Origin of the sequence: Trujillonella humicola, from assembly GCF_046233715.1 — a bacterium.
Classification (GTDB): domain Bacteria; phylum Actinomycetota; class Actinomycetes; order Mycobacteriales; family Geodermatophilaceae; genus Trujillonella; species Trujillonella humicola.
On sequence record NZ_JBJNRJ010000033.1, the window covers coordinates 1 to 41,526 of the forward strand.

The 41,526-nt window shown below is 75.8% G+C and carries 44 protein-coding genes and 1 pseudogene; 35 read left to right on the forward strand and 10 right to left on the reverse strand.

The genetic code is table 11. The features are described 5' to 3' along the window. The first annotated feature begins 134 nt into the window (after positions 1-134). The 8 genes from rplS to dprA all read left to right on the forward strand — a co-directional run bounded on the left by rplS (position 135) and on the right by dprA (position 7,530). Positions 135-491, forward strand: coding sequence for a 50S ribosomal protein L19 (gene rplS / locus ACK586_RS15990; RefSeq protein WP_409331485.1), 357 nt, complete (start codon positions 135-137; stop codon positions 489-491). Positions 492-555: 64 nt separating this feature from the next. Beyond that, the gene (gene lepB, locus ACK586_RS15995) at positions 556-1,542 is read left to right on the forward strand and encodes a signal peptidase I (protein WP_409331486.1); all 987 of its coding nucleotides are present in this window, start codon (positions 556-558) and stop codon (positions 1,540-1,542) included. A 628-nt stretch (positions 1,543-2,170) separates the two neighbouring features. After that, positions 2,171-2,878, forward strand: coding sequence for a LuxR C-terminal-related transcriptional regulator (locus tag ACK586_RS16000; RefSeq protein ID WP_409331487.1), 708 nt, complete (start codon positions 2,171-2,173; stop codon positions 2,876-2,878). Between the two features lie 250 nt (positions 2,879-3,128). Continuing rightward, positions 3,129-3,887 (forward strand): ribonuclease HII, encoded by a 759-nt coding sequence (locus tag ACK586_RS16005; protein ID WP_409331488.1) that lies wholly within the window; start codon positions 3,129-3,131, stop codon positions 3,885-3,887. After that, positions 3,884-4,204, forward strand: a complete 321-nt coding sequence (locus ACK586_RS16010) for a DUF2469 domain-containing protein (protein WP_029432918.1) — start codon at positions 3,884-3,886, stop codon at positions 4,202-4,204. The genes ACK586_RS16005 and ACK586_RS16010 overlap by 4 nt, the downstream gene beginning before the upstream one ends. Before the next feature lie 145 nt (positions 4,205-4,349). Further along, positions 4,350-4,715, forward strand: a complete 366-nt coding sequence (locus tag ACK586_RS16015) for a YraN family protein (protein ID WP_409331489.1) — start codon at positions 4,350-4,352, stop codon at positions 4,713-4,715. Beyond that, entirely contained in the window at positions 4,712-6,232 is a 1,521-nt protein-coding gene (locus ACK586_RS16020) for a YifB family Mg chelatase-like AAA ATPase (RefSeq protein ID WP_409331490.1), read from the forward strand. Before ACK586_RS16015 ends, ACK586_RS16020 begins: the two co-directional genes overlap by 4 nt. Beyond that, positions 6,229-7,530, forward strand: a complete 1,302-nt coding sequence (gene dprA / locus ACK586_RS16025) for a DNA-processing protein DprA (RefSeq protein WP_409331491.1) — start codon at positions 6,229-6,231, stop codon at positions 7,528-7,530. The genes ACK586_RS16020 and dprA overlap by 4 nt, the downstream gene beginning before the upstream one ends. Here dprA and ACK586_RS16030 read toward each other — a convergent pair. Further along, a complete protein-coding gene (locus ACK586_RS16030; protein ID WP_409331492.1) occupies positions 7,508-8,311 on the reverse strand; it encodes an acyl-CoA thioesterase in 804 nt (267 codons plus the stop codon). The genes dprA and ACK586_RS16030 overlap by 23 nt on opposite strands. A gap of 96 nt (positions 8,312-8,407) precedes the next feature. On the opposite strand from ACK586_RS16030, the gene ACK586_RS16035 reads away from it, so the two are divergent. Next, positions 8,408-9,343, forward strand: a complete 936-nt coding sequence (locus ACK586_RS16035; protein ID WP_409331493.1) for a tyrosine recombinase XerC — start codon at positions 8,408-8,410, stop codon at positions 9,341-9,343. 84 nt (positions 9,344-9,427) lie between these two features. Next, positions 9,428-10,228 (forward strand): RNA polymerase sigma factor WhiG, encoded by an 801-nt coding sequence (whiG, locus tag ACK586_RS16040; protein WP_409331494.1) that lies wholly within the window; start codon positions 9,428-9,430, stop codon positions 10,226-10,228. Between the two features lie 126 nt (positions 10,229-10,354). Here the strand turns inward: whiG and ACK586_RS16045 are convergent, their stop codons facing one another. The 3 genes from ACK586_RS16045 to ACK586_RS16055 form a co-directional block, all read right to left on the reverse strand. Further along, complete coding sequence (locus ACK586_RS16045) at positions 10,355-10,756, reverse strand: GntR family transcriptional regulator (RefSeq protein ID WP_409331495.1); 402 nt, start codon at positions 10,754-10,756, stop codon at positions 10,355-10,357. Continuing rightward, positions 10,753-11,652, reverse strand: coding sequence for a hypothetical protein (locus ACK586_RS16050; protein WP_409331496.1), 900 nt, complete (start codon positions 11,650-11,652; stop codon positions 10,753-10,755). The genes ACK586_RS16045 and ACK586_RS16050 overlap by 4 nt, the downstream gene beginning before the upstream one ends. Before the next feature lie 96 nt (positions 11,653-11,748). Beyond that, the gene (locus tag ACK586_RS16055; protein ID WP_409331497.1) at positions 11,749-12,261 is read right to left on the reverse strand and encodes a murein hydrolase activator EnvC family protein; all 513 of its coding nucleotides are present in this window, start codon (positions 12,259-12,261) and stop codon (positions 11,749-11,751) included. 316 nt (positions 12,262-12,577) lie between these two features. On the opposite strand from ACK586_RS16055, the gene rpsB reads away from it, so the two are divergent. The 5 genes from rpsB to ACK586_RS16080 all read left to right on the forward strand — a co-directional run bounded on the left by rpsB (position 12,578) and on the right by ACK586_RS16080 (position 17,088). Beyond that, positions 12,578-13,537 (forward strand): 30S ribosomal protein S2, encoded by a 960-nt coding sequence (gene rpsB, locus ACK586_RS16060; protein WP_409331498.1) that lies wholly within the window; start codon positions 12,578-12,580, stop codon positions 13,535-13,537. A gap of 88 nt (positions 13,538-13,625) precedes the next feature. Next, entirely contained in the window at positions 13,626-14,441 is an 816-nt protein-coding gene (gene tsf / locus ACK586_RS16065) for a translation elongation factor Ts (RefSeq protein WP_409331499.1), read from the forward strand. Between the two features lie 164 nt (positions 14,442-14,605). Continuing rightward, a complete protein-coding gene (pyrH, locus tag ACK586_RS16070) occupies positions 14,606-15,367 on the forward strand; it encodes a UMP kinase (protein ID WP_409331500.1) in 762 nt (253 codons plus the stop codon). 77 nt (positions 15,368-15,444) lie between these two features. Then, entirely contained in the window at positions 15,445-16,002 is a 558-nt protein-coding gene (frr, locus tag ACK586_RS16075) for a ribosome recycling factor (RefSeq protein WP_409331501.1), read from the forward strand. A 21-nt stretch (positions 16,003-16,023) separates the two neighbouring features. Continuing rightward, positions 16,024-17,088 carry a phosphatidate cytidylyltransferase gene (locus tag ACK586_RS16080; RefSeq protein WP_409331502.1) on the forward strand — a complete coding sequence of 355 codons (1,065 nt, stop codon included), beginning with the start codon at positions 16,024-16,026 and terminating at the stop codon, positions 17,086-17,088. 7 nt (positions 17,089-17,095) lie between these two features. On the opposite strand, the gene ACK586_RS16085 is transcribed toward ACK586_RS16080, so the two are convergent. From ACK586_RS16085 to ACK586_RS16095, 3 genes are read right to left on the reverse strand one after another with little or no spacing between them, the layout of a single operon-like run. Beyond that, the gene (locus ACK586_RS16085; RefSeq protein ID WP_409331503.1) at positions 17,096-18,208 is read right to left on the reverse strand and encodes a GNAT family N-acetyltransferase; all 1,113 of its coding nucleotides are present in this window, start codon (positions 18,206-18,208) and stop codon (positions 17,096-17,098) included. Next, complete coding sequence (locus ACK586_RS16090) at positions 18,205-18,963, reverse strand: polyphosphate kinase 2 family protein (protein ID WP_409331504.1); 759 nt, start codon at positions 18,961-18,963, stop codon at positions 18,205-18,207. Before ACK586_RS16090 ends, ACK586_RS16085 begins: the two co-directional genes overlap by 4 nt. Positions 18,964-18,994: 31 nt before the next feature. Further along, positions 18,995-19,639: a TrmH family RNA methyltransferase gene (locus tag ACK586_RS16095; protein WP_409331505.1), complete on the reverse strand. Its 645-nt coding sequence runs from the start codon at positions 19,637-19,639 to the stop codon at positions 18,995-18,997. Positions 19,640-19,751: 112 nt separating this feature from the next. On the opposite strand from ACK586_RS16095, the gene ACK586_RS16100 reads away from it, so the two are divergent. The 3 genes from ACK586_RS16100 to ACK586_RS16110 are packed head-to-tail and all read left to right on the forward strand — an operon-like array spanning position 19,752 to position 22,857. Next, a complete protein-coding gene (locus tag ACK586_RS16100; RefSeq protein ID WP_409331506.1) occupies positions 19,752-20,900 on the forward strand; it encodes a hypothetical protein in 1,149 nt (382 codons plus the stop codon). A 53-nt stretch (positions 20,901-20,953) separates the two neighbouring features. Next, complete coding sequence (gene rlmN, locus ACK586_RS16105) at positions 20,954-22,135, forward strand: dual-specificity RNA methyltransferase RlmN (RefSeq protein ID WP_409331507.1); 1,182 nt, start codon at positions 20,954-20,956, stop codon at positions 22,133-22,135. Then, positions 22,132-22,857 carry a VIT1/CCC1 transporter family protein gene (locus ACK586_RS16110; protein WP_409331508.1) on the forward strand — a complete coding sequence of 242 codons (726 nt, stop codon included), beginning with the start codon at positions 22,132-22,134 and terminating at the stop codon, positions 22,855-22,857. The genes rlmN and ACK586_RS16110 overlap by 4 nt, the downstream gene beginning before the upstream one ends. 10 nt (positions 22,858-22,867) lie before the next feature. On the opposite strand, the gene ACK586_RS16115 is transcribed toward ACK586_RS16110, so the two are convergent. Then, positions 22,868-23,194, reverse strand: coding sequence for a DUF2631 domain-containing protein (locus ACK586_RS16115; RefSeq protein WP_409331509.1), 327 nt, complete (start codon positions 23,192-23,194; stop codon positions 22,868-22,870). Positions 23,195-23,291: 97 nt separating this feature from the next. Here ACK586_RS16115 and dxr point away from each other — a divergent pair, with 97 nt between their 5' ends. From dxr to ACK586_RS16140, 5 genes are all read left to right on the forward strand, one after another. Then, positions 23,292-24,494, forward strand: coding sequence for a 1-deoxy-D-xylulose-5-phosphate reductoisomerase (dxr, locus tag ACK586_RS16120; RefSeq protein ID WP_409331531.1), 1,203 nt, complete (start codon positions 23,292-23,294; stop codon positions 24,492-24,494). Further along, positions 24,437-25,882, forward strand: coding sequence for a M50 family metallopeptidase (locus ACK586_RS16125; RefSeq protein WP_409331510.1), 1,446 nt, complete (start codon positions 24,437-24,439; stop codon positions 25,880-25,882). Before dxr ends, ACK586_RS16125 begins: the two co-directional genes overlap by 58 nt. Before the next feature lie 78 nt (positions 25,883-25,960). Further along, positions 25,961-27,121: a flavodoxin-dependent (E)-4-hydroxy-3-methylbut-2-enyl-diphosphate synthase gene (ispG, locus tag ACK586_RS16130; protein ID WP_425330387.1), complete on the forward strand. Its 1,161-nt coding sequence runs from the start codon at positions 25,961-25,963 to the stop codon at positions 27,119-27,121. A 13-nt stretch (positions 27,122-27,134) separates the two neighbouring features. After that, positions 27,135-27,986 carry a GNAT family N-acetyltransferase gene (locus ACK586_RS16135; RefSeq protein WP_409331511.1) on the forward strand — a complete coding sequence of 284 codons (852 nt, stop codon included), beginning with the start codon at positions 27,135-27,137 and terminating at the stop codon, positions 27,984-27,986. A gap of 128 nt (positions 27,987-28,114) precedes the next feature. After that, the gene (locus tag ACK586_RS16140; protein WP_409331512.1) at positions 28,115-29,977 is read left to right on the forward strand and encodes a penicillin-binding transpeptidase domain-containing protein; all 1,863 of its coding nucleotides are present in this window, start codon (positions 28,115-28,117) and stop codon (positions 29,975-29,977) included. Between the two features lie 68 nt (positions 29,978-30,045). On the opposite strand, the gene ACK586_RS16145 is transcribed toward ACK586_RS16140, so the two are convergent. Together ACK586_RS16145 and ACK586_RS16150 are read right to left on the reverse strand one after the other, a co-directional pair. Next, positions 30,046-30,513, reverse strand: a complete 468-nt coding sequence (locus ACK586_RS16145) for a ferritin-like domain-containing protein (protein WP_409331513.1) — start codon at positions 30,511-30,513, stop codon at positions 30,046-30,048. Positions 30,514-30,525: 12 nt separating this feature from the next. After that, positions 30,526-31,017: a hypothetical protein gene (locus ACK586_RS16150; RefSeq protein ID WP_409331514.1), complete on the reverse strand. Its 492-nt coding sequence runs from the start codon at positions 31,015-31,017 to the stop codon at positions 30,526-30,528. A 221-nt stretch (positions 31,018-31,238) separates the two neighbouring features. Here ACK586_RS16150 and rimP point away from each other — a divergent pair, with 221 nt between their 5' ends. The 12 genes and pseudogenes from rimP (at position 31,239) to ACK586_RS16210 (ending at position 41,456) form a co-directional block, all read left to right on the forward strand. Beyond that, a complete protein-coding gene (gene rimP, locus ACK586_RS16155; RefSeq protein WP_409331515.1) occupies positions 31,239-31,838 on the forward strand; it encodes a ribosome maturation factor RimP in 600 nt (199 codons plus the stop codon). Next, on the forward strand, positions 31,835-32,956 hold the full coding sequence (nusA, locus tag ACK586_RS16160; protein WP_409331516.1) for a transcription termination factor NusA: 1,122 nt from the start codon (positions 31,835-31,837) through the stop codon (positions 32,954-32,956). Before rimP ends, nusA begins: the two co-directional genes overlap by 4 nt. A gap of 77 nt (positions 32,957-33,033) precedes the next feature. Further along, a complete protein-coding gene (locus tag ACK586_RS16165) occupies positions 33,034-33,393 on the forward strand; it encodes a YlxR family protein (protein WP_409331533.1) in 360 nt (119 codons plus the stop codon). A gap of 62 nt (positions 33,394-33,455) precedes the next feature. Next, positions 33,456-33,602: pseudogene (locus ACK586_RS16170) on the forward strand (translation initiation factor IF-2 N-terminal domain-containing protein); the annotation flags it as partial. 1,026 nt (positions 33,603-34,628) lie between these two features. After that, entirely contained in the window at positions 34,629-36,464 is a 1,836-nt protein-coding gene (gene infB, locus ACK586_RS16175) for a translation initiation factor IF-2 (RefSeq protein ID WP_409331534.1), read from the forward strand. A gap of 89 nt (positions 36,465-36,553) precedes the next feature. After that, the gene (locus ACK586_RS16180) at positions 36,554-36,847 is read left to right on the forward strand and encodes a DUF503 domain-containing protein (RefSeq protein ID WP_409331517.1); all 294 of its coding nucleotides are present in this window, start codon (positions 36,554-36,556) and stop codon (positions 36,845-36,847) included. Between the two features lie 102 nt (positions 36,848-36,949). Then, complete coding sequence (rbfA, locus tag ACK586_RS16185) at positions 36,950-37,450, forward strand: 30S ribosome-binding factor RbfA (protein WP_409331518.1); 501 nt, start codon at positions 36,950-36,952, stop codon at positions 37,448-37,450. After that, positions 37,447-37,689 (forward strand): hypothetical protein, encoded by a 243-nt coding sequence (locus ACK586_RS16190; RefSeq protein WP_409331519.1) that lies wholly within the window; start codon positions 37,447-37,449, stop codon positions 37,687-37,689. Before rbfA ends, ACK586_RS16190 begins: the two co-directional genes overlap by 4 nt. 41 nt (positions 37,690-37,730) lie before the next feature. Further along, a complete protein-coding gene (locus tag ACK586_RS16195; protein ID WP_409331520.1) occupies positions 37,731-38,717 on the forward strand; it encodes a DHH family phosphoesterase in 987 nt (328 codons plus the stop codon). A 10-nt stretch (positions 38,718-38,727) separates the two neighbouring features. Next, positions 38,728-40,104: an MATE family efflux transporter gene (locus ACK586_RS16200; RefSeq protein ID WP_409331521.1), complete on the forward strand. Its 1,377-nt coding sequence runs from the start codon at positions 38,728-38,730 to the stop codon at positions 40,102-40,104. Positions 40,105-40,159: 55 nt separating this feature from the next. Then, positions 40,160-41,077 carry a tRNA pseudouridine(55) synthase TruB gene (gene truB, locus ACK586_RS16205; protein WP_409331522.1) on the forward strand — a complete coding sequence of 306 codons (918 nt, stop codon included), beginning with the start codon at positions 40,160-40,162 and terminating at the stop codon, positions 41,075-41,077. Between the two features lie 40 nt (positions 41,078-41,117). After that, on the forward strand, positions 41,118-41,456 hold the full coding sequence (locus ACK586_RS16210; protein WP_409331523.1) for an antibiotic biosynthesis monooxygenase family protein: 339 nt from the start codon (positions 41,118-41,120) through the stop codon (positions 41,454-41,456). The last annotated feature ends 70 nt before the right edge of the window (positions 41,457-41,526 follow it).

Genomic DNA, 41,526 nt, shown 5'->3' on the forward strand with positions numbered 1-41,526 from the left:
CCCCCCCCCCCCCCCCCCCCCCCCCCCCCCCCCCCCCCCCCCCCCCCCCCCCCCCCCCCCCCCCCCCCCCCCCCCCCCCCCCCCCCCCCCCCCCACACCGCTGAGACCACCGCTAGAGCTGAGGACTGCCGACGATGAACACCCTGGACGTACTCGACGCCGACTCGCTGCGCGACGACATCCCCGAGTTCCGCCCCGGGGACACCGTCAAGGTCCACGTGCGCGTCGTCGAGGGCAACCGCTCGCGCATCCAGGTCTTCCAGGGCGTGGTCATCCGTCGCCAGAACGGCGGCATCCGCGAGTCCTTCACCGTGCGCAAGGTGAGCTTCGGCGTCGGCGTGGAGCGCACCTTCCCGGTGCACACGCCCGTCGTGGAGAGGATCGAGGTGCTGACCCGCGGTGACGTGCGTCGCGCCAAGCTGTACTACCTCCGCGAGCTGCGCGGCAAGGCCGCCAAGATCAAGGAGAAGCGCGAGACCGTCGCGCGCTGACACACGGCACCGGTCCCCCCTGCCTCGGCACGGCGGGTCTCCCGCGCCCGTACGCTGATCCTCGATGAGCAGCGACCGGCACGGGGGACCCGCCGACGTCGTCCCGGGGGACGACGGATCCGACGACCGCCGACCCGGCGACGGCTCGAGCACCGCCGACCCGGCCGGTGCCCGCCGGTGGTGGGGTCGGCGACGGCGCCCGGAGCCCGGGAAGAAGCCCTCGCTGCTGCGCGAGCTCCCGGTGCTGCTGCTGGTGGCTTTCGTGCTGGCGCTGCTGGTCAAGACCTTCCTCGTGCAGGCCTTCTTCATCCCGTCCGGGTCGATGGAGACCACGCTGCACGGCTGCACCGGCTGCACCGGCGACCGCGTGCTGGTGAACAAGGTCCCCTACTGGTTCGGCGAGCCCGAGCCCGGCGACATCGTCGTCTTCACGGGCCCGGACACCTGGTCGCCCGAGGTCCAGGTCGCCGAGCCGGGCAACTGGGCGTCCGGTGCGCTGCTGTGGCTGGGACGCGCGGTCGGCGTGGCCCCGCCCAGCGAGGACGACTACGTCAAGCGCGTCATCGCCGTCGGCGGCCAGACCGTGCAGTGCTGCGACTCCGAGGGCCGGGTGGTGGTCGACGGGGACCCGCTCGACGAGCCCTACATCTACCAGGACACCCCGATCGAGACCCGTGCGTTCGGCCCGGTGACAGTGCCCGGTGGCCGGCTGTGGGTCATGGGCGACCACCGGTCGGCGTCGGCCGACTCGCGCTCGCACGTGGACGACCGGTACGCCGGGACGGTCGCCGTGGACGACGTCATCGGCAAGGCCGCGGTCATCGTCTGGCCGCTGGACCGGTTCGGCACCCTCGACTCGCCCGACATCCAGGGTGCTCAGGCCTCCGGCGTGCAGCTCTCCGGGGCCGCGGCGGTCGCCGCTCCGCACGTGCTGGGGCTGGTCGGCGCCGTGCCCGTGGTCGCGTGGCGGCGCCGGCGGCGCAGCACCGCGAGACGGCGCCCGGTCCGAGACGCGCCGCCTGGTCCCCGCGGTCCGAGCCGCGCCGCCTGATCCGCGTCGGCGCGAGCCGCGCGGCCTGTTCTGCGTCGGCCCCGATCTGCGTCGCCTGTTCTGCGTCGGCCCCGATCTGCGTCGCCTGATCCGCGCCGGTCCCGATCCCGCGGCCTGATCCGCGCGCGGGCTGACCGCGCTGTCCCTCGTGCGCGGCGTCGCCCCGCGGGTCCGGGGCCCGGTGACTCCATGACTGCGCTGTGGTCCGCGCCTCCTGGCCCGTCCGACGTCGACTCGCGGGGTAGGGGTCCCCATCCCCCTTCCAGCCTTCGCCCGGCCGCCTCCCGCCCTTGCCGTCCCCGGGGCCCGGCCGTCCCCGCCCTCCGCCGTCCCCGGGGCCCGGCCGTCCCCGCCCTTCGCCGTCCCCGGGGCGCGGCCCGCTCCCGTCGAGCAGCGGCCGCGGGTGATGCCGGTCGGCCGCCGCTTCGGAATGGCCGGGAATGGCGCATCGTCATGTCGACAATCCGGAAGCGCGTTACGGGTGTTGTTCGTCCTGCCGTTCCGGACGGATCCGAGAATGGCGGAAAAACTGTCGGAAAAGGTGTCAAGCACTTCTCTCACCCGTCCGATGGATGGTGTGCAAGCCCCAACCCGAACGTGTGAAATGGAGCCGACAGTGTCTGCACCCATGGCGAGCACCGCCCGCGGCGTCACCCGCGTGCTCATCCTCGCCGACGCCCCGGTCCTGCGCCGTGGGCTGGTCAGCATGATCAACGAGACCGCCGGGATGCAGTCGGTCGGCACCCCGGGCGAGCTGCGCCGGGCACTGACCCTGGTCGAGACCGCCCGTCCCGACGCCGTCGTCGTCGAGCTCGGCTCCGGTCGCGCCGCCACCCTGGCCGCTTGCCGCGACCTGCGGCGCCGCTTCCCGCGGGTCGCCATCGTGGCCCTGGCCACCTCGGAGGACCCGGCCGTCGTCAACGAGGCCGTCGCCGCCGGCGTCCGCGGCTACCTCATGATCAACACGAGCCCGACGCTCCTGGGCTGGGCCATCCTGGCCGCCCGCGCCGGCCGCACCGTGGTCGACCCGCAGATCCGCCGGGTGGAGCCCTCGGCCGTCCCGGCGACCAAGCCCTTCGCCCCCGAGGTCCCGCTGACCCGCCGCGAGTCCGACGTCCTCGACGAGCTGCTGCAGGGCCAGTCGAACCGCCAGATCGGCCGCAACCTGTTCATCAGCGAGGACACGGTCAAGAGCCACGTGAAGGCCATCCTGCGCAAGCTGGGTGCCCGCGACCGCGCCCACGCCGTCTCCCTGGTGCTCTCCTCACGCTCGTCGGGCGGCGCCTGCACCTGCGGCACCCACGCGGTGGTCCCCTCGGAGACCGCCGAGGTCTGATCCCCCGACCCTGGTGCGACGGTGGCCCTCCTCCGCCGACCGCACCGGGAGCGCCGGACCGGACGGTTCGCCTCCTCAGCGATCCGGTACGGCGCTCGCGACCGGTCCCCGGTCGCACCCCACCACGAGCCGGCCCCTCCGAGACCCGGGGGCCGGCTCGTGGCGCGTCCGCGGCCGGTGCGCCGCCGTCCCGGCGCGGAGGGGCGTCCACCGTCGTCCTGTCCCCGGGGCGTCGTAGGGTCGGGACGCGATGGCAGTCCGTACCGCCCCCGCCCGTCCCGCCCGAGTCCCGGCCGGGGACGACCGGCCCGACGCGCTCTGGGACATGGAGCGCTCCCTGCGCCGCCGCGGCTTCTCCGCCGTCGCCGGTGCCGACGAGGCCGGCCGCGGCGCCTGCGCCGGGCCGCTGGTCGCCGCGGCCTGCGTCCTGCCGGCCGGCCGGCGCGGGCGGGTGCCGGGCCTGGCCGACTCCAAGCTGCTCACCGCCGCGGCGCGTGAGCGGGTCTACGCGGAGATCGTGGACCGCGCCGTCGCGTGGTCGGTCGTGGTGATGCCGGTGCGCGACCTCGACGCCCGAGGCATGCACGTCACCAACATCGAGGCGCTGCGCCGGGCGGTGTGGGCACTGGACCCCGGCGCCGACTACGTGCTCACCGACGGTTTTCCCGTCAGTGGCCTCGCCCGGCCGACCCTCGCGGTGTGGAAGGGCGACCGGGTCGCCGCCTGCGTGGCCGCCGCCTCGATCCTGGCCAAGGTGACGAGGGACCGGATGATGGCGGACCTGCACGAGCGGTGGCCGGAGTACGACTTCGCCGGGCACAAGGGCTACATCACCGACGCGCACAGTGCTGCCCTCGACCGCCACGGGCCGTGCCCGGAGCACCGGCGGCGTTTCGTCAACGTGGCCCGTGCCGCCGCCGCACACGCCGGTCGCGACGCCCACCTCACCGTGTCCGGGCCCATGGTCGATGATGGACCCATGCGCACCGTCTCCGGAGAGCCGCGATGAGCACCGAGGACCTGGAGAAGTACGAGACCGAGATGGAGCTGCAGCTCTATCGCGAGTACCGGGACATCGTCCGCCAGTTCACCTACGTGGTGGAGACCGAGCGGCGCTTCTACCTGGCCAACTCGGTGGACCTCCAGGTGCGAGAGGCCGGCGGCGAGGTCTTCTTCGAGCTCAAGCTCTCCGACGCCTGGGTGTGGGACATGTACCGGCCGGCCCGCTTCGTGAGGAACGTGCGGGTGCTGACGTTCAAGGACGTCAATGTGGAGGAACTGGACAAGCCGGACCTCGAGCTGCCGGACGGTCCGCGCCTGCCCTGACCGGGGTCCACTCGCTGCGTCGCACATGCCGTGAGGCTCCCGGCGACCACCGACGGGACGCGATCCGCCGTCCACAGGGTGCGCCCCCGTCCACAGACGGCGGCCGGACGGCGACCGGAGGTCCCTCCCGGGTCACCGTCGGCCGGTGCGAACGACGACGACGACGGAACTGGGCCTGCGCGGTGAGCGCATCGCCGCCCGCTACCTGACCGACCGCGGCCTGCGGCTGCTCGACCGGAACTGGCGCTGCCGGGAGGGCGAGCTCGACATCGTGGCGCGCGACGGCTCCGCGATCGTCTTCTGCGAGGTCAAGACCCGCCGCGAGGTCGGCTTCGGGCACCCGGTGGAGGCCGTCACCCCCGCCAAGCAGCGCCGGCTGCGGCTGCTGGCCCAGCGGTGGCTGGCCGCGCACGCCGAGCACGCGCCCGACCTGCGCTTCGACGTCGTGGGCGTGCTGGTGCGGCCGGGCGGCCCCGCGGTGGTCACGCATCTCCCGGCGGCGTTCTCGTGAGCCTGGCCCGGACCTGGTCGGTCGGCCTGGCCGGGGTCTCCGGCGCGATGGTCGAGGTCGAGGTCGACATGTCGGCCGGCGTGCCCCAGGTCGTCCTCGTCGGGTTGCCAGACGCGGTGGTCCGCCAGTCGGTCGACCGGGTGCGTGCCGCCGTGGTCAACGCCGGTGGTCAGTGGCCGCTGCGGCGGGTGACCATCGGGTTGTCCCCGGCGTCGATGCCCAAGCAGGGGAGCGGGTTCGACCTCGCTCTCGCCTCCGGGGTCCTCGCCGCGGCCGGGGCCGTGCCGGCATCGTCGGTCGCCGACCTCGTCCTGCTCGGCGAGCTGGGCCTGGACGGGGCGGTGCGCACCGTCCGCGGGGTGCTGCCGGCGGTGCTCGCGGCCCGGCAGGCGGGCCACCGGGACGTCGTCGTGCCGCGCGGCAACGCCGACGAGGCCGCGCTGGTCGAGGGCGTCGCCGTCCTCCCGGTGGGGTCGCTGCGGGAGCTGCTGGCCCACCTCACCGGCCGGACCCGGCTGCTGCCGCACGCCCGGGGCCCGCTGCCCGACCCCCCGCCTGCCCCCGACCTCGGGGACGTCGTCGGGCAGGCCGTCGGGCGGCGGGCCGTCGAGGTCGCCGCCGCCGGCGGGCACCACCTGTACCTCGCCGGACCGCCGGGGGCGGGCAAGACCATGCTCGCCGAGCGGCTGCCCGGGATCCTGCCGCCGCTCGACGAGCAGGCCGCCCTCGAGGTCACCGCGATCCACTCCGTGGCCGGCACGCTGCCGCCCGACGCCCCGCTGGTGAGCCGGCCGCCCTTCGAGGCGCCGCACCACTCCGCGACCACGGCGGCGCTGGTCGGCGGCGGATCGGGGCAGATCCGGCCGGGGGCGCTGTGCCGCGCCCACCGCGGCGTCCTCTTCCTCGACGAGTGCCCGGAGTTCCCCCGCGCGGTCCTGGACACCCTGCGCCAGCCCCTCGAACGGGGGTCGGTCACCATCTCGCGGGCGTCGGGGGCGGCGACCTTCCCCTGCCGGGCGCAGCTGGTCCTGGCCGCCAACCCGTGCCCGTGCGCCTCGGCGGCGGGGGACACCGCGTGCACCTGCTCGGCGCTCGAGCGCCGGCGGTACCGGTCCCGGCTGTCCGGCCCGCTGCTCGACCGGATCGACCTGCGCGTCGACCTGCCGCCGGTCACCCGGGCCGCCTGGCTGGACGGCGCCGACCCGCCCGAGCCGTCGGCGGTGGTGGCCGCGCGCGTGGCCGCGGCACGCGAGGCCGCCGCGGAACGGCTGCGCGACAGCGGACTGGTACTCAACGCCGAGGTGCCGGGCCGGTTGCTGCGGGAGCGCTGGCCGGTCCCCCGGCCGGCGTCGGTGCTGGCGGAGCGCGCCCTGGAGCGGGGGATCCTGTCGGTCCGCGGCTTCGACCGGGTGCTGCGCGTGGCGTGGACGCTCGCCGACCTCGCCGGTCGGCCCGTGCCCGGTCGCGAGCAGGTGGCCGAGGCCCTGGGCATGCGGCTCCAGCGGGTGGCCGCGTGACCGCCGGAGGCCGGCCCCCGACCGATCTGGACGCCGACATGTCCTCCGCCGCCGGCGAGCGCGGGGACCCCGCCGTCGTCCGCCGGGCGCGGGCGTGGCTCAGCCGCGCGGCCGAGCCCGGCAGCGTCGCCGCCTGGCGTTTCGTGGAGGACGCCGGGCCCGTCGCCGCCGTCCTGGCCCTGCGGGCCGGGCGGGCACCCGCCGCGGTGCAGGCCCTGGTCGGGGTGCGCGCCGAGCAGGACGCGAGCCTCGCCGACCTGCGCCGTGCCGAGCGCTGCGGCGGCCGGCTGGTGGTTCCCGAGGACGAGGAGTGGCCCCGGTCCGCGCTGCACGCCCTCACCGTCGCCGCTGTGTCCGAGGACCCCGGGTCCCCGGACCAGTCGGACCGGACGACGGCGCTGGTGCCGCCTGTCGCGCTGTGGGTCCGCGGCCCCGCGCGGCTCGCCGACGTCGTCGAGCGGTCGGTGGCCGTCGTCGGCGCGCGGGCGTCGACCGCGTACGGCGAGCACGTCGCCGGTGATCTGGCCCACCGGCTGGGGGAGAGCGGCTGGGCGGTCGTCTCCGGCGGCGCCTACGGCATCGACGCCGCCGCGCACCGGGGCGCGCTCGCCGCCGGTGGCTCGACGGTCGCGGTGCTCGCCTGCGGCGTCGACCGGGTGTACCCCAGCGGCAACGGCGCGCTGCTCGAGCGGATCGCCGACGAGGGTCTCGTCCTCAGCGAGTGGCCGCCCGGTGCGGCCCCGCACCGGCACCGGTTCCTGGTCCGCAACCGGCTGATCGCGGCGCTGACCCGTGGCACGGTGGTGGTCGAGGCGGCGGCCCGGTCCGGCGCCCAGGCGACCGCGCGGCGGGCCCGCCGGCTCGGGCGGCCGGTGATGGCGGTGCCCGGTCCGGTCACGTCGGCGATGAGCGTCGGCTGCCACGAGCTGATCCGTGACCAGGAGTCCGGGGCCGTGCTCGTCGGCACCGCCGCGCACGTCATCGAGGAGGTCGGCCGGCTGGGCGAGGACCTGGCGCCGCCGCCGGAGGTGCCCGTCGACGTCCGGGACGAGCTGTCCGACCTGGCCCGCCGGGTCCTGGACGCCTGCCCGGTGCGCCGTGGGGTGGGCCCGGAACGGCTCGCGGTGGTGGCCGGCTGCAGCGTCGTGGAGGTGCTCCAGCAGCTGCCCGCGCTCGAGGTCGCCGGGCTGGTCGAGTTCCGTGGCACGGGCTGGCGGCTCGCACCTGCTCCCCGGCCGCACCGACGGGGCGGCCCGGCCGCCGGGGCCGATCGGCTCAGGGCCGGGGAGGCAGGGTGATCGTCTCCTGGGTGAACGAGGCGACGAGCGCGCCGCCCGTGTCGCGCACCGTGCCTCGGACCAGACCGCGCCCGGCGGCGATCGAGAGGGGCGCGGCGTCGTAGAGCAGCCAGGCCGCGGGATCGAACGGGCGGTGCAACCACAGCGCGTGATCCAGGGAGGCGGTCATGGCGCCCGGCGCGAGCAGCGACTCCGGCTGCTGGGAGACGGCGACGACCATGTAGTCGGAGACGAACGCCAGGACCGCGGCGGCGGCCCCGGGTCCATCCGGCGGGGTGGTTCGGGGCCGGGCCCAGAAGGGATGCGGCGGCGTCATGACCGGTGCCCCGGCGTCGAAGCGCGCGTTGCCGACCGGGCGGAACTCGACCGGGTCCATGCCGACCAGCTGCGACGTGTCGGTCGAGAGCTGCTCCGGGCCGGCCGGCAACGCCGTGGCCGGCGCCTGCCACTCTCCGCCGGCCACCTCCGCCTGGAAGGAGGCGGTCACGAGCAGCCGGACCTCCCCGTGCTGGGTGACCGTGACCTGGCGGATCGCGCTCGACCGACCGTCACGGACCGGCTGGACCCGGATGCGCAGCGGCATCCCGGCGTCACCCGCGGAGGGGAAGACGGACGCGGAGGCGCGGAACGGCAGGTGCGGGTCGACCGTAGCGGCGGCCGCTCGCAGCGCGAGGGCCTGCGACCAGCCTCCGTAGAGGTGGCCGGGGGCCAGCGGCACGTTCTCGTACTCGCCTTCCCCGAGCTCAGCCAGGCGGAGCAGGGCGGCCAGGTCCGTCGACATGGCAGATCTCTACCAGCTCGCCACGGACGTCCTCCGGGCATCCGGGGTGCGGCGTGCCCACTTGACCCGCCCCTCCCGCGGCCGCACCGTCGCGGGGTGCCCGGTTCGACGGCGGAGGTGCGTGCCGCGCTGCCCCCCGCCCTCGCGGCGGCGCTGGACGAGTACGAGGCGCACCTGACCGGCTCCCGGGAGCTGTCGGAGCACACCGTCCGCGCCTACGTCGCCGACGCCGTGTCGTTGCTGGACCACCTCGCCCGGCTCAGCGGCACCCGGGTGGACCACCTCGACCTGGCCGCCCTGCGCAGCTGGCTGGCCAAGCGGCGCACCACCGGCGACAGCCGTGCGACCACCGCCCGTCGGGCGGCGGCGGCGCGGTCGTTCACCCGCTGGCTGCGTCGCACGGGCCTGACGGCCGAGGACGTCGGCCTCCGGCTGGTGAGCCCCAAGGCGCACCGGACGCTGCCCGACGTGCTGGCGCCCGACCAGGCGCGCGCCGTCGTCGAGTCCGCCTCGGGGGCCCAGGAGCCGGTCGGCCTGCGCGACTCCCTCGTCCTCGAACTGCTCTACGCCAGCGGCATCCGGGTCAGCGAGCTGGTGGGCCTGGACGTCGACGACGTCGACCGCGGCCGCCGGCTCCTCCGGGTGATGGGCAAGGGTCGCAAGGAGCGCAGCGTCCCCTACGGGGCGCCCGCCGAGCGTGCCCTGGACGCCTGGCTGACCCGTGGCCGCCCGGCGCTGCTCACCGCCCGTTCCGGACCCGCCCTGCTTCTGGGCGCCCGCGGCGGCCGGCTCGACCCCCGGGAGGCCCGCCGGACCGTGCAGGCCGCGGGAACCGCCGCTCCCGGCGCGCCGCGCGTCGGCCCGCACGGGCTGCGCCACTCCGCCGCGACCCACGTGCTCGAGGGTGGCGCCGACCTGCGTTCGGTCCAGGAGCTGCTGGGCCACGCTAGCCTCGCGACCACGCAGATCTACACGCACGTGACGGTCGAGCGGCTCCGTGCGGTGCATGCCCAGGCCCATCCGCGCGCGTGAGCCGGTGACCGGCTGCCGATACTGGTCTGCGAAGCCCACAGGGGCCGTCCCGGCGGACCCATGAACGAGCGGGGGAGCCACACCGTGCCCGAGGCGACGATCGACACGATCGACGAGTCGAACGAGGACACCGATGCGGCGATCGCCGCGCTGTGGCGCGACTACGTCGCCGACCGCGACCCGGCGCTGCGGGACCGGCTGATCCTCCACTACGCGCCGCTGGTGAAGTACGTCGCCGGCCGCGTCGGCTCGGGCCTGCCGGCCCACGTGGAGCAGGCCGACCTGGCCTCCTACGGCACCTTCGGGCTGATCGACGCGATCACCCGGTACCAGCCCTCCCGCGAGGTGAAGTTCGAGAGCTACGCCATGGCCCGCATCCGCGGCGCCATCATCGACGAGCTGCGGACGACGGACTGGATCCCGCGCTCGGTGCGCAGCAAGGCCCGTCAGTTCGAGAAGACCATCGCCGCCCTCGAGGCCCGGCTCCAGCGCAGCCCCTCCGACGAGGAGGTGGCCGCGGAGATGGACATGGACGTCGAGGAGGTCCGCAAGTTCCTGGGCCAGCTGTCCCTGGTCAACGTGGTCGCCCTCGACGAGCTGCTCACCGACGACGACGGCGGCGCCCCGCGGCTGGTCGACACGCTGCAGGACACCAGCGCCCTCGACCCGCAGGCGATGGCCGAGCACGGGGAGGCCCGGCAGCTCCTGGCCCGGGCCGTCGAGCAGCTCCCCGAGCGCGAGAAGGTCGTCGTGAGCCTCTACTACTTCGAGGGGCTCACCCTGGCCGACATCGGCCGCGTGCTCGGGGTCACCGAGAGCCGCATCTGCCAGTTGCACACCAAGGCCGTGCTGCACCTGCGGACCAAGCTCGCCGACATCGCCTGAGCGCCGCGTCGGCGCGGACAGCGACGCCCGACCGCACCGGCGCGCGACCGGGACGGGATCCCCGCCCTCGTCCCTCCAGCAGGCGCGGTCCCCCGTCCGGGGCGGCGGCGGATCGCTGCCCGTCGCTCAGGACGGGCGGCGGCCCGCACGGCCGAGGGCCGCGGTGAGCGCTGCGCGTACCTCGTCGTCGTCCGCGCCGAGCAGCCGCGCCTGCCGGACGAAGCCGTCGGCCTGCTCGCCGAGCACGCGGCGCCGCTGCGCCGCGGTCCGGGCGGGCGCTATCGGCCGCACCCGGGTGCCGCCACCGCGGCGGGACACCACGAGCCCCGCGGCCTCCAGCTCCCGGTAGGTGCGGGCGACCGTGCCCACCGCCAGCCCGAGGTCCGCCGCGAGCTGGCGCAGCGGTGGCAACCGGTCCCCGGCGGGGATGAGCCCCGACCGGATCAGCTCGGCGAACTGGCGTCTCAGCTGCTCGAACGGCGGGGTGGGGTCGGTGGTGGAGACCCGCAGCGACGGAGGCCCGTTCACCTGCGGTCCGCGCTCCGGTCCCCGCTCCGGGCGGCCCCGGCTGCGGCGCTCCGCCGGGGGAGGAGCACGGTGACCGCGCACCAGGAGGCCAGCGCGGCCAGCGCCGGGACCAGCAGGACCACGCCGCCGGCCACCACTCGCCACGACGCCGGTGCGCACCCGAGGTTGCCGACCGCGTGCGCCGCGACGAGGGAGACCCCTGCCAGCGGAACGGCGACCAGCAGGCCGCACCCGGCCACCACGGCCTCCGCCGCCTGGCGGCGCAGGAGGTCGTCCACGTGCGGTGCGTCCCCCGACCGGGGGCGGTGCACGATGCGCCGCAGCGCCAGCCCGGCCAGCACGAGGCCGGCCAGGACGACCGCCAGCAGCGGTGCGGCGTAGAACCAGCCGGGCCACGGGCCCACCGCGGTGGTCCACAGCGGGGTGCACGAGCGAGCGAGCGCGCGACCGGCCCGGCCGAGGTCGTCCGGCGATCCGAGCGCCGTCGTGGTGCCGAGGACGGCGACCAGCAGACCGGTGGCCGCGAGCACCACCCGGCTGAGGACCGGCGGCAGGTAGTCCCGGGCCCGCCGGACCTCCACCGTCGCGGTCCGGACGGCGGCCCCGGGCGCTCCGACGCGCAGTTCCCCGACGACGATCCCGGTGAGGAGGCAGAGCCCGAACAGCGGCGCGCCCAGGAGCAGGCCGCGCCCCAGGGCGTCCTGGTGGGCGCTGATCAGGGCGACCACCACCCCGAGGGCCGCACCCCCCAGACGCCAGCGCGCGGTGGTGCGTGCCGTGGCGCGGAGCCGTTCCGAGAGCTCGTCCCCGGTGACCGCGGCCGGCCGGCGGACGCGCACGGCGGCCGCCACGGCCAGGGGGACGAGCACGGCCGACAGCAGCACGGCGGCGGTCACACGGACCCCTTTGTGTCAGATGAGTGATACAAGAGTGCACTCTGGTCGTCCCGTCAGGAGATTGTCAATCACCGGCCCGCGACCGGGCGGGTGTCCTCACCCGGTCCAGGGCAGCAGGCGGATCCGCGGCGGGGCGAGCAGCTGCAGCGGGTCCAGGTAGGTCTCCCCGCGGCGCAGCCCCCAGTGCAGGCAGGCGGTCGCCGGGCAGCCGGCGTGCCCCGCGACCAGCGTGCCGATGAGGGAGCCCCGCGCCACCCGCTGCCCGGCGCCCACGGTCGGGGCGACCGGCTCGTACGTCGTCCGCAGGCCCCCGGGGTGGTCGATGCTGACCACCGGCCGGCCGGCCACCGCGCCGGCGAACGCCACCACGCCGTCGCCGGCGGCGACCACGGCCGAGCCCGGTGGGCCGGCGAGATCGACCCCCCGGTGCCCGCGACCGTAGGGCGAGTCCGGGGCCTCGAAGCCCCTCGTCACCTCCGGGCCCGGCAGCGGCGGCACCCAGACGGACCCGGCGGAGACAGCAGCGGCCGGCGCCGGGTCCGCGGTCGCCGGACCGCCCGCGAGCAGGAAGGCCAGCAGGAGCAGCGCGGGCAGCGGGCGCGGGGACACCGGGCCACCCTGGGTGCTCGGGCGTGCGCCTGGCCGGCCGGACTGCCGACTGTGGACGCGGACCGCCGCCGGTGGACGGGCGGAGGGGCCCGTCCCGGCTGCGCGTATGCTGTCCGGTGCGGCCCGTTCCGGCGGGTCGACTTCGCGCGTCCTCGAACCCCGCCGCCGTACCAGCGGGGTGGTCGCCACCTCGGTCCCCGTGGTCCTCCGCGGGGTGGTGTGGCGCCTGGATGCCAGGGCGGCGCACCACCCGGTGCCCGCGACAACCGAGACGCACGGCCGCCCGGGCGGCCGAGCGCGCCACAGAGGGACCACCATGGCAGTCATCAGCATGAAGCAGCTGCTCGACAGCGGCGTCCACTTCGGGCACCAGACCCGTCGCTGGAACCCGAAGATGAAGCGGTTCATCTTCACCGAGCGCAACGGCATCTACATCATCGACCTGCAGCAGACGCTCGGGTACATCGACAACGCCTACGAGTTCGTCAAGCAGACGGTCGCGCACGGCGGCACGGTGCTCTTCGTCGGCACCAAGCGCCAGGCGCAGGAGCCCGTCGCCGAGCAGGCGCAGCGGGTCGGCATGCCCTACGTCAACCAGCGCTGGCTGGGCGGCATGCTCACCAACTTCCAGACCGTCTTCAAGCGGCTCGAGCGGCTCAAGGAGCTCGAGGACATGGAGCAGACCGGCGTGCTGGTCAGCCTGTCCAAGAAGGAGCAGCTGGTCCTCAGCCGCGAGAAGGCCAAGCTCGAGCGCTCCCTCGGCGGTATCCGCGACATGAAGAAGGTGCCCAGCGCCATCTGGATCGTGGACACCAAGAAGGAGCACATCGCCGTCGGCGAGGCGCGCAAGCTGAAGATCCCGGTCGTCGCGATCCTCGACACCAACTGCGACCCCGACGAGGTCGACTACAAGATCCCGGGCAACGACGACGCGATCCGCAGCATCGCCGTGCTGACCCGCGTGGTGGCCGACGCCGTCGCCGAGGGCCTCATGGCCCGCTCGGCGGCGGAGGCCAACGCCGGCCGCGAGGACGGCGGAGAGCCCGCGATCGGCGGCGGGGAGCCGCTGGCTGACTGGGAGCGCGAGCTGCTGACCGGCCAGACCGGCGAGGCGCCCGCCGCTGCCGAGGTGCCGGAGACGCCGGCCACCGCCACCGAGCTGCCCGAGACCCCGGCCGCCGCGCCGACCGTCACCGCCGACGAGGTCGCCCCGGTCGAGGGCGTCCCCGCCACCGGTAGCACGGACACCGGCACCCAGGGCGCTCAGAACGCCTGAGGACCCCGTCCGTCTCATCCCCCGCACGCCCGGGACGAGCCCCTCGACGGGGTCGTCCCAGGCCCGGGCCACACTCAGGAAGAGAGACATGGCTGACTTCACCGCAGCCGACGTCAAGCGTCTCCGCGACGCCACCGGCGCCGGCATGATGGACTGCAAGAAGGCGCTCACCGAGGCCGACGGCGACTTCGACAAGGCCGTCGAGCTCCTGCGCATCAAGGGCGCCAAGGACGTCGGCAAGCGCCTGGAGCGCTCGACGACCAACGGCATCGTCGTCAGCAAGGACGGCGCCCTGCTCGAGATCGACTGCGAGACCGACTTCGTCGCCAAGAACGCGCAGTTCGTCGAGCTGGGCGAGCGGCTGCTCGACATCGTGCTGGCGCACAAGCCGGCCGACGTCGACGCCCTGCTGGCGACCGAGGTCGACGGCCAGACGGTCGCCGCGCTGGTCGAGGCCGAGTCGGCCCGCATCGGCGAGAAGCTGGTCCTCTCCCGCTTCGCCGTCTTCGAGGGCACCACGGCCACGTACCTGCACAAGCGGGCCACCGACCTGCCCCCGGGCATCGGCGTCGCGGTGCAGTACAGCGGTGGCTCCGAGGAGGCCGCTCGGTCGCTGGCGATGCACATCGCCGCCGCCCGGCCGCGCTACCTCACCCGCGAGGAGGTCCCGGCCGAGGCCGTCGAGACGGAGCGGCGGGTCGCCGAGCAGACGGCCAAGGAGGAGGGCAAGCCCGAGCAGGCGATCACCAAGATCGTCGAGGGTCGGGTCAACGCCTACTACAAGGACTTCGTCCTGCTCGAGCAGCCGTCGATCACCGAGCCCAAGCGCACGGTGAAGCAGATCCTCGACGAGGCCGGCCTGACCGTGGAGCGCTTCGCGCGCTTCGAGGTCGGCCAGGCGTAGCACCGATCAGCGAAGGACCCCGCCGTCCCCCTGGCCCGTCCAGGGGCCCGCGCCGATCTCCGGCCGCGGGGCAGCGGGGTCCTTCTGCTGTCCGGGCTCGGCTGTCGGGCCCGGAGGCATGAGGCAGGATCCAGGAGAACGACCGTCGAGCGAGGGATGAGCAGTTGACCGACACCGTGTCCGCCCCCAGCGCCTTCCGACCCGCCGACGGCGGTGGCTACCAGCGGGTGCTGCTGAAGCTGTCCGGTGAGGCCTTCGGCGGAGGCAGGGTGGGCGTGGACTCGGCGATCGTGCACAGCATCGCCCAGCAGCTGGCCGACGTGGTCCACGGCGGCACCCAGGTCGCCATCGTGGTCGGCGGGGGCAACTTCTTCCGCGGCGCCGAGCTCGCCCAGGCCGGCATGGACCGCCGGCACGCCGACTACATGGGCATGCTCGGCACGGTCATGAACGCCCTGGCGCTGCAGGCGTTCTGCGAGCAGGTGGGTCTGGAGACCCGGGTGCAGACGGCGATCACGATGGGACAGGTCGCCGAGCCCTACATCCCGCGCAAGGCCGTGCGGCACCTCGAGAAGGGCCGGCTGGTCATCTTCGGCGCCGGAGCCGGCATGCCGTACTTCTCCACCGACACCGTGGCCGCGCAGCGGGCGCTGGAGATCGGCTGCCAGGTGCTCCTCATGGCCAAGAACGGTGTCGACGGCGTCTACGACGACGACCCGCGCACCAATCCCGCCGCCCAGATGTACACCGACCTCGACTACACGACCGTCCTCGCCGACGAGCTCAAGGTCGCCGACGCCACCGCGATCAGCCTCTCCATGGAGAACCGGATGCCGATCGTCGTGTTCAACCTGCTGCAGGACGGGAACATCGCGCGAGCGGTGGCAGGTGAGAGGATCGGGACGCTGATCAGCACGCCGGCCTGACCGCGCGCCGACGGCACACCCGGAGCACAGAGGAGAGGCGGCCCGTCACCGGCGCCGTCCGCAGGAGGGACAGACCCGTGATCGACGACACCCTGCTCGACGCCGAGGAGCGGATGGACAAGGCCCTGTCGGTCGCCCGGGAGGACCTCGGCTCGGTGCGCACCGGCCGCGCCGCGCCGTCCATGTTCAACAAGATCATGGTCGACTACTACGGCGCGCCCACCCCCGTGCCGCAGATGACCTCCATCACCGTGCCCGAGGCGCGGATGGCGGTCATCAAGCCCTACGACAACAGCCAGCTCTCGGCGATCGAGAAGGCCATCCGGGACAGCGACCTGGGCGTCAACCCGACCAACGACGGCCAGATCATCCGCGTGGTGTTCCCGCAGCTGACCGAGGAACGGCGCCGCGACCTGGTGAAGATGGCGCGGTCGAAGGGCGAGGACGCCAAGGTGGCCATCCGCAACATCCGCCGGCGCAGCAAGGAGGAGCTCGACCGCATCGCCAAGGACGGCGAGGCCGGCGAGGACGACGTGCGGCGCGCGGAGAAGGAGCTCGAGGACCTCACCGCCCAGCACGTCAACCACGTCGACGAGGCGGTCAAGAACAAGGAGGCCGAGCTCCTCGAGGTCTGAGCGCGCGTCCCCGCCGCGACCATGAGACGCGAGTCCGACACCGGCCCGCTCCCGCCCGTCCGCCGTCCCGGCCCGGCCGCTCCGCCGCCGACCGCCCCCCCGACGGCCGAGATCGCCGCGCCCGAGGGCACGCGCGAGGTGCCCGTCCCGGCCGTCACCGGTCCGGCCACGGACGCCGTCCCGCTGCAGGGTGCCCTCCCGTCCCTCGACGAGGGCGCGAGCGTGGCCGACGAGCCGGCCGAGGAGCTGCCGGTCACCGAGCAGCCCCCGGAGAAGCCGAGCCGGGCCGGCCGCGACCTGGTCGCCGCCGTCGGCGTCGGGCTGAGCCTCGGCGCGCTCATCCTGGTCTCGCTGCTGGTCTACCGGCCGGCGTTCCTGCTGGTGCTGGGCGCGGCCGTCCTCGTGTCGGTCGTGGAGCTCACCCGTGCGCTTCGAGCCGGCGGCGCCGAGCCGCCGCTGGTGCCCGTCCTCGTGGGCGCGGTGGCGATGGTGGCGCTGGCCTGGACCCGCGGGGAGGTGGGGCTGGTCGTCGCCTTCCTGCTCACCGTGCTCGCCGTCCTGCTGTGGCGGCTGGGCGACGGTCCGGAGGGCTACCTGCGCGACGCCGCGAGCGGGGTCCTGGTCGCGCTCTACGTACCGCTGCTGGCGGGATTCGCCGTCCTCCTGCTCGTCCCCGACGACGGCGCCACCCGCGTCATCCTGTTCATCGCCACGGTCGTGGGGAACGACGTCGGCGGATACGCCGCCGGGGTGCTGTTCGGCCGGCACCCGATGGCTCCCACCGTCAGCCCCAAGAAGTCCTGGGAGGGGATGGCCGGGTCGGTGCTGGGCTGCGTGGCCGTCGCCACGCCGATCGTCGTACTCGGCCTGGACGGGCCGTGGTGGGGCGGGGTCCTCTTCGGGGCGGCCCTGGCGGTCAGCGCCACCCTGGGCGACCTCGGGGAGTCCCTCATCAAGCGGGACCTCGGGATCAAGGACATGGGCACCCTGCTGCCCGGCCACGGCGGCCTGATGGACCGGATGGACTCGCTGCTGCCCTCGGCGGCGGTCGCCTGGCTGCTGCTCTCCTGGGCGGTCCCCGCCTGACCGCGACCTACGCCGCGTCCCGGTCGAGCGGCCGGCCGACCTCCCACACCGAACCGACCTCGGCGAACCCCCGCCGGGCGTACCAGGACCGCGGCCAGTCGCCGGCCGCGGCCTCCACGAGCACCAGGTCGCAGCCGGCCGCGAGCGCGTGGTCCAGCGCGGCGCCGAGGACGGCATCCCCGTGGCCGCGGCCGCGTGCTGCGGCGTCGGTCTGCACCGAGTCCACGGCCGCCGTGGCACCGTCGACCCGGAGCTGACCGGCCGCCACCGGCCGGCCCTCCTCGAACACCGCGAGGTCGTGCACGGCGACGACCCGGTCGGTGCGGTGCTCCCGGCCGACGAGCTGCTCGACCACCTCCTCCAGATCCGCCCGCGGCGGCAGCTCGTCGCGCCACGACCGGCGCCACAGGTCGGTCAGGAGCGACCGGGGGACCGGAGCGGCCCGCGGTCCGGGCGCCGCCGGGCCGGCGGGACGGGCCATGACGAGCACCTCGCCGGTGTCCCACCCGCGGTCGGCCAGCAGGCCGGCGACCTCCCCGGCACCTGGCCAGAGCAGCGTCGCCGACCGGTGGTCCAGGCCGGCCGCGCGCGCGATCCCGGTGGCCGTCGCCTCGACGGTGCCGGCATCCACGGGCGTGGTGAGCAGCAGCCGGTTGTCGTCCCGCGAGTGCCCGTAGGCGGGATCGAGGACGGCGACGCCGCCCGGCACGTCCCGCACCTCGGCGGCGCGCCGGACCCGCAGCGAGACCAGGTGGGCGACCGCCCGGCCGAGGGCGTCGCCCGGCGCCGGCAGCACCGGCTCGGCGGGCGGGCGGTACGGGACGACGGCGACCACGGCCGCGGCCGGCAGCGGGCCGTACAGGTGCGGGAAGCGCATCGCCGCCGGATCGCCGGGCACGCCCGGCTCGAACCGCACGGGATCGGCCAGCCGGGCCGGGTCGACGACGAGCAGCACGAGGTCGCGGCGGCCGGGGAACAGCCGTCGTGCCGGCAGGTGCACCTGCTCGGGGGTGGACAGGTGCACGAACCCCGACCCGGCCAGCGACGGTGGCCGGAGCGCACCGGCGTCCAGCGCCCGCCGCCAGTCGGCCGGCTCGACCAGGTGCAGCAGCGGTGTCACGTCTCGTCCGGATCGACGCCGCGGGCACGCAGCGCCGCCTCGACGGCCTCGCACACCGTGCGGACGACGTACACCCGCGCCCACCGCTTGTCGTCGGCGGCGACCACGTGCCAGGGCGCGATCGGGGCGTCGGTGCGGTGCAGCATCTCCTCGACCGCCACCTCGTAGGCGCCGCGCTTGTCCCGGTTGCGCCAGTCCTCCTCGGTGAGCTTCCAGGCCCGCAGCGGGTCGTCGCGGCGGGACTCGAAGCGGCGCAGCTGCTCCTCCGGGGAGACGTGCATCCAGAACTTGACCAGGACCATGCCCTCGGCGGCCAGCGTCGTCTCCAGATCGACGATCTCCCCGTAGGCGCGCCTCCAGGCCGCCTCGGAGGACAGGCCCTCCACGCGCTCGACCAGCACGCGGCCGTACCAGGTGCGGTCGAGCACGGCCATGCCGCCCCAGCCGGGCAGCACCGGCCAGAACCGCCACAGGAAGTGGTGCCGCTTCTCGTCGTGGGTGGGGGCGGCGAACTGGGCGACCCGCACGTGCCGCGGGTCGAGCTCCCCGACCAGCCGCTTGATCGCCCCGCCCTTCCCCGAGGCGTCCCAGCCCTCGAACAGCACGCACAGCGGCGGGCCGAGCTCACCGGAGCCCAGCTGCCCGCCGAGCAGCAGCCGCAGGTGCACCAGCCGGCGCTGGGCGGCCTCCAGCTGCGCCTTGCCCTCCTTCTTGTCCAGGTGCAGTGACAGGTCGACGTCGGCGAGCCGGCTCATGCGGGCAGCCTCGCTGCTGCCTCCCGGCCTGTCATCCCGGGGGTGGCCCGCCGTGCTGGCGGACCCAGGTGTGCATGGCGATGCCGGCGGCCACGCCGGCGTTGATCGACCGCGTCGAGCCGAACTGGGCGATCGACAGGACACCGTCGGCCAGCTCGCGGGCGGCGTCGGTCAGGCCGGTGCCCTCCTGGCCGAACAGCAGCACGCAGGCCCGCGGCAGCGGCTCGGTCTCCAGCGGCCGTGCGCCCGGCAGGTTGTCGACGGCCAGCAGCGGCAGCCCCCGCCCGCGGGCCCAGGCGGCCAGCGCGGCGACGTCGGGGGAGTGGTGCACGTGCAGGTACCGGTCGGTGACCATGGCGCCGCGCCGGTTCCAGCGGCGGCGGCCGACCACGTGCACCCCGGCGGCGAGGAACGCGTTGGCGGTGCGCACCACCGTTCCGATGTTGAGGTCGTGCTTCCAGTTCTCGATCGCCACGTGGAAGGGGTGCCGGCGGGTGTCCAGGTCGGCGACGATCGCCTCCACCGTCCAGTAGCGGTACCGGTCGACGACGTTGCGGCGGTCCCCGTGTGCGAGCAGCTCGGGGTCGTACCGGGGGTCCTCCGGCCAGGGACCCGGCCAGGGGCCGACCCCGACGTCCTCCGCGGGCGGAGGTTCCTGCTCGGCGCCGCGGGTCACCGGACCGACGCTAGCGGGGCCCCTTCGAACCCACGGCCACGCCTCCCGGGCCCGCCGCCCCGTGTCCGGCACGATGAGGTGATTGCAGTCTGTCAGTGAAGGATCACGTCGAGTGGCGATCGAGGACTCCCGGACGGCGGAGCAGGACGACACGGAGCAGGACGCCACGGAGCAGGTGGCGGCCGACGGCGCCGGTGTCCCGCCGGCCGATCCCGGTGCGGCCGCGGCGGAGGACTGGGACGGCGCCTGGCTGCCGGCCTGGATGTCCGACGGGGTGGAGGCTGCCGAGCCGGCCCCCGCGCCGGAGGACGCCGCGGACCGGGCCCCCCGGGCGGCGCCCCTGTCGTCGGCAACGGTCGAGGACGTCCCGGCCCCGGTCGACGGGGTGGAGGCACCCGGCAGTCCACCCGCGGACGACGAGCCCGCCGACGCCGAGGGCCCCGACGAGCCCGCCGCCGCCCGCGACGCGGCGGGCGGGTCCGACGCCACGGCCTCCGACGCCACGGCCTCCGGCGTCCCGGTGCCGCTCGTGGTCGCCCGTCCCCCGACGCGGTCTCCCCGGCGGAGAGGCCTCACCGCGGCCGTCGGGTTGCTGGTCGCCGGCGGGATCTCGGGGGCCGCACTGCTCGCCACGTCCTCCGACGCGGTCCCGGCCGCGGACCGGCAGCCGTCCACGGGTCAGCGCTGGGAGGCTCCCGGAACGGGCCCGGCGGTCCGGGACGCCGGCGGTGCCGGCCTCACGGCGGCCGGACCGACGACCGCGGTCCCGCCGTCCCCGCTCCCGGACGCGACCCCTCCGGCTCCGGCGGTCCGCACCGCAACCGTTCCGCCGGCCGCCATCCCCGGTGCGCCGGCGGCGGTGCCGCCGGGTGCGCCGGCGGCCGAGGTGGTCACCGGAGCACCGGAGACGACCGCCGCGGTCCCGGTCGAGCCCCCCGGCCCGGCGCCGACCGGCCCCCCGACCGCGGCCGCGCCGACGGAGCCCCCCGCCGACCAGCCGGTGCCCACGGCCGCGCCTCCGGAGGCCCCGGCGCCGACCGGCGGTCCGGTCCCCACCGGCGGTCCGGTGCCCAGCGGCGGTCCGGTGCCCAGCGGCGGTCCGGTGCCCACCGGCGAGCCGGTGCCCAGCGGTGACGCGGCGCCGACCGGCGATCCGGTGCCGACCGGGCCGGTGATCGCGACGGAGACGTCGGCATCGGCGCCGCCGACGACTCCGGTCCCCGACCCCACCGCTGCCGACCCGGGGGCACCGGCTCGCTGAGCGAGAGACGTCACCCGCGCCGGGGGAGCGGCGGTGGGACCATGGACGACGCCATGACAGCCCTCCCCCTGGTCTTCGACGCCCCGCGCCGGGGCAAGCCGCCGCGCCACCTCGCCGATCTGACCCGCGAGGAGGCGCGCGCCGCCGTGGCCGGCCTCGGGCAGCCGGCGTTCCGCGCCGATCAGCTGTCCCGGCACTTCTTCCGGGGCGCCACCGATCCGGCGCAGATGACCGACGTCCCGGCCGCCGCGCGCGACACGCTGGCCGCGGCGCTGCTGCCCGGCCTGCTCACCCCGGTCCGGCACCAGGCCGCCGATGGCGGGCGCACCCGCAAGACGCTGTGGCGGCTGCACGACGGGGCGCTGGTCGAGAGCGTCCTCATGCGCTACCCGGACCGGGCCACCGTCTGCATCTCCAGCCAGGCCGGCTGCGGCATGGCCTGCCCGTTCTGCGCGACCGGGCAGGGCGGGCTGACCCGCAACCTGTCGGCGGCGGAGATCATCGGGCAGGCGGTGGCCGCGGCCCGGACCATGGCCGACGGCGAGCTGCCCGGCGGTCCCGGCCGGCTGTCGAACGTCGTCTTCATGGGCATGGGCGAGCCGCTGGCCAACTACGCGCGGGTCCGCCGCACCCTCGAGGCGCTGCACAGCCCGGCGCCGCACGGTCTGGGCCTGTCGCAGCGGTCGATCACCGTCTCCACCGTGGGCGTGGTGCCGGGGATCCGCCGGCTCACCGAGGAGGGGCTGCAGGTGACCCTGGCCGTCAGCCTGCACGCTCCCGACGACGAGCTGCGCGACACCCTCGTGCCGGTCAACACCCGGTGGAAGGTGGACGAGGTCGTCGCCGCCGCCGACGACTACGCCGAGCGCACCGGGCGCCGCTACTCCGTCGAGTACGCGCTGATCCGCGACGTGAACGACCAGCCCCGGCGCGCCGACCTGCTCGGTCGCCTGCTCGCCCGGCGCCGGGCGCACGTCAACCTGATCCCGCTGAACCCGACACCGGGCAGCCCGTGGGACGCCAGCCCGCCGGCGGCGCAGCGGGAGTTCGTCGCCCGGCTGCGCGCGGCCGGCGTGCCGACCACGGTGCGCGACACCCGCGGCCAGGACATCGACGGCGCCTGCGGCCAGCTGGCGGCGGCCGACCTCGCCGAGGGCGGTGTGCCCGCCGTGGCGACCGTCCCGGCGGAGCCCGTCGAGCCCCCGGTCGAGCTGGGGGCGGAGGCCGACGGATGAGCGAGGCGGCCGGCCCGCAGGAGGTCGCCGAGCGGCACGGCCACACCCACGGCGACGTCTCCGGCGGGTGGCTGCGCCCCGCCGTCTTCGGCGCCATGGACGGGCTGGTCACCAACACCGCGCTGGTCGCCGGCGTCGGAGGCGGGGGAGCCCCCCCGCGCGCGATCGTGCTGGCCGGTGCCGCCAGCCTGGTCGCGGGGGCCCTGTCCATGGCGCTGGGCGAGTACACGTCGGTCAAGACGCAGAACGAGCAGCTGGACCTCGAGGTCGCCAAGGAGCGGCGGGAGCTGCAGCGCAACCCCCGCGGCGAGCTCGCCGAGCTGGTCGAGCAGCTGCGCGTCCGGGGCGTGGAGGAGGACCTGGCCCGGCAGGTCGCCGTCCAGCTGTCCCGCGACCCGGAGACGGCGCTGCGGCTGCACGTGGTCGCCGAGCTCGGCGTGACGGTCGACGAGCCGCCGTCCCCGCGCACGGCGGCGATCTCCTCGTTCCTCACGTTCGCGACCGGCGCGGTCGTGCCGCTGGTGCCCTACCTGCTGGGGTTCCCGCTGCTGTGGGTGGCCCTGCTCTGCGGTGGGGTGGGGCTGGCCGTCGCCGGGGCGCTGTCCGCGCGCTTCACCTCGCGGCCGTGGTGGTACGGCGGCGGCCGCCAGTTGCTCTTCGGCGCCCTGGCCAGCGGGGCGACCTACCTGATCGGGCTGGCGATCGGCGTGACCGCCACCTGAGCGGCTCGGCTCACTTGGCGCGCCAGGCGTTCTTCCGGCGGAAGATGTCCCACACCAGGATCCCGGCCATCGCCAGCGCGATCCCGACGACCCAGAGGTCCTCCACCCGGCCCTCGTGGTTGCCCACCAGGTACGAGAGCATGATCAGCACCGTGATCCAGGCGCCGATGCGGCCGGCCCGGCCGGTCTCGCCGTGCCAGCCCCAGTCCTCGGGACGCTCGTGCTCGACCGGGTGCGCGTCGTGCCGGACGACGCCCTCCTCGCGGCCGGGCTGCTCGACCCGCGAGGTCTTCGGGTGGTCGATCGTCATCCGGTCCCGGTGGGTCTGCTCGCTCACGGTCCGCATCTTGCCAGCCTCCGCGGGCCGGGACCGCACGAGGGAGGTCGCGTCGTCGGGGAGGATGGGCGCGTGAGCGGACAGGGGCGTGAGCATCATGCGTGAGGTGACCCTGCTCGGCTCGACCGGGTCGATCGGCCGGCAGGCGATCGCGGTCGCCGAGCAGAACCCCGACCGGCTCCGGATCACCGGCCTGGCCGCGGGCGGCGGGAACGTCGGCGAGCTGGCCGACCAGGCCCTGGCGCTCGGCGTGCGCACCGTCGCCGTGGCCCGCGCGACGGCGGCGCAGGACCTGCAGCTGGCCTTCTACGCCGCCGCCTCCCGGCGCGGCTGGTCGGCGGGGGAGTACTCGCTGCCGGAGATCCTCGCCGGGCCGCGCGCCGCCGAGGAGCTGGCTGCGCGCCCGGCCGACGTCGTCCTCAACGGCATCACCGGGTCGATCGGCCTGGGGCCGACCCTGTCGGCGCTGGCCGCCGGGCGCACCGTGGCGCTGGCCAACAAGGAGTCGCTGGTCGCCGGGGGCGACCTGGTGACCGCCGCGGCGGCCCGCGGCCAGCTCGTCCCGGTCGACTCCGAGCACTCCGCGCTGGCCCAGTGCCTGCGCGGCGGCACCCGCGGCGAGGTCGCCCGCCTGGTGCTCACCGCCAGCGGCGGCCCCTTCCGCGGCCGCAGCGCCGCCGAGCTGGCCGACGTCACGGTCGAGCAGGCACTGGCCCACCCGACCTGGGACATGGGCCCGGTGGTGACGATCAACTCGGCCACGCTGGTGAACAAGGGCCTGGAGCTGATCGAAGCGCACCTGCTGTTCGGGGTGCCCTACGCCGACATCGACGTCGTGGTGCACCCGCAGTCGATCGTGCACTCGATGGTCACCTTCACCGACGGCGCGACCATCGCCCAGGCCAGCCCGCCGGACATGCGGCTGCCGATCGCCCTGGCACTGGCCTGGCCCGACCGGCTGCCGCACGTCCAGCCGGCACTGGACTGGTCCACCGCGAGCAGCTGGGAGTTCGCGCCGCTGGACGGCGAGGCGTTCCCCGCCGTCGGCCTCGCCCGCGCCGCCGGGGAGGCCGGTGGGGTGGTGCCGGCGATGTTCAACGCGGCCAACGAGGAGGCCGTGGCGGCGTTCCTCGCGGGTCGGCTGCCGTTCCGGGGCATCGTGGACCTCGTCGCGCGTACCCTCGACGGCGCTCCGGACCTCGGCGTCCCCACGTGCGTGGACGACGTCCTGGCTGCCGAGCGGTGGGCCCGGCACCACGCCCGCGCGCTCGTCTCCGCCCACGAAGGGGGCATGCACTGACCGGGATCCTGCTGACGGTCCTCGGGATCGTCGCCTTCGCGATCGGGCTGCTGTTCTCCATCGGCTTCCACGAGTACGGCCACTTCTACTGGGCGCGGAAGTTCGGCATGCGGGTGCCGCAGTTCATGGTCGGCTTCGGCCCGACGCTGTGGTCGCGCACCCGCGGCGAGACCGAGTACGGGCTCAAGGCGATCCCGCTGGGCGGCTACATCCGCATCGTCGGGATGATCCCGCCGGCCGAGGAGGGCGAGAGCAAGCGGGCCACCCGCATGCGCAGCTTCATCGCCGAGGTCCGCGGGCAGGCGCTCAACGACATCCGTCCCGGCGACCAGGGACGCGTCTTCTACGCCAAGCCGTGGTGGCAGCGGGTGGTCGTGATGTCGGCCGGGCCGCTGCACAACCTCGTCCTGGCCGTCGTCCTCTTCACCGTGACCCTGCTGGCCGTGGGCACGAGCGTCATCACCACCCAGGTCGCCGAGGTGCCGGCCTGCGTCGTCCCCGTGGGCGCCCAGAGCATCGACCGGGCGGCCGCCGACGGCAGCGACGTCTGCGACATCCCGATCGTCACCAGCGGCGCGAACGCCGGCGAGGTCTGCGAGCCGGGCTCGCCGGACTGCGCGCTGCCCGTCAGGAGCCCCGCCGCCAGCGCCGGGCTGCAGCCCGGCGACACCATCGTCGCGATCGACGGGCGGTCCATCGACCCGGACGCCTACGACAGCTGGACGACGGTGCAGCAGGCGATCCGCAGCTCCCCCAACCAGGAGCTCATCCTCACCATCGAGCGCGACGGCGACCGCCGCGAGCTGGCCGTCACGCCCATCCCGAACACGGTCTACACCGAGGACGGCGAGGGGACGACCACCGCGGGCTTCCTCGGGATCCAGCCGGTCGGCGACCTGGCGCGGCAGTCGGTGGGCGACGTCCCCGGGTACTTCGGGATGATCGTCACCAACTCGGTCCAGCGGTTGATCCAGATCCCCGAGCGGGTGCCGCAGCTGTTCCGGGCCGCGTTCCTCGGCGAGGAGCGCGACGTGAACGGGCCGATCGGCGTGGTCGGCGTGGGCCGGATCTCCGGCGAGGTCTTCTCCATCGAGCGCCTCTCCGGACTGGAGAAGATCAGCTTCTTCCTCAGCCTGCTGGCGAGCGTCAACCTCGTGCTGTTCCTGTTCAACCTGCTGCCGATGTACCCGCTCGACGGGGGGCACGTCGCCGGCGCGCTCTACGAGAAGGCGCGGTCCACGGTCGCCCGGGTGCGCGGCCGGCCCGATCCCGGCCCCTTCGACATCGCCCGCCTGATGCCGGTGGCGTACGTGGTGGCCGGGCTGTTCATCGTGCTGTCGGGCCTGCTCCTCGTCGCCGACGTCGTCAACCCGATCACGCTGCAGTAGCGGCGGTCACCGGGGAGGTCAGCGGGGTCACGGCGCCGCCGGCGGCACCGGCCCGCGCGGAGGGCGATACTGGGAGCCATGTCCACGCTCGTCGGTCTCGGCATGCCCGCGGCACCCCCGCCCGTCCTGGCCCCGCGCCGTACGACGCGGCAGCTGTCCGTGGGCGGGGTCGGTGTCGGCAGCGACTCGCCGGTCAGCGTGCAGTCGATGACCACGACGAAGACCGCCGACGTCAACGCCACCCTGCAGCAGATCGCCGAGCTCACCGCGGCGGGCTGCCAGATCGTCCGCGTCGCCGTGCCCGACACCGACGACGCGGAGGCGCTGCCGGAGATCGCCCGGCACTCGCAGATCCCGGTCATCGCCGACATCCACTTCCAGCCGCGGTACGTCTTCGCCGCGATCGACGCCGGCTGCGCCGCCGTGCGCGTCAACCCGGGCAACATCAAGAAGTTCGACGACCGGGTCGGCGACATCGCCAAGGCGGCCCGGGACGCCGGCATCCCGATCCGGATCGGCGTCAACGCCGGGTCGCTGGACAAGCGCCTGCTCGCCAAGTACGGCAAGGCCACCCCGGAGGCGCTGGTCGAGTCCGCGCTGTGGGAGTGCTCCCTGTTCGAGGAGCACGACTTCCGCGACATCAAGATCTCGGTCAAGCACAACGACCCCGTCGTCATGGTGCGCGCCTACGAGCTGCTGGCCTCGCAGTGCGACTACCCGCTGCACCTGGGCGTCACCGAGGCGGGCCCGGCCTTCCAGGGCACGATCAAGTCGGCCGTCGCCTTCGGTGCGCTGCTGAGCAAGGGCATCGGCGACACCATCCGCGTCTCCCTCTCGGCCCCGCCGGTCGAGGAGGTCAAGGTCGGCACCCAGATCCTCGAGTCGCTCAACCTGCGCCAGCGCGGCCTGGAGATCGTCAGCTGCCCCTCCTGCGGCCGTGCCCAGGTCGACGTCTACAAGCTCGCCGACGAGGTCACCGCCGGGCTCGACGGCCTCGAGGTCCCCTTGCGGGTGGCCGTCATGGGGTGCGTCGTCAACGGACCGGGCGAGGCGCGGGAGGCCGACCTCGGCGTGGCCTCGGGCAACGGCAAGGGCCAGATCTTCGTCAAGGGCGAGGTCGTCAAGACCGTGCCCGAGTCGCAGATCGTCGAGACCCTCATCGAGGAGGCCCTGCGGCTCGCGGGCCAGCAGGCCGACGACGGCGTCCCCTCCGGGCCGCCCGTCGTCACCGTCGGCTGACGGCCGGCCCGGGGTGTTGCGTTCCCCGACCGCCCGCGTCCTGGACGAGGCCGACGAGGCCGCCGTCCGGCGCCTGCTGGACACCGACCCGGTCGCCGGCTGCGTGATCGCCGGCCGCGTCGAGCGGGCCGGGACCTCCGCCGCGGCCCTCGGGGCGCCGCTCTGGGGCTTCGGGAACGGCCGGGACCTGGACGCCGTCTGCCTGGCCGGCGCCAACCTCATCCCCTTCGCGCTGCCCGGCGCCGAGAGCGCCTCGGCGGCCGCGTTCGCCGAGCGGGCGCGCCGGGCCGGCCGCCGGTGCTCCACCATCGTCGGCCCCGCGGGCTCGGTGGACCCGCTGTGGGAGCTGCTGGCCCCGCACTGGGGTCCGGCCCGCGACCACCGGCCGCGGCAGCCGCTCATGGCGATCGAGGGGCCGCCGGCCGTCGCCGCGGAGCCGCGGGTGCGGCCGGTGCGGCCGCACGAGGTCGAGGTCCTGTTCCCGGCTGCGGTGGCGATGTTCACCGAGGAGGTCGGGATCAGCCCGCTGCGCGGCGACGGCGGCGCGGGCTACCGCGCCCGCGTGACCGACCTGGTGCGGGCCGGGCAGTCGCTGGCCTGGATCGAGGACGGCCAGGTGCTGTTCAAGGCCGAGATCGGGGCGGTGTCGCGCGCGGTCTGCCAGGTGCAGGGCGTGTGGGTCTCGCCCGCCGTGCGCGGCCGCGGCATCGGGACCGCCGGGACCGCCGCGGTGGTGGAGTACGCCCGCTCGGCGATCGCGCCGGTCGTCAGCCTGTACGTCAACGACTTCAACACCCCTGCCCGGGCCTCCTACGCCCGGGTCGGCTTCCGCGAGGTCGGCCGGTACGCCAGCGTCCTGTTCTGAAGGAGGACCCCCCGCCCCCCACCGCTCGCGGGCTCGCGGCGGGTCCCTGGGGGGGACCACGGTCCGGCCGGTCCGGATGGCAGGCTGGGGGTGTGGGGAAGCGACACGGGACCGTTCTGTCCACGGCGGTGACGCTCCTGGCGGTGCCGGTGCTGGCCGCCTGTTCCGGCGACGCGGACGACGACGCGGTCCGCGACGCCGCCGAGGCATTCCTGGCCGACTGGGCCGGTGGTGACACCCGGGCCGCCGCCGCGGCCACCGACGACCCGGATGCGGCCACCGCCCTGCTCGAGCAGACCGCCCGGGACCTGCCCGAGGCCACCCTCGCCGCCGAGCTCGGCGACGTCGAGGTGGCCGACGACGGCACGGCCACCGCCGACTGGACCGCCACCTGGGACCTGGCCGCCGCCCCCGACTGGAGCTACGCGGCCACGCTGCGGCTGCGCGAGGCCGGTGACGACTGGCAGGTGGTCGCCGAGCCGGCCCTGGTGCACCCCGAGCTCGCCGAGGGCCAGCACCTCGAGCTCAGCCGCGAGCTGCCCGAGCGGGCGGCGATCACCGACGCCGCCGGTGCCCCGCTGTTCACCCCCACCGAGGTGGTCCGAGTGGGTGTGGACCCCGGCCGGGTGACCGACCTGCCGGCGCTCGCGGCCGCGCTGTCGGCTGCCACCGGGATCGCGGCCGAGGAGATCGTCGCCGACGTGCAGGCCGCTCCGGCCGGCCAGTTCGTGCCCGTCATCGACCTGCGCCGCCCCGACTTCGAGGCCATCCGCGCCCAGGTCTTCGACCTGCCCGGCGCGGTCTTCCCGACCGAGACCCGCCTGCTCGCGCCCACCTCCCGGTTCGCGGTCGCCCTCCTCGGCCGGGTCGGTGCCGCCACCGCGGAGGTCCTCGAGGAGACCAGCGGGGACGACGGGCCGCTGTACGCCGCCGGCGATCAGCTGGGCACCTCCGGGCTGCAGCGGGCCTACCAGGAGCGGCTGACCGGGACGGCGGGGTTCACGGTCGCTGTCGTCAGCACCGACGAGACCACCGGCGACGAGGGGCGCGAGATCGCCGCCGTCGACCCGGTGCCCGGCGAGCCGCTGCAGACGCCGATCGTGCCGGCGCTGCAGGCAGCGGCCGACGCCGCCGTCGCCACGCAGCCGCTGCCGACCCACCTCGTCGTCGTCCGCCCGGGGACCGGCGAGATCCTCGCCGTCTCCTCCAACGGGGCCGCGAACGCGGCCAACGCGCTCAGCGGCCGGTTCCCGCCCGGGTCGAGCATGAAGGCGGTGACGGCGACCGCGCTGCTGTCCGCCGGCGCGCTCACCCCGGACACGCCCGTGCCCTGCCCCGGGACGACTGTCGTGGACGGCCGCGAGTTCGAGAACCAGGACCAGTTCGACCTGGGCACGGTGCCCTTCACCGAGGCCTTCGCCCGGTCCTGCAACACCACCTTCATCGAGCAGGGGCTGCAGCTGCCCGACGACGCGCTGGCCACCGCGGCCGCGTCCTACGGCATCGGGGCGCAGTGGCAGCTGCCGGTCGGCGTGTTCAGCGGCAGCGTGCCGGCCGACAGCACCGGGACGACCAAGGCGGCCGACGCCATCGGCCAGGGCCAGGTGCTGGTCAGCCCGGCGCAGATGGCGCTCGTCGCGGCCGGCATCGCCAGTGGCATCCCCGCTGCACCCGTCGAGGTGATCGGGGAGGCGGGGGGCGCGGCGCCTCCGGGGCCCGGTGCTGCGGTCCTGGACGCCCTGCGGCCGATGATGCGCCAGGTGGTGCTCACCGGGACCGCCACGGCGCTGGGCGACCGCGGAGAGGTCTACGGCAAGACCGGCACCGCGGAGTTCGGCACCGCCACCCCGCCGGAGTCGCACGGCTGGTTCGTCGGCTACCAGCTGGCCGGTCCGCAGGGCGACATCGCGTTCGCCGTGCTCGTCGAGGCGGGGCAGTCCAGCAGCGCCGCCGTCGACGTCACCGACGCCTTCCTCGGCGCTCTCGGCTGAGCTCCCGGGGCGCCGGGTCGGTCGTGGCGGGAGGTGACCTGCTCGCCCCGCTCGAACCGGCCGCCCCGCTACTGCTCGGGCAGCCCCGGGAAGGGCGTCGTCGCGGGGGACTGCCCGGCCGCCCGGCGCCACCCGACGGCGCGGACCTCGGCCGCGCCGAGCTCCTGCGCCGCGAGCGTCCGGGTCGCCGGCTCCGCCGCGCCGTCGAGCAGCGCGACCCACGCGGCGCTGACGCCGGACTCGAGGACGGCGGCCAGCGCCGCCGCGTCCACGGCCGAGAGGACGGGGAACGGCAGGCGGTAGGCGGCCTGCGGGTCGACGGGGTCCAGCCCGCGTTCGTCGAGCAGCGCCGCCAGCCGGTCGCGGACACCGCGGTGGGCGTTCTCCGCCTCGACGGCCGGGCCCCGGTCCGGCTGCGGCAGCGCGGCTCCGACCACGCCGTACCCCCACACCGCCGCGTGCTCGGCGGCCACCACGGCGCGCAGCGCGGCGTCCTCGGTGGCCTCGTCCCGCCCGGTCGTCCCCTCGTCAGCCACGCCGGCCGCCCCTCACCCGAGCACCGCCGCCTGGCCGCGCAGCCCGGCGGCCACCGAGCCCAGCAGCGCCGCCCGCGCGGCGGACTGCCCGGCGCAGGCCGCCGCGTGCGCGTCGGCCGCCGCGGCGATCTCCCCGCGCAGCCAGGCCCGCACGTCCCCGCCGGCCGGCGGGCCACCCGCGTCGGCCGGGGCCGACGACGTCGCGCCGGGAGCGGCAGCCCGCAGCCGGTCCAGCTGGGCCATCGCCTGCTCGGCCTGCTCGGCCACCAGGTCGCCCAGCACGGGGTCCGCGGCCGCGGCCGCGGCGTAGGCGGCCACCGCGGACTCCTGGACGCCGATCTGGGCGGCCAGCGCGTCCGCCTGCTCCGGGCTCACCGCGGGGCCGCCGTCGCCGCCGTCCCCGGTGCACCCGGCCAGCAGGGCCAGCCCGGCGCTGCCGGCGACCCCCAGGAGCAGTCCGCGCCGGGAGAGGCCGGGCAGGCACGGGGCGGACGGCGGGGGCATCCCGGCCATCCTCCCAGCCCCGGGCCGCAGCGCACGGCAGCGACGCCGTGACACCCCGCGTCCGGCGTCCCCTCCGGTGCCCGGCTCCGCCGCCGGGTCTCGCCCCACCCGGCCGGGCGGTAACCTGACCCTTCGCCCGGTCGGGCCCGGTCAGGGGCCCCGGGATCGGGGAGCGGGTCCGCAGCGCACGTGCCCCGACGCCGCCAGGAGGGAGGGAGCCCGTGTCCACCAGCCGCCGGACCGACCCCGCCGCCGCCCGGCTGACCGGCTGGATCCAGCCGATCGTCGACGCGGCCGGGTACGACCTCGAGGAGCTCGTCGTCACGCCCGCCGGCCGGCGCAGCGTCGTGCGCGTCGTCGTCGACCGGGACGAGGGCGTCAGCCTCGACGACGTCGCGGAGGTGAGCCGGGCCGTCTCCGCCGCGCTCGACGCCAACGACGGCGAGCTGGGCCGGGCCCCTTACGTGCTCGAGGTGACCAGCCCCGGCGTCGACCGGCCGCTGACCGAGCAGCGGCACTGGCGGCGCAACACCGGTCGGCTGGTGACCGTGGCCGTGGGTCCGGCCGGCGCCGCCGAGCAGGTCACCGGCCGGGTGCTGGAGGTGGGCGCCGACGGCGTCACGCTCGCGGTCGAGGCGCCGGGCAAGCCGGGCGCCCGCAAGCGGCCGCCCACCGAGCGGCAGGTGCCCTGGGCCGAGCTGGGCGCCGGCCGGGTGCAGGTCGAGTTCGGCCGGTCCGGCGCGCGCGACGAGGACCCCACCGACGACGCGGACGACGAGCAGACGGACGACGAGCACACGGACGACGAGGACGGACAGTGAACATCGACGTGACCGCCCTCCGGGCGGTCGAGCGCGAGCGGGGCCTGCCCGCCGACACGGTCATCGAGGCCATCGAGACGGCGCTGGTGACCGCCTACCGGCACGCCGACGGGGCGGCCAAGCACGTGCGGGTGCACGTGGACCGCAAGACCGGCGAGGCCGTGGTCCTGGCGCAGGAACTCGGCGCCGACGGCGAGGTCGTGCGCGAGTGGGACGACACCCCCTCCGACTTCGGGCGGATCGCGGCCAGCACCGCCAAGCAGGTGATCGTGCAGCGGCTGCGCGATGCCGAGCACGAGCAGACCTTCGGGGAGTACGCCGGCAAGGAGGGCGACATCGTCAGCGGTGTCGTCCAGGCCGACGCGCGCCGCAACGCCCAGGGCTCGGTCCTGCTCGACATCGGCAAGGTCGAGGCCGTGCTGCCCGCCGCCGAGCAGGTGCCCGGGGAGTCCTATCCGCACGGCAGCCGGCTCAAGGCCTACGTCGTCACCGTGGCGCGGACCTTCCGCGGCCCCCAGGTGACCATCTCCCGGACCCACCCCAACCTGGTCCGCAAGCTCTTCGCGCTCGAGGTCCCCGAGATCGCCGACGGCAGCGTCGAGATCGTCGCCGTGGCCCGGGAGGCCGGGCACCGGTCGAAGATCGCCGTCCGCACCTCCGTGCCCGGGCTGAACGCCAAGGGTGCCTGCATCGGCCCGATGGGCCAGCGGGTGCGCAACGTCATGAGCGAGCTGCACGGCGAGAAGATCGACATCGTGGACTGGTCCGACGACCCGGCCACCTTCGTCGCCTCGGCGCTCAGCCCGGCGCGGGTCGGCAGCGCCCGGGTGGTCGACCCGCAGGCCAAGGCCGTGCGCGTCGTGGTCCCGGACTTCCAGCTGTCGCTGGCGATCGGCAAGGAGGGCCAGAACGCCCGCCTGGCCGCGCGGCTGACCGGCTGCCGCATCGACATCCGCAGCGACGCCGAGACCGACGGGAGCGCCCCCTCGCCCGGCGTCGGCCGCCCGCCGCTGCGCTCGGGCGGGGGCAACCCGGGCGGGCGCCCCGGTGCGCCCGGTCCGGGGGGCTCGGGACGGGGCGGGGCCGGCGGTCGCAGCCCCGGCCGGGCGGGTCGCTGACCGAGCCCGGAACACCGGAGGCCCGCGGCGCGCTAGAGTGCAGGGTGGCCGAATCGTCGAAGCCGGTCCGCACCTGCGTGGGGTGCCGGCAGCGCGCTCCGGTCAGTGATCTGCTGCGCGTCGTCGTCCGGTCCGGGGCCCTGGTCCCGGACCCGCGGCGGCGGCTCCCCGGCAGGGGGGCGTCGGTGCACCCCACGCCGGAGTGCCTGCGCGCAGCGGAGCGACGCCGGGCCTTCCCCCGGGCGCTGCGCCTCTCCGGAGGTGCGGCGGCCACGGTGGAGGCCGGTCCGCTCCGGGCCCACGTCCTCGGCGCATCGCCCGATGCGCCCGGGCCGGTGACCGGGACGGACAGCAGGTCAAGGTCGGATCGGCACCAGGCCGGTCCGCACGTCGACAGGACATCGTCGGATGACTCAGCCGTGAAGCACTCACGATGACCATGCGCCACTAGCGACGAGGTCGAGCGGGCGAGCCGCCGGCCTCACACACGAGGAGATCCGTGCCAGGCAAAGCCCGCGTACACGAACTCGCCAAGGAGTTCGGTGTCGACAGCAAGACCGTGCTCGCCAAGCTCAAGGAGCAGGGCGAGTTCGTGAAGTCCGCCTCCTCCACCGTCGAGGCCCCCGTGGCCCGGCGGCTGCGGGAGGCCCTCGGTGCGAGCACCGGTGCCGGTAACGGCACCGCGGCTGCACCCGCCGGACCGCGCCCCGGACCGCGCCCGGCTCCCGCCCCGCGGCCGACCGCTGCTGCCCCGGCGCCGGCACCTCAGGCGCCCGCACCGCAGGCGCCCGCAGCCCAGGCGCCCGCAGCCCAGGCGCCCGCAGCCCCGGTGGCACCCGCCGCCCCGGCTCCGGGCGACCGTCCGGCCGCCCCGGCGCCCCAGGCCCCCGCGGCCTCGGCGCCCACGGCCCCGTCGGCCCCGTCCGGTCCGCGTCCGGGCGCCCCGCGCCCGGGTGCGCCGGCACCCCGTCCCGGCACCGGCGGTCCGGTGCCGGGTGCCCGCCCGGCTCCCGGCGCCCCGGCCGGTGGCCCCGGCGCGGGTCCGCGGCCCGGTCCCCGGCCGGCCCCGCGGCCGGGTAACAACCCCTTCAGCAGCGCTCCGCGTCCCGGCCCCGCGGCCGGCGGACCCCGCCCCGGCCCGGCGGCCGGTCCCGGCGGACCCCGCCCCGGCCCGGCGGCCGGTCCCGGCGGTCCCCGTCCCGGTCCCGGCGCGGGTGGCCCGCGTCCGGCGGCCGGCCCCGGCGGTCCCCGTCCCGGTGCCGGTGCCGGTGGCCCGCGTCCGGCGGCCGGTCCGGGTGGGCCGCGTCCTGGTCCGGGTGCCGGTGGGCCCCGCCCGAACCCGGGCATGATGCCGCAGCGCCCCTCGCCGGGCATGATGCCGCCCCGTCCGGCCGGTGCCGGGCGTCCCGGCGGTGGTCCCGGCGGTCCCGGCGGCCGTGGCCGTCCGGGTGGTCCCGGCGGGGGCGGCGGCTTCCGCCCCGGCGGTGGCGGCGGCGCCCCCGGTGGTGGCGGCGCACCGGCCGGTGGTGGCTTCCGTGGTGGCGGCGGTGGCCGTGGCCGCGGTCGCGGCGGTTCCGGTGCCGGCACCGCGGGTGCCTTCGGCCGTCCGGGCGGGCGTGGCCCCGTCCGCGGGCGCAAGAGCAAGAAGCAGCGGCGTCAGGAGTTCGACTCCATGGCGGCGCCCAGCATGGGCGGCGTCAGCCTGCCGCGCGGCAACGGGCAGACCGTCCGGCTGCCCCGCGGTGCCTCGCTGACCGACCTGGCCGAGCGCATCGGCGCCCAGCCGGCCGCGCTGGTCACCGCCCTGTTCCACCTCGGCGAGATGGTCACGGCCACGCAGTCGGTCAACGACGAGACGCTCCAGCTGCTCGGCGCCGAGATCGACTGGGTCATCCAGGTCGTCAGCCCGGAGGACGAGGACCGCGAGCTGCTCTCGGACTTCGACCTCACCTTCGGCGACGAAGAGGGCGAGGAGGGCGACTGGGAGTCCCGTCCGCCGGTCGTGACCGTCATGGGTCACGTCGACCACGGCAAGACGAAGCTGCTGGACGCGATCCGGAACGCGAACGTGGTGGCGCGCGAGGCCGGCGGCATCACGCAGCACATCGGCGCCTACCAGATCGTCACCGAGCTCGAGCACAACGAGCGGCCGATCACCTTCATCGACACCCCGGGTCACGAGTCGTTCACCGCGATGCGTGCCCGTGGCGCGAAGGTGACCGACATCGTGGTCCTGGTCGTGGCGGCCGACGACGGCGTCATGCCGCAGACGGTCGAGGCCCTGAACCACGCCCAGGCCGCCGAGGTGCCGATCGTGGTCGCGGTCAACAAGATCGACAAGGAGGGGGCCAACCCCGCCAAGATCCGTCAGCAGCTCACCGAGTACGGGCTGGTGGCCGAGGAGTACGGCGGCGACACGATGTTCGTCGACGTCTCCGCGACCACCCGCCAGGGCCTCGACGACCTGCTCACGGCGATCCTGCTGACCGCCGACGCCTCGCTGGACCTGCGCGCCAACACCGAGCAGGACCCGCAGGGCGTGGTCATCGAGGGCAAGCTGGACAAGGGCCGCGGCCCCGTCGCGACGGTGCTCGTCCAGCGCGGCACGCTGCGCCAGGGCGACTCGATCGTGGCCGGCGACGCCTACGGCCGCGTCCGGTCGCTGCTCGACGAGCACGGCAACAAGCTCAAGGAGGCCCTGCCGGCCCGTCCGGTGCAGGTCGTGGGCCTCACCTCGGTGCCGCGTGCCGGCGACACCTTCCTCGTCGTCGAGGAGGACCGCGTCGCCCGGCAGATCGCCGACCGCCGCCAGGCCCGCATCCGCAACGCGCAGAACGCGTCGATGCGCAAGCGGATCAGCCTGGAGGACCTCGACGCGGCGCTCAAGGAGACCCGTCAGCTCAACCTGATCATCAAGGGCGACAACTCGGGCACCGTGGAGGCGCTCGAGGAAGCCCTGATGAAGATCGAGGTGGACGACGACATCTCGCTGCGGGTCATCCACCGCGGCGTCGGTGGGATCACCAAGAGCGACATCGACCTGGCGCTGGCCGACGACGTCATCGTCCTGGGCTTCAACGTCCGGGCCGAGGGCCAGGCCACCGAGCTGGCGAGCCGCGAGGGCGTGGACGTCCGGTACTACACGGTCATCTACCAGGCCATCGACGAGATCGAGGCCGCCCTCAAGGGGATGCTCAAGCCGGAGTTCGAGGAGGTCCAGCTCGGCACGGCGGAGGTCCGCGAGGTCTTCCGGGTGCCCCGGATCGGCAACGTCGCCGGGTCGCTGGTCCGCAGCGGCACGATCGTGCGCAACTCCAAGGCACGGCTCATCCGCGATGGCGCCGTGGTCGCCGACAACCTGTCGGTGGACTCCCTCCGCCGCTTCAAGGACGACGCGACCGAGGTCCGCGAGGGCTACGAGTGCGGTATCGGCCTGGGGTCGTTCAACGACATCAAGGTCGACGACGTGATCGAGACCTTCGAGATGCGCGAGAAGCCGCGCGCCTGAGTAAGGACCCCGCTGCCCCCGCGCCTCGCACGCTCGGCGCGGGACCCTGCAGCGGAGCCGTTCCAGCAACTGACGGGGAGGCGGTGGGCGTGTTCACGGGCACGCTCACCGCCGACCTGCTGCTGGGCGACGTCCACTCGCTGAAGGGCAGGCGCGCCGTGGTCCGGCCGATCGTGGCCGAGCTGCGGCGCCGCTACTCGGTGGCCGCCGCCGAGGTCGGGGACACCGACCTGCACCGGCGCGCGCAGGTGGGCGTCGCCACCGTCGCCGGGGACGCCGGGCAGGTCACCGACGTCCTCGATGCCTGCGAGCGGTTGCTGGCCGACCGGCCCGAGGTGACGCTGCTGTCGACGCACCGGCAGCTGTTCAGCGACACCGATTGAAGAAGGGCCCCGTCGTCCCGACCGCTCGCACGTCCGCGGCGGCCCCGCGACGGGGCCGTCCAGCCTCGCCAGGGCAGCACCTGGCAGTTCCAAGGAGGTCCGATGGCCGACCCGGCCCGCGCCCGCAAGCTCGCGGTGCGCATCCGACAGATCGTCTCCGAGGCGATCGAGATGCAGATCAAGGACCCCCGGCTGGGCATGGTCACCGTGACCGACGCCAAGGTCACCGGTGATCTCCGTGAGGCCACCGTCTTCTACACCGTCTACGGCGACGAGACGCAGATCGCCGACTCGGCCAGGGCACTGAGCAGCGCGACCGGGATCCTGCGCGCCACCGTCGGCAAGCAGACGGGCATCAAGTTCGTGCCGACGCTGACCTTCGTCGCCGACATCGTCCCGGACACCGCGCGAGAGCTCGAGGAGGCGCTGGAGCGGGCACGCCACGCCGACGAGGAGCTCGCCCGCGCCCGGGAGGGCGCCCAGTACGCCGGTGAGGCCGACCCGTACCGCCGGCCCGCCGAGGACGACGAGGACGAGGACGCCGAGGAGGCACCGGCCGCCGGCGGCGAGGTCCCTGCCGAGAGCCGGAGCGCGAGCGCATGAGCGAGAACGACCCGGACCCGACCCTGCCCTACGAGGGGCAGGGGCGCACCGAGCTGGGCGGCCGGGCCATGCCCGACGCCGGGGACCCCACGCACGGGGGGAAGACCGGCCAGATCGGCGAGGTGCCGAGCATCGCCGCCGACCAGCCCGACGACGCCGGCCCGCCGATCCCGGTGGCCGGCGGCGACGTGCGGGAGGACCCCGACGCCCCGCCCGTGGCCGATCCCGGACCGGCGTGAGGCCCGGTCCGGTCCCGGGTACTGCAGCGACGGCGGCGGGCGTGCTGGCCGAGGCCGCAGCCACCCGCGCCACCGTCGTCCTCTGCGCCCACGTGCAGCCCGACGCCGACGCCCTCGGCTCGACGCTCGCGCTCGCCGACGCCCTGCGCCGGTGCGGCGCGCGGGTGCTCGCGACGTTCCCCGATCCGTTCGTCCTCCCGGCGTCGCTGTCCTGGCTGCCCGGCGCCGCCGCGCTGGTGCCGTCGACGGAGGTGCCGTCCTCGCCGGAGGTCTTCGTCAGCCTCGATGCCGCCTCGCCCGGCCGCCTGGGCGAGCTCGCCGCGCTGCTGGACCGGGCCGGGACCTCCGTCGTGCTCGACCACCACGCCAGCAACCCCGGCTTCGGCGACGTCCGGGTCGTCGACCCCGGCGCCCCGGCGACGGTCACGCTGGTCGCCGGCCTGCTCGACGAACTCGGCGTGACCCTGGACGCCGACCTCGCCACCTGCCTGTACGCCGGCCTGGCGGCCGACACCGGGTCCTTCCGGTTCGGCAGCACCCGGCCCGCCACCCACGAGCTGGCCGCCCGGCTGCTGGCGACCGGCATCGACCACGCCGGCATCAGCCGCCGGCTGTTCGACACCGCTCCCTTCGGCTGGCTGCGGCTGCTGTCCCAGGTCACCGGCCGGGCGCAGCTGGAGCGCTCCGTCGGCGCCGGCCTGGTCTGGACCTGGTCGAGCACCGCGGAGGCAGCCGAGCACGGGCTGCCCGCCGAGCAGCTGGAGGCTCTGGTCGACGTGGTCCGCTCCACCGAGGAGGCCGACGTGGCGTGCGTGCTCAAGGGTCAGGACGACGGCACGTGGTCGGTGTCCTTGCGCTCCCGCGGGGCCACCGACCTGTCCCGGGTCGCCATGGCGCTGGGCGGCGGGGGGCACCGCGCCGCAGCCGGTTTCACCTCGCACGCCGACCGCGAGGGCACGATGGCGGCGATCCGGGCGGAGTTGTGCACGTCGCCGTCCTCCCGGACGGCAGTGCGGCCGGGTGGTTAGCCGGACCTCGGTGCCGCCTCCGCCCCGCGAGCCCGGCACGGGTCCCCGCACCGAGGCCGACCGGGCTGCCGGCCCGGGAACCGTCTCGCCGCGCCGGCCGGGTGTCCTCGCGCTCGCCGCGCCCGCGCTCGTGGTGCTGGCCGCCGAGCCGCTCTACCTGCTCGTGGACACGGCCGTCATCGGCAACCTGGGCACCGTGGCGCTCGGCGGGCTCGCCGTCGGCGGCGCGCTGCTGACGTGGGCCGTGGCGCTGCTGAACTTCCTCGCCTACGGCACCACCGCTCGTGCCGCGCGCCGTGCGGGGGCCGGCGACCGCGCCGGCGCCGTCGCCGAGGGCGTGCAGGCCACCTGGCTGGCCCTGGCCCTGGGCGCCGGTGTCCTCCTGCTCTTCCAGGTGCTGGCCGGCCCGCTGACCCGCCTGCTGGCCGGCGGCGGGGGCGAGGTGGCCGAGGCGGGTGAGCAGTGGCTGCGCATCGCCGCCCTGGGCGCCCCGCTGCTGCTGGTCTCCCTGGCCGGCAACGGGTGGCTGCGCGGCGTGCAGGAGCTGCGCCGGCCCGTGCGGTACGTGATCGCCGGCAGCCTGGTCAGCCTGGTGCTGTGCCCGCTGCTGGTGCACACCGCCGGTCTCGGGCTGCCCGGGTCGGCGGTGGCCAACGTGACCGGGCAGGCGGTGACCGCCGGGCTGTTCGTCCGGGCGCTGGTCGGCGAGGGCGCGGGCTGGCGGCCGCGGCCGCGGGCGGTCCGGGCGCAGCTGGTGCTGGGCCGCGACCTGCTGCTGCGGGCGGCGGTCCTGCAGGCGGCCTTCCTCGTGGCCGCCGGCGTCGCGGCCCGCGCCGGCCGGGCCGAGCTCGGTGCCCACCAGATCGCCCTGCAGTTCTTCTTCTTCCTGGCCCTGGTGCTCGACGCCTACGCCATCGCCGCCCAGACGCTGGTCGGGCACGCACTGGGTGCCGGCCGGCCGGACGAGGCCCGGGCCACCGCCTCGCGCGTGGTGCAGTGGGGGCTGGGCACCGGGATCGCGGTCGCCGTGCTGCTGCTGGCCCTGCGCGACGTGCTCGTCCCGCTGTTCACCGGCGATCCGGGCGTGCGGGACCAGGCCGAGCTGGTGTGGTGGTTCCTCGCCGGTCTCCAGCCGCTGGCCGGCGTCGTGTTCGCCCTGGACGGCGTCCTCATGGGCGCCGGTGACGTCGGCTACCTGCGCACCGTGACCATCGGGGCCGCCGTCGCCGGGTTCCTGCCGCTGTCGCTGCTGTCCGGGCCGCTCGGCCTCGGGCTCGCCGGCGTCTGGACCGGGCTCGCGCTGTTCGTCGTCCTGCGCCTGCTCGCCGTGCTGGTGCGGGTGGCGGGGGACCGGTGGCTGGGCGCACCTGCCACCGTGGGCGCATGAGCGCACCCCAGGACGACGCTGCGCCGGTGCTCCACGTCTCCGCGGGGGCCCGGCTGTGAGTCCCCGCCGTCCCGACGCCGACGTCGCCCCCGGCATCCTGCTGGTCGACAAGCCCGGTGGCATGACGTCGCACGACGTCGTCGCACGGGCCCGCCGCGCCCTGTCGGTCCGCCGGGTCGGCCACGCCGGCACCCTCGACCCGATGGCCACCGGGTTGCTCGTCCTCGGCGTGGGTGCCGCGACCCGGCTGCTCGGGCACCTCAGCGGCTCCGACAAGACCTACGAGGCCACGATCCGTCTGGGCCAGAGCACCGTCACCGACGACCGCGAGGGCGAGGTCCTCGCCACCGTCCCCGCCGGGCACCTGGCCGACGACGCCGTGCGGGCCGCGCTCGCCGCCCAGACGGGGCCGCTGCTGCAGGTCCCCTCCTCGGTGAGCGCGGTCAAGGTCGCCGGCCGGCGCTCCTACGACCGGGTCCGGGCCGGGGAGGACGTCGTGCTGGAGCCGCGGGCGGTGACGGTGCACCGGCTCGAGGTCCACCGCCTCGCCCGGCCCGCTCCGGGCCTGGTCGACGTCGACGTCACGGTCGTCTGCACCGCCGGTACCTACGTCCGGGCGATCGCCCGGGACACGGGCGCCGCGCTCGGCGTCGGCGGGCACCTCACCGCCCTGCGGCGGACCGCCTCCGGCCCCTTCACCGCCGAGCACGCCGCGCCGGTCGAGGACGCGGCCGCCGCGCTCGCCGCCGGGGGCGGGCGCGGCGTCCTGGGCCTGACCGCGGCGGCGACCGCGGTGTTCCCGGCGCGTGCCGTGACCACCGAGGAGGCCACGGCCCTCGGGTACGGCCAGCGGGTGCCCGCGACCGGCGCCCCGGGGCTCACCGCTGCGGTCGATCCGCACGGGCGCCTGGTCGCCCTGCTGGAGGACGCCGGGCCGACGGCGCGGGTGGCGGTGGGCTTCCCGGCCGGGTGAGCGTGGTTGACCGGCGCCGGGCCGGGGAAGAGGCACCCGCATGAGCGTCGTGAAGATCAACGCGATCACCGTGCCCAAGGAGCGGCAGGAGCGCTTCGAGGAGCGCTTCCGCGGGCGGGCCGGCGCGGTGGAGAGCACCCCCGGGTTCGAGTGGTTCGAGCTGCTCCGCCCCCAGGAGGGCACCGACCAGTACCTCGTCTACACGCGGTGGGAGACCGAGGCGGCCTACGAGGCGTGGCAGTCCAGCCAGGACTTCGACCGCGCCCACTCCGGCGGCGGGGACACGCTGGCCCCGGCCGCGGCGCAGTCCTCGCACCTGTGGTCCTACGAGGTCATCGAGTCCGCCGGGCCGAAGGTGAACCAGGAGAACCAGGTCTGACCCGGCGGTGGGGGGGGGGGGGGGGGGGGGGGGGGGGGGGGGGGGGGCGGGGGGGGGGGGGGGGGGGGGG

Coding starts and splice junctions, on each gene's coding strand:
- rplS (WP_409331485.1), top strand. CDS start 135: ATGAACACCCTGGACGTACTCGACGCCGACTCGCTGCGCGACGACATC.
- lepB (WP_409331486.1), top strand. CDS start 556: ATGAGCAGCGACCGGCACGGGGGACCCGCCGACGTCGTCCCGGGGGAC.
- ACK586_RS16000 (WP_409331487.1), top strand. CDS start 2,171: ATGGCGAGCACCGCCCGCGGCGTCACCCGCGTGCTCATCCTCGCCGAC.
- ACK586_RS16005 (WP_409331488.1), top strand. CDS start 3,129: ATGGCAGTCCGTACCGCCCCCGCCCGTCCCGCCCGAGTCCCGGCCGGG.
- ACK586_RS16010 (WP_029432918.1), top strand. CDS start 3,884: ATGAGCACCGAGGACCTGGAGAAGTACGAGACCGAGATGGAGCTGCAG.
- ACK586_RS16030 (WP_409331492.1), bottom strand. CDS start 8,311: ATGTCGACGGACCTGGCCGCCCTGCTCCGCCTGGCTGAGCTCGGGGAA.
- rpsB (WP_409331498.1), top strand. CDS start 12,578: ATGGCAGTCATCAGCATGAAGCAGCTGCTCGACAGCGGCGTCCACTTC.
- tsf (WP_409331499.1), top strand. CDS start 13,626: ATGGCTGACTTCACCGCAGCCGACGTCAAGCGTCTCCGCGACGCCACC.
- ACK586_RS16080 (WP_409331502.1), top strand. CDS start 16,024: ATGAGACGCGAGTCCGACACCGGCCCGCTCCCGCCCGTCCGCCGTCCC.
- ACK586_RS16090 (WP_409331504.1), bottom strand. CDS start 18,963: ATGAGCCGGCTCGCCGACGTCGACCTGTCACTGCACCTGGACAAGAAG.
- rlmN (WP_409331507.1), top strand. CDS start 20,954: ATGACAGCCCTCCCCCTGGTCTTCGACGCCCCGCGCCGGGGCAAGCCG.
- ACK586_RS16110 (WP_409331508.1), top strand. CDS start 22,132: ATGAGCGAGGCGGCCGGCCCGCAGGAGGTCGCCGAGCGGCACGGCCAC.
- dxr (WP_409331531.1), top strand. CDS start 23,292: ATGCGTGAGGTGACCCTGCTCGGCTCGACCGGGTCGATCGGCCGGCAG.
- ispG (WP_425330387.1), top strand. CDS start 25,961: ATGTCCACGCTCGTCGGTCTCGGCATGCCCGCGGCACCCCCGCCCGTC.
- ACK586_RS16150 (WP_409331514.1), bottom strand. CDS start 31,017: ATGCCCCCGCCGTCCGCCCCGTGCCTGCCCGGCCTCTCCCGGCGCGGA.
- infB (WP_409331534.1), top strand. CDS start 34,629: ATGGCGGCGCCCAGCATGGGCGGCGTCAGCCTGCCGCGCGGCAACGGG.
- rbfA (WP_409331518.1), top strand. CDS start 36,950: ATGGCCGACCCGGCCCGCGCCCGCAAGCTCGCGGTGCGCATCCGACAG.
- ACK586_RS16190 (WP_409331519.1), top strand. CDS start 37,447: ATGAGCGAGAACGACCCGGACCCGACCCTGCCCTACGAGGGGCAGGGG.
- ACK586_RS16210 (WP_409331523.1), top strand. CDS start 41,118: ATGAGCGTCGTGAAGATCAACGCGATCACCGTGCCCAAGGAGCGGCAG.